Annotated in this window: 58 protein-coding genes (2 of these 58 cut by a window edge); 21 read left to right on the top strand and 37 right to left on the bottom strand. The window is 66.9% G+C overall.

What is annotated here, in order from left to right; all coding sequences use genetic code 11:
- On the top strand, window positions 1–337 hold the 3' portion of the coding sequence (gene hisC, locus Q331_RS0106290; protein WP_026379977.1) for a histidinol-phosphate transaminase. The gene continues 749 nt to the left of window position 1, outside the view; only the last 337 of its 1,086 coding nucleotides appear in the window; the start codon falls outside the window, past its left edge; its stop codon occupies window positions 335–337.
- Window positions 338–376: 39 nt separating this feature from the next.
- Entirely contained in the window at window positions 377–1,285 is a 909-nt protein-coding gene (locus Q331_RS0106285; RefSeq protein ID WP_034491249.1) for a prephenate/arogenate dehydrogenase family protein, read from the top strand.
- Between the two features lie 181 nt (window positions 1,286–1,466).
- On the opposite strand, the gene Q331_RS20325 is transcribed toward Q331_RS0106285, so the two are convergent.
- The gene (locus tag Q331_RS20325; protein ID WP_051630711.1) at window positions 1,467–2,432 is read right to left on the bottom strand and encodes a DUF2125 domain-containing protein; all 966 of its coding nucleotides are present in this window, start codon (window positions 2,430–2,432) and stop codon (window positions 1,467–1,469) included.
- 57 nt (window positions 2,433–2,489) lie between these two features.
- Here Q331_RS20325 and Q331_RS0106275 point away from each other — a divergent pair, with 57 nt between their 5' ends.
- Complete coding sequence (locus tag Q331_RS0106275; protein WP_026379974.1) at window positions 2,490–3,038, top strand: gamma-glutamylcyclotransferase; 549 nt, start codon at window positions 2,490–2,492, stop codon at window positions 3,036–3,038.
- A 10-nt stretch (window positions 3,039–3,048) separates the two neighbouring features.
- Here Q331_RS0106275 and Q331_RS0106270 read toward each other — a convergent pair whose 3' ends face one another.
- From Q331_RS0106270 to ftsE, 5 genes are all read right to left on the bottom strand, one after another.
- A complete protein-coding gene (locus Q331_RS0106270; RefSeq protein ID WP_026379973.1) occupies window positions 3,049–3,825 on the bottom strand; it encodes a lysophospholipid acyltransferase family protein in 777 nt (258 codons plus the stop codon).
- An 86-nt stretch (window positions 3,826–3,911) separates the two neighbouring features.
- The gene (locus tag Q331_RS0106265) at window positions 3,912–4,883 is read right to left on the bottom strand and encodes an SLAC1 anion channel family protein (protein ID WP_026379972.1); all 972 of its coding nucleotides are present in this window, start codon (window positions 4,881–4,883) and stop codon (window positions 3,912–3,914) included.
- A 111-nt stretch (window positions 4,884–4,994) separates the two neighbouring features.
- Complete coding sequence (locus Q331_RS20320) at window positions 4,995–5,642, bottom strand: YdcF family protein (RefSeq protein WP_051630710.1); 648 nt, start codon at window positions 5,640–5,642, stop codon at window positions 4,995–4,997.
- A 67-nt stretch (window positions 5,643–5,709) separates the two neighbouring features.
- Window positions 5,710–6,684: a cell division protein FtsX gene (locus Q331_RS0106255; protein ID WP_026379971.1), complete on the bottom strand. Its 975-nt coding sequence runs from the start codon at window positions 6,682–6,684 to the stop codon at window positions 5,710–5,712.
- 52 nt (window positions 6,685–6,736) lie between these two features.
- Window positions 6,737–7,402 carry a cell division ATP-binding protein FtsE gene (gene ftsE, locus Q331_RS0106250; protein ID WP_026379970.1) on the bottom strand — a complete coding sequence of 222 codons (666 nt, stop codon included), beginning with the start codon at window positions 7,400–7,402 and terminating at the stop codon, window positions 6,737–6,739.
- Between the two features lie 136 nt (window positions 7,403–7,538).
- Between ftsE and Q331_RS22925 the strand changes: the two genes are divergently transcribed.
- From Q331_RS22925 to Q331_RS0106235, 3 genes are read left to right on the top strand one after another with little or no spacing between them, the layout of a single operon-like run.
- Entirely contained in the window at window positions 7,539–8,399 is an 861-nt protein-coding gene (locus tag Q331_RS22925) for a hypothetical protein (RefSeq protein ID WP_051630707.1), read from the top strand.
- Window positions 8,396–8,965 carry a hypoxanthine phosphoribosyltransferase gene (hpt, locus tag Q331_RS0106240; protein WP_026379968.1) on the top strand — a complete coding sequence of 190 codons (570 nt, stop codon included), beginning with the start codon at window positions 8,396–8,398 and terminating at the stop codon, window positions 8,963–8,965. Before Q331_RS22925 ends, hpt begins: the two co-directional genes overlap by 4 nt.
- Window positions 8,965–9,342, top strand: a complete 378-nt coding sequence (locus tag Q331_RS0106235) for a response regulator (protein ID WP_026379967.1) — start codon at window positions 8,965–8,967, stop codon at window positions 9,340–9,342. The genes hpt and Q331_RS0106235 overlap by 1 nt, the downstream gene beginning before the upstream one ends.
- Window positions 9,343–9,414: 72 nt before the next feature.
- On the opposite strand, the gene Q331_RS0106230 is transcribed toward Q331_RS0106235, so the two are convergent.
- The 4 genes from Q331_RS0106230 to argH form a co-directional block, all read right to left on the bottom strand.
- Window positions 9,415–12,075: a TIGR02302 family protein gene (locus Q331_RS0106230; RefSeq protein ID WP_026379966.1), complete on the bottom strand. Its 2,661-nt coding sequence runs from the start codon at window positions 12,073–12,075 to the stop codon at window positions 9,415–9,417.
- A 161-nt stretch (window positions 12,076–12,236) separates the two neighbouring features.
- Complete coding sequence (lysA, locus tag Q331_RS0106225; RefSeq protein WP_026379965.1) at window positions 12,237–13,505, bottom strand: diaminopimelate decarboxylase; 1,269 nt, start codon at window positions 13,503–13,505, stop codon at window positions 12,237–12,239.
- Between the two features lie 13 nt (window positions 13,506–13,518).
- The gene (gene lptM / locus Q331_RS0106220; RefSeq protein WP_156953272.1) at window positions 13,519–13,794 is read right to left on the bottom strand and encodes an LPS translocon maturation chaperone LptM; all 276 of its coding nucleotides are present in this window, start codon (window positions 13,792–13,794) and stop codon (window positions 13,519–13,521) included.
- A 40-nt stretch (window positions 13,795–13,834) separates the two neighbouring features.
- Window positions 13,835–15,256 (bottom strand): argininosuccinate lyase, encoded by a 1,422-nt coding sequence (gene argH / locus Q331_RS0106215; RefSeq protein WP_026379963.1) that lies wholly within the window; start codon window positions 15,254–15,256, stop codon window positions 13,835–13,837.
- Between the two features lie 46 nt (window positions 15,257–15,302).
- Between argH and tlpA the strand changes: the two genes are divergently transcribed.
- On the top strand, window positions 15,303–15,995 hold the full coding sequence (gene tlpA / locus Q331_RS20310) for a thiol:disulfide interchange protein TlpA (protein ID WP_084174824.1): 693 nt from the start codon (window positions 15,303–15,305) through the stop codon (window positions 15,993–15,995).
- Between the two features lie 42 nt (window positions 15,996–16,037).
- Here the strand turns inward: tlpA and Q331_RS0106205 are convergent, their stop codons facing one another.
- Complete coding sequence (locus Q331_RS0106205) at window positions 16,038–16,928, bottom strand: LysR family transcriptional regulator (RefSeq protein ID WP_026379962.1); 891 nt, start codon at window positions 16,926–16,928, stop codon at window positions 16,038–16,040.
- A gap of 149 nt (window positions 16,929–17,077) precedes the next feature.
- Between Q331_RS0106205 and Q331_RS20305 the strand changes: the two genes are divergently transcribed.
- The 3 genes from Q331_RS20305 to Q331_RS0106190 all read left to right on the top strand — a co-directional run bounded on the left by Q331_RS20305 (window position 17,078) and on the right by Q331_RS0106190 (window position 18,846).
- The gene (locus Q331_RS20305) at window positions 17,078–17,386 is read left to right on the top strand and encodes a DUF1127 domain-containing protein (protein WP_034491246.1); all 309 of its coding nucleotides are present in this window, start codon (window positions 17,078–17,080) and stop codon (window positions 17,384–17,386) included.
- 149 nt (window positions 17,387–17,535) lie between these two features.
- A complete protein-coding gene (pdxY, locus tag Q331_RS0106195) occupies window positions 17,536–18,417 on the top strand; it encodes a pyridoxal kinase (RefSeq protein ID WP_026379961.1) in 882 nt (293 codons plus the stop codon).
- An 87-nt stretch (window positions 18,418–18,504) separates the two neighbouring features.
- Entirely contained in the window at window positions 18,505–18,846 is a 342-nt protein-coding gene (locus Q331_RS0106190) for a DUF2147 domain-containing protein (RefSeq protein ID WP_026379960.1), read from the top strand.
- Window positions 18,847–18,865: 19 nt separating this feature from the next.
- On the opposite strand, the gene Q331_RS0106185 is transcribed toward Q331_RS0106190, so the two are convergent.
- Together Q331_RS0106185 and Q331_RS0106180 are read right to left on the bottom strand one after the other, a co-directional pair.
- Window positions 18,866–19,555, bottom strand: coding sequence for a pyroglutamyl-peptidase I (locus tag Q331_RS0106185; protein WP_026379959.1), 690 nt, complete (start codon window positions 19,553–19,555; stop codon window positions 18,866–18,868).
- Complete coding sequence (locus Q331_RS0106180; RefSeq protein WP_026379958.1) at window positions 19,555–20,586, bottom strand: aspartate-semialdehyde dehydrogenase; 1,032 nt, start codon at window positions 20,584–20,586, stop codon at window positions 19,555–19,557. The genes Q331_RS0106185 and Q331_RS0106180 overlap by 1 nt, the downstream gene beginning before the upstream one ends.
- Window positions 20,587–20,977: 391 nt before the next feature.
- On the opposite strand from Q331_RS0106180, the gene Q331_RS20300 reads away from it, so the two are divergent.
- Window positions 20,978–21,877, top strand: a complete 900-nt coding sequence (locus Q331_RS20300) for a leucyl/phenylalanyl-tRNA--protein transferase (protein WP_051630705.1) — start codon at window positions 20,978–20,980, stop codon at window positions 21,875–21,877.
- Between the two features lie 28 nt (window positions 21,878–21,905).
- Here the strand turns inward: Q331_RS20300 and leuB are convergent, their stop codons facing one another.
- The 6 genes from leuB to Q331_RS0106145 all read right to left on the bottom strand — a co-directional run bounded on the left by leuB (window position 21,906) and on the right by Q331_RS0106145 (window position 28,022).
- A complete protein-coding gene (gene leuB, locus Q331_RS0106170; protein ID WP_026379957.1) occupies window positions 21,906–23,033 on the bottom strand; it encodes a 3-isopropylmalate dehydrogenase in 1,128 nt (375 codons plus the stop codon).
- A gap of 111 nt (window positions 23,034–23,144) precedes the next feature.
- Window positions 23,145–25,217 (bottom strand): sensor histidine kinase, encoded by a 2,073-nt coding sequence (locus Q331_RS22920; RefSeq protein WP_051630703.1) that lies wholly within the window; start codon window positions 25,215–25,217, stop codon window positions 23,145–23,147.
- Window positions 25,218–25,351: 134 nt separating this feature from the next.
- Window positions 25,352–26,554 (bottom strand): lytic murein transglycosylase, encoded by a 1,203-nt coding sequence (locus Q331_RS0106160; RefSeq protein WP_026379956.1) that lies wholly within the window; start codon window positions 26,552–26,554, stop codon window positions 25,352–25,354.
- Between the two features lie 125 nt (window positions 26,555–26,679).
- Entirely contained in the window at window positions 26,680–27,285 is a 606-nt protein-coding gene (gene leuD / locus Q331_RS0106155) for a 3-isopropylmalate dehydratase small subunit (RefSeq protein ID WP_026379955.1), read from the bottom strand.
- Window positions 27,286–27,343: 58 nt separating this feature from the next.
- Complete coding sequence (locus Q331_RS0106150; RefSeq protein ID WP_051630701.1) at window positions 27,344–27,766, bottom strand: metallopeptidase family protein; 423 nt, start codon at window positions 27,764–27,766, stop codon at window positions 27,344–27,346.
- Window positions 27,767–27,770: 4 nt separating this feature from the next.
- Window positions 27,771–28,022 carry a hypothetical protein gene (locus Q331_RS0106145; RefSeq protein WP_245615519.1) on the bottom strand — a complete coding sequence of 84 codons (252 nt, stop codon included), beginning with the start codon at window positions 28,020–28,022 and terminating at the stop codon, window positions 27,771–27,773.
- A gap of 216 nt (window positions 28,023–28,238) precedes the next feature.
- Between Q331_RS0106145 and Q331_RS0106140 the strand changes: the two genes are divergently transcribed.
- The gene (locus tag Q331_RS0106140) at window positions 28,239–28,610 is read left to right on the top strand and encodes a hypothetical protein (protein ID WP_026379952.1); all 372 of its coding nucleotides are present in this window, start codon (window positions 28,239–28,241) and stop codon (window positions 28,608–28,610) included.
- 172 nt (window positions 28,611–28,782) lie between these two features.
- Here Q331_RS0106140 and leuC read toward each other — a convergent pair whose 3' ends face one another.
- Window positions 28,783–30,195, bottom strand: a complete 1,413-nt coding sequence (leuC, locus tag Q331_RS0106135; protein WP_026379951.1) for a 3-isopropylmalate dehydratase large subunit — start codon at window positions 30,193–30,195, stop codon at window positions 28,783–28,785.
- A gap of 66 nt (window positions 30,196–30,261) precedes the next feature.
- Window positions 30,262–30,417: a hypothetical protein gene (locus Q331_RS23670; protein WP_156953271.1), complete on the bottom strand. Its 156-nt coding sequence runs from the start codon at window positions 30,415–30,417 to the stop codon at window positions 30,262–30,264.
- 217 nt (window positions 30,418–30,634) lie between these two features.
- On the opposite strand from Q331_RS23670, the gene Q331_RS20290 reads away from it, so the two are divergent.
- From Q331_RS20290 to Q331_RS0106115, 3 genes are all read left to right on the top strand, one after another.
- A complete protein-coding gene (locus Q331_RS20290; RefSeq protein WP_156953270.1) occupies window positions 30,635–31,249 on the top strand; it encodes a hypothetical protein in 615 nt (204 codons plus the stop codon).
- Between the two features lie 2 nt (window positions 31,250–31,251).
- Window positions 31,252–32,334 (top strand): helix-turn-helix domain-containing protein, encoded by a 1,083-nt coding sequence (locus Q331_RS0106120; RefSeq protein ID WP_026379950.1) that lies wholly within the window; start codon window positions 31,252–31,254, stop codon window positions 32,332–32,334.
- Window positions 32,335–32,565: 231 nt separating this feature from the next.
- Window positions 32,566–33,297 carry a phosphodiester glycosidase family protein gene (locus Q331_RS0106115; protein ID WP_026379949.1) on the top strand — a complete coding sequence of 244 codons (732 nt, stop codon included), beginning with the start codon at window positions 32,566–32,568 and terminating at the stop codon, window positions 33,295–33,297.
- Between the two features lie 6 nt (window positions 33,298–33,303).
- On the opposite strand, the gene Q331_RS0106110 is transcribed toward Q331_RS0106115, so the two are convergent.
- The 6 genes from Q331_RS0106110 to rplS all read right to left on the bottom strand — a co-directional run bounded on the left by Q331_RS0106110 (window position 33,304) and on the right by rplS (window position 39,250).
- Window positions 33,304–34,083 carry an ABC transporter ATP-binding protein gene (locus tag Q331_RS0106110; protein WP_026379948.1) on the bottom strand — a complete coding sequence of 260 codons (780 nt, stop codon included), beginning with the start codon at window positions 34,081–34,083 and terminating at the stop codon, window positions 33,304–33,306.
- Window positions 34,083–34,841 (bottom strand): ABC transporter ATP-binding protein, encoded by a 759-nt coding sequence (locus tag Q331_RS0106105; RefSeq protein ID WP_026379947.1) that lies wholly within the window; start codon window positions 34,839–34,841, stop codon window positions 34,083–34,085. Before Q331_RS0106105 ends, Q331_RS0106110 begins: the two co-directional genes overlap by 1 nt.
- An 8-nt stretch (window positions 34,842–34,849) precedes the next feature.
- The gene (locus tag Q331_RS20285; protein WP_051630737.1) at window positions 34,850–35,962 is read right to left on the bottom strand and encodes a branched-chain amino acid ABC transporter permease; all 1,113 of its coding nucleotides are present in this window, start codon (window positions 35,960–35,962) and stop codon (window positions 34,850–34,852) included.
- 108 nt (window positions 35,963–36,070) lie between these two features.
- On the bottom strand, window positions 36,071–37,096 hold the full coding sequence (locus Q331_RS0106095) for a branched-chain amino acid ABC transporter permease (RefSeq protein WP_026379946.1): 1,026 nt from the start codon (window positions 37,094–37,096) through the stop codon (window positions 36,071–36,073).
- A gap of 112 nt (window positions 37,097–37,208) precedes the next feature.
- Complete coding sequence (locus Q331_RS0106090; RefSeq protein ID WP_026379945.1) at window positions 37,209–38,561, bottom strand: substrate-binding protein; 1,353 nt, start codon at window positions 38,559–38,561, stop codon at window positions 37,209–37,211.
- A gap of 218 nt (window positions 38,562–38,779) precedes the next feature.
- Window positions 38,780–39,250 (bottom strand): 50S ribosomal protein L19, encoded by a 471-nt coding sequence (gene rplS / locus Q331_RS0106085; protein WP_026379944.1) that lies wholly within the window; start codon window positions 39,248–39,250, stop codon window positions 38,780–38,782.
- Between the two features lie 285 nt (window positions 39,251–39,535).
- Between rplS and Q331_RS0106080 the strand changes: the two genes are divergently transcribed.
- Window positions 39,536–40,285 (top strand): sulfite exporter TauE/SafE family protein, encoded by a 750-nt coding sequence (locus Q331_RS0106080; RefSeq protein WP_026379943.1) that lies wholly within the window; start codon window positions 39,536–39,538, stop codon window positions 40,283–40,285.
- A 252-nt stretch (window positions 40,286–40,537) separates the two neighbouring features.
- Here the strand turns inward: Q331_RS0106080 and trmD are convergent, their stop codons facing one another.
- From trmD to Q331_RS20275, 6 genes are all read right to left on the bottom strand, one after another.
- Entirely contained in the window at window positions 40,538–41,227 is a 690-nt protein-coding gene (gene trmD, locus Q331_RS0106075) for a tRNA (guanosine(37)-N1)-methyltransferase TrmD (RefSeq protein ID WP_026379942.1), read from the bottom strand.
- 8 nt (window positions 41,228–41,235) lie between these two features.
- Window positions 41,236–41,535, bottom strand: coding sequence for a putative quinol monooxygenase (locus Q331_RS0106070; RefSeq protein ID WP_026379941.1), 300 nt, complete (start codon window positions 41,533–41,535; stop codon window positions 41,236–41,238).
- Window positions 41,532–42,080 (bottom strand): ribosome maturation factor RimM, encoded by a 549-nt coding sequence (gene rimM, locus Q331_RS20280; protein ID WP_034491240.1) that lies wholly within the window; start codon window positions 42,078–42,080, stop codon window positions 41,532–41,534. The genes Q331_RS0106070 and rimM overlap by 4 nt, the downstream gene beginning before the upstream one ends.
- 30 nt (window positions 42,081–42,110) lie before the next feature.
- The gene (gene rpsP, locus Q331_RS0106060; RefSeq protein ID WP_026379940.1) at window positions 42,111–42,521 is read right to left on the bottom strand and encodes a 30S ribosomal protein S16; all 411 of its coding nucleotides are present in this window, start codon (window positions 42,519–42,521) and stop codon (window positions 42,111–42,113) included.
- 24 nt (window positions 42,522–42,545) lie between these two features.
- Window positions 42,546–44,051, bottom strand: coding sequence for a signal recognition particle protein (gene ffh, locus Q331_RS0106055; RefSeq protein ID WP_026379939.1), 1,506 nt, complete (start codon window positions 44,049–44,051; stop codon window positions 42,546–42,548).
- 612 nt (window positions 44,052–44,663) lie between these two features.
- Window positions 44,664–45,887: a YihY/virulence factor BrkB family protein gene (locus Q331_RS20275; RefSeq protein ID WP_084174822.1), complete on the bottom strand. Its 1,224-nt coding sequence runs from the start codon at window positions 45,885–45,887 to the stop codon at window positions 44,664–44,666.
- Window positions 45,888–46,059: 172 nt separating this feature from the next.
- Here Q331_RS20275 and dapF point away from each other — a divergent pair, with 172 nt between their 5' ends.
- The 5 genes from dapF (at window position 46,060) to Q331_RS0106025 (ending at window position 51,115) form a co-directional block, all read left to right on the top strand.
- Entirely contained in the window at window positions 46,060–46,935 is an 876-nt protein-coding gene (gene dapF, locus Q331_RS0106045) for a diaminopimelate epimerase (protein WP_026379938.1), read from the top strand.
- The gene (gene mtaB, locus Q331_RS0106040; RefSeq protein WP_026379937.1) at window positions 46,932–48,203 is read left to right on the top strand and encodes a tRNA (N(6)-L-threonylcarbamoyladenosine(37)-C(2))-methylthiotransferase MtaB; all 1,272 of its coding nucleotides are present in this window, start codon (window positions 46,932–46,934) and stop codon (window positions 48,201–48,203) included. Before dapF ends, mtaB begins: the two co-directional genes overlap by 4 nt.
- A complete protein-coding gene (ftsY, locus tag Q331_RS0106035) occupies window positions 48,203–49,561 on the top strand; it encodes a signal recognition particle-docking protein FtsY (protein ID WP_026379936.1) in 1,359 nt (452 codons plus the stop codon). Before mtaB ends, ftsY begins: the two co-directional genes overlap by 1 nt.
- 65 nt (window positions 49,562–49,626) lie before the next feature.
- Entirely contained in the window at window positions 49,627–50,244 is a 618-nt protein-coding gene (locus tag Q331_RS0106030; protein WP_026379935.1) for a septation protein A, read from the top strand.
- A gap of 100 nt (window positions 50,245–50,344) precedes the next feature.
- On the top strand, window positions 50,345–51,115 hold the full coding sequence (locus Q331_RS0106025; RefSeq protein WP_026379934.1) for a tellurite resistance TerB family protein: 771 nt from the start codon (window positions 50,345–50,347) through the stop codon (window positions 51,113–51,115).
- 22 nt (window positions 51,116–51,137) lie between these two features.
- On the opposite strand, the gene Q331_RS20270 is transcribed toward Q331_RS0106025, so the two are convergent.
- From Q331_RS20270 to ccmB, 4 genes are all read right to left on the bottom strand, one after another.
- Window positions 51,138–51,782: a DsbE family thiol:disulfide interchange protein gene (locus Q331_RS20270; protein ID WP_051630697.1), complete on the bottom strand. Its 645-nt coding sequence runs from the start codon at window positions 51,780–51,782 to the stop codon at window positions 51,138–51,140.
- Window positions 51,779–51,940, bottom strand: coding sequence for a heme exporter protein CcmD (ccmD, locus tag Q331_RS0106015; protein ID WP_026379933.1), 162 nt, complete (start codon window positions 51,938–51,940; stop codon window positions 51,779–51,781). Before ccmD ends, Q331_RS20270 begins: the two co-directional genes overlap by 4 nt.
- An 18-nt stretch (window positions 51,941–51,958) precedes the next feature.
- The gene (locus Q331_RS20265) at window positions 51,959–52,753 is read right to left on the bottom strand and encodes a heme ABC transporter permease (RefSeq protein WP_051630695.1); all 795 of its coding nucleotides are present in this window, start codon (window positions 52,751–52,753) and stop codon (window positions 51,959–51,961) included.
- An 81-nt stretch (window positions 52,754–52,834) separates the two neighbouring features.
- A protein-coding gene (gene ccmB / locus Q331_RS0106005) for a heme exporter protein CcmB (RefSeq protein ID WP_026379932.1) crosses the window boundary here: on the bottom strand, window positions 52,835–53,475 show its 3' portion. Its footprint extends 28 nt past the window's final position; 641 of the gene's 669 nt are visible here — the last part of the coding sequence; its start codon lies beyond the right edge, outside the window — the gene reads right to left on this strand; it ends in the stop codon at window positions 52,835–52,837.

Genomic DNA, 53,475 nt, shown 5'->3' with positions numbered 1-53,475 from the left:
CTCCGCCGCGGCGATCGCCGCCGGCACCGCCGCCATCGCCGACCGCGCGCATGTGGAAGCGGCCGTCGCCCATAACGAGACCTGGCTGCCCTGGCTGACGGCCGAGCTGACCAAGCTGGGGCTCACCGTCACGCCGAGCGTCGGCAACTTCCTCCTCGTCCACTTCCCCGAGACGCCAGGCAAGGGCGCCGCACAGGCCGATGCGCTTTTGCGCCAGGAAGGCTGCGTGCTCAGGGGCGTCGCCGGCTACGGCTTCCCCAACGCGCTCAGAATGAGCGTCGGCACCGAGGCGGCGAACCGCAAGGTGGTGGAGACGCTGGCGCGCTTCCTCGCCTGAGCGACCACCTTGGCCTGACCCATCACCTTGTTCGACCCCATGTTCCAGCGCCTCGCCCTCATCGGTATCGGCCTTATCGGCTCCTCCATCGCCCTGCGCGCCCGCAAGGAGGGCCTGGCCGAACACATCGCCGTGCAGAGCCGGCGCGCCGAGACCGTTGCGACGGCGCGTCACCTCGGCCTCGGCGACAGCTACACCACCGACCCCGCCGAGGCGGTCGAAGGCGCCGATCTCGTCATCCTGTGCGTTCCCGTCGGCGCCGTCGGCGCGCTCACCGAGGCGATCGCGCCGCATCTCGCCCCCGGCGCCACCGTCTCCGATGTCGGCTCGGTGAAGAGCGCCGTCGTCGCTGAGATGGCCCCGCGCCTGCCTGAGAACGTGCATTTCGTCCCCAGCCACCCCATCGCCGGCACCGAGCATTCCGGCCCGGAGGCGGGCTTTGCCGAGCTCTTCGAGGGCCGATGGTGCGTCCTCACCCCGCCGCCCGGCACCGATGCGCAGGCGGTGGAGAAGCTGTCTGAGTTCTGGCGCCGGCTCGGCTCAAGCGTGGAGGTCATGGAGCCGCACCACCACGACATGGTGCTCGCCATCACCAGCCATGTGCCGCATCTCATCGCCTACAACATCGTCGGCACCGCCGCCCATCTCGCCGAGGTGACGGAATCGGAGGTGATGAAGTTCGCCGCCGGCGGCTTTCGCGACTTCACCCGCATCGCCGCCTCCGATCCGGTGATGTGGCGCGACATCTTCCTCAACAACCGCGAGGCGGTCTTGGAGATGCTCGGCCGCTTCAACGAGGATCTGACGGCGCTGCAGCGCGCCATCCGCTGGGGCGACGGCGAGACGCTGTTCAACCTCTTCACCCGCACCCGCTCCATCCGCCGTGGCATCATCGAGGCCGGCCAGGAGACGGCCGATCCCGATTTCGGCCGCCACAAGAAGAGCTGACGCCGCCGGCTTTCACCGCACCAGACTAGCTCCCCTCTGCTGTCGTCATGGCCGGGCTCGACCCGGCCATCCACGCCTCGGCGCGCCAGGCTGCGCATGGGGGCGAACGGCATGCGTCGCCGCCCCCGCCTGAGAGACGACGCCGCAGTAACTTCGGCGGCAGCCGCAATCCCGCGAAAAATCAGTAGAGCGGCGGCACCCGGCCGAGATTGAGGAAGGCGATACGCGCCGCGCCGTTCTCCAGGCTGACGGTGAGCTGGCGCGCCGGCGCCCCCTCGACCGTGACCGGCACGCCGAGCCCGCCGATGGCGGCGAGCACCAATTGCATCGGCTCGCGCAGCCCGTCCGGCAGGCCCTCCACCCGCTTGGCGATGGCATCGACGCCGGTCACCGTCACCGCCAGCCGTCCGGAGAGGATGCCGTTCGCATCGACGCGCAAGGGCCCCTCGGCGAGGATACGCGCGCCGTCGAGCCGCCATTCCGCCTGAAGGTCGCGCGCCTCCAGCCCCGCCTGGCGCCAATGGGGAACGCCGGCAAGGAGCGCCTGCGGAGGCCCGGCGAGCCGCGCCTTGACGATGACATCGCTCGCCGGCAGGGCAAGCTCGCCCTGCGTGATCCGCAGGCCCGACATGGCGAGGTCGAGGGCCGTCTCCTCGCCGCTTTCCGCCGCCGAGACCTGCCCGAAGCCGCTCCGCGCCGAGGCGGTCAGGCTCCCCTGCCCGGCCGTCGCCTCCACGAGGCGCAGCTTGAAGCGCGGCTCTCTCAGCCCGGTGGCGAGGCGCGCCTCCTGCCAGGTCAGCGTCAGCGGCGCGGCCAGGAACGGCGCCGAAAGCGTCAGCGGGCTTTGAAGCGCCGTCTCCACCTCGCTCGGGCGCTCCGCCCGCGCCACGGCCAGCAGCGCCGGCGCCTCAGCTTCCAAGTCGGTGGAGACGAGACGCACCGGCCCCTCGCAGGCGAGCGTCAGGCGGAAAGGATAGCCGCCGATGCGCCGGTTCGGGCAGGAGATGGCGACCTCGTCGCTCGCCTCGCCGGCGAGGAAGGCGTCGACTTCCCGCTCCGCATAGGAGGCGAGCGCCCACCAGCCGGCCGACCAGAGCCCAGCAAGGACGAGAAGAACGGCGATGAGGGTGAAACCGGTGCGTCTCATTTCCACTTCCTTTCCGCCGATTGCAGCGCCGCGCGGCACCTGCTAGCCGGAACGGATATGCATGAAGCTTCCGAATACGCCGATTTCTGGGTCTTCGGCTACGGCTCCTTGATGTGGAACCCCGGCTTTCCGCATCAAGCCGCCGAGCCGGCCCTGCTTGTCGGCGCCCATCGCTCGCTCTGCGTCTTCTCCTGGGTGCATCGCGGCACGCCCGAGCGGCCCGGCCTCGTTCTCGGCCTGGACCGGGGCGGCTCCTGCCGCGGCCTCGCCTTTCGCGTGCGCGGCGCGGACCGGCCGGAGGTGGTGGAGTATCTGCGCGCCCGCGAGCAGGTAACCAATGTCTACCAGGAGCGCTGGCGGCCGATCGTCCTTTCCGGCAGGCGCCGCGAGAGCGCCCTCGTCTATCTCGTCGACCGCTCCCATGCGCAATATGCCGGCGTGCTCGACGCCGAGCACCAGCTCGCCATCGTGCGCGAGGCGGCCGGCAAATCCGGCCCCAACCGGGAATACGTGCTGAGCACGGTGGCGCATCTGCGCGACAGCGGCGTCAGGGATGCGCATCTTTACTGGCTCGCCGGCGCCCTCGCCGAAGAGGAAGGCGCGTGAAAGGCGGCCCTTACGCCTCCGCGTGCCTCTCCTTCGCCTGCTCGCTCGCGGCGATCGGGCGCGTGGCCGGGTCGCGCTCGAAGGCCTCGGCGATGAGGCGGTTGGAGGCCTCCTCGATCGCCGTTGTCAGGCGCTCCTGAAAGACGGCGGAAGGCAGGCCCGGCTCGATCGGCGGCAGCACCTGCATGCGCACGGTGCCCCGCACATGCGCGAAGGAGCGTCGCGGCCAGTAAAGGCCGGCATTGAGGGCCACCGGCACGACCGGCACGCCGAGTTCCTTGTAGAGATGCACCACGCCGTAGCGGTAGCTCGGCTCCGCCAGGGGCGGCCGGCGCGTGCCTTCCGGGAAGATGATGATCTGGTAGCCGCGCCGGGCGCGATCCTTTCCGTGCACAGCGATGGAGGCGAGCGCCTTGGAGCGGCTGCCACGGTCGACCGGGATGTGGCCGTATTTCTTCAAATACCAGCCGAGCAGCGGGATCCACATGAGTTCGCGCTTCAGGATATAGGCCGGCTTGTCCAGCATATAGACGAGCCGCATCGTCTCCCAGGTCGATTGGTGCTTGGCGGCGATGATGCAGCCGCCCTCCGGGATGTTCTCAAGACCCGTCACCTCCTCCCCGATACCGGTGATGAGCCGGTGCCAGAACAGCGAGGAGGCGGTCCAGAACTTCGTCACCCAGGTGCCGTAGCGCTCCGGCAGGAGGAGAAAGGGCGCAAAGGCGAGCGCCTGAACGGCGAAGTTGAGATAGAAGACGACGTTGAAGAGAAGCGTGCGCGCGAACATGGGGCCATCCCGCTGAAGCGGGCTTTCGAGTGGCCTGCCCGGCCGCCCGCGTCAAGCCGGCCGAAAGGTTCATTGTCGAAGCCGGCCTATTCCGGCTGGCAGATTTCCTTGGCGAAGATCGCCATCAGCGTGCGCACGGCAAGGGCGACGACGAGCAAGGCCAGGAGCGCGGCAAGGCCAAGGCCGATGACAAGATGCGCCGCCGAGCCGGTCTCCTGTGCAAAGAGCAGCGAAGCGACCGACAGCGCCGCGACCGGAAAGGAAAGCGCCCAGAAGGAGAGCGCGAAGGCAAGCCGCATCAGCTTCGGCGCCTGCGTCAGCACCACGGCGGCGAAGACGTAGCCGATATTGATGAGGATGCGGGCGAAGGCGTCGACCTCGCCGGAAAGCCGCAGATAGGCGATGAAGGCCACCGCCGGCGGGGCGATCAGGATGACCAGCGTCGGCAACAGCCGGCCGGGCAGCGGGTCGTGGAAGATGAGCCGGTTCATCACCAGGGTGAGAAGCACGACCCAGAAGACGAGGCCGGCGGAAAAGAACAGCCAGGAGAGTTCGACGAAGCCGAACTCGACCCCGACCAGCGGCACGATGATGTTGCCGACGGCGGGGATGAACCAGGCCGGATTGAGATGCACCTGCTGGAAGGTGCGATGGCCGATCCAATTGGCAAGGACGCTGAGTGATAGGACGCCCTGCGCCAGCATGCCGGCGATGAAGACCGGTCGGGCGATTTCCGGCGCCAGCGGCGCGGCGGCCGTCGCCATCAACAGAAGCGAGATGGAGATCGCGGGAAAGAAGGCGATGCGCACCGGATGCGCCCATTCCTGCGCCACTTCCCTGGCATGGAAGGCGAGCTTGGCGAGATATTGCGCGCCGATGAGGGCGAAGATCGCCACCGTCGCGTAGAGCGACCAGGTGGAGGCCGTACCGGCGAGATGGAGCGCGTGCTCGCTGGCGCGCAGCGCCAGGGTGAGGCCGCAAAGCCCCATGACGACGGCGAAGAAGCTGACGGGGAAATGCGCCAGCCGGCTCTCGCTTGCTGCGGTGACGTCGCTCATATCGCCTTCCATTTTTACATTCCTACATTTGAATGTAACAATATGCGACTGTGCGTGGAAGACTTCGGGCGCCATCCGCCGCGGCCGAGATGTCGCAGGCGAGGCGCCGCCTCAGGCCGCCGGGCGCACCAGCGCCACGAGGTATTTCACGTATTCCTCGAACAGGATGTGGAAGATTTCGCGCCGCTGCGCCCAATCGCCGAGATCGAGGCCCGGCCGGCGCACCGGATAGGCGATCAGGCGCACCTCCGGCATCTCGCGCCTGAGCTCGGCGATGGAGCGCGGCATGTGATAGGCGCTGGTGACCACGATCAGCGAGGCGTAGCCGTTGCGGCGCGCCCAGTCGCGCGTCTCCGCGGCGTTGCCCCTGGTATCGAGCGCGTTCTTGCCCAGATCGACGCAGCAGGCGAACAGCGTCTGGCTTTCGCCGGCCAGGCCGGCTGCGATCGACTTCTTGGTGGTCTGGGAATAGACGCCGGAAATGAGAAGGCGCTTGCCCGCCCCCTCTTGAAGCAGCGCCACCGCCCCCTCGATGCGGGCCAGGCCGCCGGTAAGGGCCACGATGGCGTCGGCCTTCGGCGCCACAGGCGGCCGCGCCGAGACGATCTGCTGGGCAAAGACGAGGAAGCCGCCGGCGAAGAAGAGCGCCAGGACGGCGCCGGCGAAGACGAGGCTGCGCAGGAGCCTCAGCGCGAGCGGGCGCCGCCGCCGGCCAAAGCCGCGCGCCTCCAGCTTCTCCGTCAGGCTCTGCCGCGCCATCAAGCCCCTCCGCGGCTCCTTGCCGAGGCCATCTTCCTGGCGCGCTTTTCTCGGCGATGCAACGCCGTCAGCCGATTTCGGCAAGCGTCCGCCGCACGGTCAGACGGGCCGTGGCGGCGATCGTCACCGCGATCGCGACCACTGTCACGATGCTGCCGATATAGGCCGGCGGGCCGACGGTGAGACCGCCGAGCAGGCTTCTGAGCTGCGCCTCCTCCGGGGTCGGTCCCTGCACGCCGCCGATGAGCGACAGGAGGGCGAAGAGCGCGATCGCCGCGATCCCGCCGAGCCCGGCGCCCTTCAGCCCAAGCAGGAGGAAATGCCTTTGGAACTCACCTGCCACATAGGCATCCTCCGCGCCGACGAAATGCAGAACCTCGATCACCTCCTTGTTGCCGGCCATGGCGCCGCGGGTGGCAAAGACCACCGAAAGCGCCGTCGCCGCCATGACGAGGGCGACGACGCCGAGCCCGGCGAAGGTGACCGCCTGGGACATGCGCGCCAGGCGTTTCAGCCACATGCCGTGATCGTCGAGGCTGGCGCCCGGCACTTCTTCGCGCAGCAGCCGGGCGAGCGTTGCAAGATCGGCATCGCCGTCGAGCCGCACCGAGATGATCCGCGGGATCGGCAGCTCGTTCGGATCGAAGCCCCGGCCGAGCCAGGGCTCCAGGAGCGCGGAGGATTGCTCCGGCTGAAGGATCTCCGCCGAGCGCACGCCGGGCGTTGCCTCGGCGATGTTGCGGGCCCGTTGCAGGGCGCTCTGCATGTCCTGCATGGCGACCGGCGAGACCTGGATGGTCAGCTCGGCGGCGATCTGTCGCTGCCAGCCCCGCGCCCTGTCGGAGACGACCGAGACGGAGGCGACGGAAAGACAGGCGAGAAAGCTCATGATCGCCACCAGGACCAGGAGCGCCCTGCCGGCGACGGAACGCGGCGGCACGATCGGATTGACGACCCGCGGCTCCTCGAAGGCGCCGGGCGTGGCGCCTTCGCGCGCCGGCAGCTCCGCGGAGCCGATCTCGCGCGGCGCCGGGGTCGTCATCGGCCCGCGCCGGCGTCCGATACGGAGGCGCTTGAAGCGGCCTTGTCTGCCCTCACGCGATATCATGGACTTCCATCACTCCGGCGTTGAGGATGAGGCGTCTGGCATCGTATTGATCCATCAGCGCCAGATCGTGCGTGGCGATGACGACCGAGGTGCCGAGCCGGTTGAGCTCGATGAACAGCCGCAAGAGGCGGCGGGCGAGAGGTGGATCGACATTGCCGGTCGGCTCGTCGGCGAGCAGGATCTCCGGCCTGGTGATGACCGCGCGGGCAATCGCCGCGCGCTGCTTCTCGCCGCCGGAGAGGACGGGCGGGTGCACCCACATCTTGTCGCCGAGCCCCACCCATTCCAGAAGCTCCATGACGTCGTTGCGATAGCTCGATTCGGCCTGGCCGAGAACGCGCAAGGGCAGCGCCACGTTCTCGTAGGTGGTGAGATGCTCCAGGAGACGGAAGTCCTGGAAGACGATGCCGATGCGCCGCCTCAGCACCTGCACGTTGGTGCGGCTGGCGGTCGCCGCGTCCTGGCCGAAGATCTCCACCAGGCCCCTTGTCGGCCGCAGCGACAGGAAAAGCAGGCGAAGGAGCGAGGTCTTGCCGGCGCCGGAAGGGCCGGTGACATACTGAAACGAGCAAGGCCCGATGGCGAAGCTGACATCGCGCAGGATTTCCGGCCCGAGCCCGTAGCGCAGGCCGACATTCTCGAAGCGGATCAGGGGGTCTTCCGGGCTGGGCGACTGTTCGTCCATGGACTCTGCCGAATTGCTGACGGTTCCTGCATCGCATCCCGGCGTTAAGCTGGTGTTAACGATGTTCGGTAAGAAATTGGTAAGCAAGCTAACGGAGCCCTGCATGCCCGAACCCAGCGCGGGCGACAAGCGGTCCTCGTCCGGGCTCTTCGCTGACGAGCACCTGTCGGCACCCGCCCATCTCGACCTTTTGACTTGCCCCGGCTGTGGGGCGGCCGAGCTGTTGGAGGCCGGAGCCGTCGATGCCGGCACGCATCTCATCGTCTGCGGCCATTGCGGCGAGAGTTGGAAGGCCGTCCAGGCTTTTGACGAGACGGCGACGCCTTGCTCCCCCGCTTCTCTCACCGCCCTGGAAGGACCGCTGACGATCGCCCCCCCGGCACCGTTTGCCCATCGCGCCCCGCCGGCCGAGACATGGCCGCACGCGCCCGGCTCCGGCGCCTCGTATCTGGGCGCCCGCTTCCTCGACGCCGCAGCCGAAGAGACGCCGGCGCCGCCCAAACGCCTCGCCCGCCTTTCCTTCGCCGCGGCACTGCTTTCCTGCCTCTTCCTGGCGGGCATCTTGCTGGGGCGGCAAAGCGTCGTCGCCGCCGTGCCGGATCTGGCCGGCCTCTACGCCCTCGCCGGCCTTCCCGTCAGCACCGATTCGCTCGCCTTTCGGGGCGTCGCCCTCGCGCCGGCCACCGCCGCCGAAGAGGGGCCGCTTCTGTTGACCGGCCATCTCGTCAACCAAGACGCCTCGAGCCTGCCGCTCGCCCCGATCCGCCTCACCTTTCTCGGCGACGGGGGCGAGGCGCTGGGCGCGCTTCGCCTTAACGCTCCGGCAACCATGATTGCCGGCGGCGCCAGCCTCGCCTTCTCCTACGCGCTCGGCGAGGCGCCGTCGGGACTTGCGGCCGTGCGCCTCAGCCTGGAGGGGCCGGTCGCACGCGCGGCGCAAGACGTCAAGGCCGCCGGGCCATGAGCGAGCCGCCGCGCCCCGGCATCCGCCCGCTCTACCCGGCTGAGGAGATCGCCGCGCGGGTGGAGGCGATCGCCGCCAAGATAGCCGCGCGCTCGCCGGAAGGTCTTCTGGCCGTCATCGTTCTGAAGGGCGGCTTCGTCTTCGGCGCCGATCTCGCCCGCGCCCTGGCCGAGAAGGGCGTTGCCATGGAGATCGAGTTCATCTCCCTGTCCTCCTATGGCGCCAGGCTGAAGACCAGCGGCGAGGTCCGCGTCTTGCGCGATATCGGCTGCCCGGTCGCCGATCGCGACGTGCTTATCGTCGACGACGTTCTCGATTCCGGCCTCACCTTGCGCTTTGCCCGCGACCTGATGGCCGGCCGCGGCGCCAGGCACGTCGAAGTCGCGGTGATGATCGACAAGCCGGAAGGTCGCAAGACAGAAATCGCCGCCGATTACGTTGGGTTTACCTGTCCGGACTATTTTGTCGTCGGTTACGGCATGGATGCAGGCCATGCCCATCGCGAACTCCCCTATGTCGGCGTCGTTGAAGACAGCAAGAAGGGGGCAAAGAGCGGGGAAGGGTAATGCGTATTCTCCTGACGGAAGACGATGATTCGGTAAGAGCTTTCGTCAGCCGCGCTTTGGAGCTCGATGGACACGCCGTGGAGACGGCGTGCGACGGGCTGGAGGCGATGGACCGGCTGACGGAACGGGACGGCGATTTCGATCTCCTGGTCAGCGACGTGAAGATGCCGGTGATGGACGGCATCGATCTCGCCCACAGCGCCGCCAGGAAATGGCCGGGCCTGCCGATTCTGCTGATGACCGGCTTCGCCGATCAGCGCGAGCGCGCCGAAGATCTGCAGAAGGTCATCCGCGACGTCCTGACCAAGCCTTTCACGTTGCAGGAGATCCGCAGCGCCGTCTCCGAGGCGGGCGCCGAAAAGCCGGAAGCCGCCTGAGCGTCCTTGCGCGGCGCCCGCATGGCGCCCCTTCCCGAAGATGATTGCCCCCGATGGGACCTGCCGGACCGCTCACTCGCGGTTGAGCAGCCTTTCCAGATATTGCAGCTCGTAGGGCGGGCGGAAGCGCTCGCCGAGCCGCTCGCGAATCGCGTTGAGGATGCGCCGGGCGCGCTCCACGTCGATCTCGTCGGGCACGCGCACGCTGTCGCCGAGATCGGGTCCCTCGGTGCGCTGCGGCCGGCCGAGCGGATCGACCTGGCCCTGCGGCATGCCCCCGCGGCCGACCTGTTGCTGCCCGCCCTGTCCGTCCTGGCCGAGCATCTGGTTCATCATGTTCTGCATGCCCTCGCGCATCGCCTGCAAGGCCTCGCCCTGCTGGCCGTAGGCGTCGCGGGTCTCGCCACCGCCGAGGGAATCGGTCGCCTCGCCCATGGCGCGACCGGCCCGGTCCAAGGCACGCTCGCCCTGCCCCTGCCCGGGCGCCTCGCCCTCGCCTTGCATGCCCGGCATCTGGCCCTCTTCGCCCTGGCCCTGCTGCTGGCGTAGCTGATCGAGGAGCGCCTGCAGACCCTCGTGCAGATCGCCCTGGCCCTCTTGCAGCTGGCGCATGATCTCGGCCATCTCGGAGGGTGACAGCTCTCCCTGCTGGCCCTGCTGGCCCTGCTGGCCCTGCTGGCCCTGCTGGCCGGGGCGCTGCATCGGCCGCTGGCCCTGGTCGAGACGGAAGGTGTCGTCCATCAGCCGCTGCTGCTCGCGCATCAGCCGGCCGAGCTCCTCCATCTGCTGCATCATCTCGCCCATCTGGCCGCCCTGCATCTGCTGCTGCATGCGCTGGGCCATCTGCATGTTGTCGAGCATTTCCTGCAGCTGGCTGAGCAGTTCCTGGGCGGCATCGCGATCGCCGAGACGGGCAAGGTCTTCCACCCGGTCGAGCATGCGTTCCAGATCCTGCTGCGAGAAAAGTCGCGCATTCGGGTCGATGGGGGTAAGCTGGTCCTGCGGCATGCGCGCCATCTGTTCGGCCATGGAGCGCATGAAATCGTTCATCGCCTGCCGCAGCTCCTCGGTGAGCCGGGCGATTTCCTCCTCCGAGGCGCCTTCCGCGAGCGCCCGTTCCAGCGCCTCGCGCGCCTCCGCGAGCCGCTGCTGCGCCTCCGAAAGCTCGCCGTCCTCGATGAGGACCGCCATCTCCCAGAGATAGTCGAGCATCTCTCTCAGCTGCTCGTCCGTTTCGGCGGCGCGCATGCGCTGATAGGCGACGGTGAGGCCGAGATAGATGCCCGAATCGGAGACGAAGCGGTCCGGCCGCAAGGTCATGGCGTCGAGCACCTGCGCCACCCGGTCCTGCCGGCGGGCGTCGAGGGCGAGATCGCGTCGCTGTTCGATGAGCGCCTTGGCGATCGGGTTGCGGAAGGGCCGCTCCGGCAGCGTCATCGCCCCGTCATCGGCCGGCCGCCCTTCCTGGCCGGCCGCATCGGTGACGAGCGCATCGGCGAGAACCTCCATGCCGGCGAAGGGATGCTGCTCCAGCCGGGCATAGGATTTGCCGATGGTCTTGCCGTCGCGATCGCGGGTGATGCGAATGGGCACGGAGGGCGTTTCGACCAGCGGCCTTGCATCCCCCGGCTGCGCCTCCTTCGGGCGGAAGGTGACGCTGCCGCCGCTGACGCCGTAATCGTCGTCGACCTCGAACTCCATCGTGAAGGAGCCGGTGCGGTTGATGGTGACGCGCCCGCGGCTGATCGTCGGTGGTCGGTCGGGGATGATGGTGAAGGCGTAATCCGCGGCGCTGGCGCCCGCGCTTACCGAGACGCGGCCGTCGGCCTCCAGGCTCGCCGCGTAGCTGCGGATGAGGCTGCTATCCGGTTCGGTGCCGGCCTCGCCGGCGTTTTGATCGCCGCCATCCTCCTCCGGCGAAAGGAGCTGCACCGAGCCGCCGGCGCTGAGCTCCACCTGCGGGGCTTCGTCGGAGACCACGCGCACCGTCAGCTTGCTGCCTTCCGGCACGGCGACCGGCCCCGCGCCTTGCGCGCCCTCGCCCGTCTCCGTCCTCTCGCGCCGGGAGAGATAGACGGGCGGCGCCCCGGTATAGGCGGGCGGATCGATCCAGGCGTCGATACGCGCCGGCACGGAGGGCGCCAGCTCGGTCGAAACGGGACGGAAAGCGTCGGCAAGACGCGGCCAGTGCTCGCCCCAGCCGACGAAGAAGGCAAGCACGAGCAGCACGGGGATGGCGAAGCGCCAGGCATTGGGATCGCGCCGCGCCATGTCCGGGCGCGCTCCGCCGGCCTTGAGGCGCGAGAGCGTGGCGAGGAGCCGCCGCTGATGCGCCGCCCACAGCGCCGTCGCCGTCGGTCCGTCGGCGACGGGCGAGAGCTGGTCGCGCAGGCCCGATGCCGGCCGGTGCGGCACCGCCGAGGCCTCTTCCACCCGCCGCAGCGAAGCCGCCTCGCTCGGCCAAGGCGTGCGCGCCAGCCGAAACAGGAAGAACACGAGACCGAGCCCCAGCGCGGCCAAGAGAACCGCGCGACCGAGATCCGGCAAGACGCTCCATATGCCGAGCCAGGAGAGCGTCAGAAACAGCGCGAGGAGCGACAAGAGCGGCACGAGCCGCGGCCAAAGGGCCTCCCAGAACAGCGCCAGCCTGGCCCGGCGAACGATCCCGCCGAGCCTTTCGGCCGCCTCGTCGGGCCGCTTCGCCCTCTCGCGCTTGCTCGCTGCCTTCTCCACGCCGGCTCCTTGCTGTGGCGCCCCGCTCGCCCGGCCGTTCGCGGCCGCGACGTTAAAAGACTATAGCGGAGCGCTTCGCCTCGAAAAGGACAAGCGGCAAGGATGGCCATATCAAGGCTGACACGGCTTCGTGAAGGATACGGGCTACCTTCCCGCCCGTCTCAGCCTTGTTTCAGCCAGCTCGGGACGCGATCGCGGCCGATCAGTTCCTCGTAGCTCTCGCGCGCCCGCACCAGCGCGTACTCGCCCCCGCGCACCAGCACTTCCGGCACCAGCCGACGGGTATTGTAGGTGCCGGCGAGCACCGCGCCATAGGCTCCGGCGGAGAAGACCGCCAGGAGATCGCCTGGCTGCGGTCGCGGCAGGGTGATCTCCTTGGCGAGGAAATCGCCCGTCTCGCAGACCGGGCCGACCACGTCGCAGGTGATGCGTTCCGCCTGGCTCTCGCGCACCGGGGCGATGCGATGGAAGGCGTCGTAGAGCGTCGGACGGATGAGATCGTTCATCGCCGCGTCGACGATGACGAAGTTCTTGTCCTCGCCCTCCTTCACATAGAGGACCTCGGTAAGGAGTATGCCGGCATTGCCGGCAATCAGCCGCCCCGGTTCGAAGACGATCTTGGCGTCAAGGCCGCTCATATGCCGGCGCACCGTCTCCGCGTAGCTCTTCGGCAGGGGCGGCGCGGCACGGTCCTCGTGATAGGGGATGCCGAGCCCGCCGCCGAGATCGATATGGTCGATCGAGTGCCCGTCGCGCCGCAATTGCCGCACCAGATCGGCGAGCCGTTCGAACGCCGCGTCGAAGGGCTCAAGATCGGTGATCTGGCTGCCGATATGCATGTCGATGCCGACGACCTTGAGGCCCGGCAGCCCGGCCGCCTCGGCGTAGATTTCCCGGGCGCGCGCCGCCGGAACGCCGAACTTGTTCTCCTTCAGCCCGGTGGAGATCTTGTGGTGCGTGCCGGCATCGACGTCCGGATTGATCCTGAGGCTGACCGGGGCGGTGCGCCCCGCCTCGCTGGCAAGGTCGGACAGGAGCTTCAGCTCGCTCTCCGATTCCACGTTGAAGCAGAAGATGCCGGCTTCGAGCGCGAAGGCGAGTTCGCGGGCGGTCTTGCCGACGCCTGAGAACATGATTCTCTCCGCCGGCACGCCGGCGGCGAGCGCGCGCCGCAACTCGCCTTCCGAGACGACGTCCGCGCCCGCGCCGAGCCGCGCGAGGGTGGCGATCACCGCCTGGTTGGAATTGGCCTTCAGCGCGTAGCAGATGAGATGGTCGAAGGCGGCGAAGGCCTCCTCGAAGACCCGGTAATGCCGCTCCAGCGTCGCCGTGGAATAGCAGTAGAGCGGCGTGCCGACGGCCCGGACGATATCGGCGACGGGAACGTCCTCGGCCCAAAGCAGGCCGTCCCGATAGGCGAAATGATGCATGTCAAAGAACGCCTTAGATAAGCGGATCGAGGATGAAGCGCTTGTCCGTGGCGTCGTCGACTTCCATCTTCTCCGGCTCCAGGCCGGGTTGGTCGGCGAATTCGCCCCGCTCCACGACCTCCGAGAAGGCTTCGAAGGTGTCGCGCTGCTCCGGCCGGGCACCGGGGTCGGCCTTGACGTCGTAGCCGCTCTCCCCGCCGGGCGGCGGCTCCAGCGCCCCGCGCCGGCCGCAGCCGGTCGCCGCCACCAGGGCGAGCGTCAGGACGACGAGCACACGCATCAATGCCATAGGAGAGCTCCCCCGGAATGCACGGAACCAGGTCGTGGAATCATAACCGGCCTTGCCCCGGATCGGCAGTCTGTTTCGCCGCGTCCTGAAGGCTGGAAAGCCAGTGCCGCGCCCGCTCGCGCACATTCCCCGGCGCCGTGCCGCCCTCGCTCGTGCGGCTGGCGACGGAAGCATCGACCGAAAGCACGTCGTAGACCCGCTCGTCGATCCCGCCATGCAGCTTGCGCAGCACTTCCAAGGGCAGCTCGGCGAGTTCCAGGCCGCGTGCATCGGCTTCCGCGACGATGCGGCCGGTGACGTGATGCGCCTCGCGGAAGGGAAGGCCGGCCTCGCGCACCAGCCAGTCGGCGAGATCGGTGGCCGTGGCAAAGCCGGTACCGGCGGCGGCGCGCATCACCGCCTCGTTCGGCTGCATGTCGGCGATCATCCCGGTCATCGCCGCCAGGCACAGCGACAGCGAGGGAAGCGCGTCGAAGACCGGCTCCTTGTCCTCCTGCATGTCCTTGCAATAGGCGAGCGGCAGACCCTTCATCACGATGAGGAGGGCATTCAGCGCCCCGATGATGCGCCCCGGCTTGGCGCGCACCAGCTCCGCCGCGTCCGGATTGCGCTTCTGCGGCATGATGGAGGAGCCGGTGGTGAATTTGTCCGACAGGGTGACGAAGCGGAACTGCGCCGAGGACCACATCACGATTTCTTCGGCGAGCCGCGACAGATGCACCGCGCAGATGGAAGCCGCCGCCAGCGCCTCCATGGCGAAGTCGCGGTCGGAGACGGCATCGAGAGAATTGGCCGTCGGCCTTGAAAAGCCGAGCGCCTTCGCCGTCATCTGCCGGTCGATGGGAAAGGCCGTACCGGCGAGCGCGGCCGAACCGAGCGGGCATTCGTTGAGGCGCGCCCTGGCATCGGCGAAGCGGCCGCGGTCGCGCGCCAGCATCTCCACATAGGCGAGGCAATGATGGCCGAAGGTCACCGGCTGGGCGCTCTGCAGATGCGTGAAGCCGGGCATCACGGTGCCGGCATGCGCTTCCGCCTTGCGCGCCAGCGCCAGCATCAGCGCCGTGATCTGGCCGTCGATCTCGTCGAGGGCGTCGCGCACATAGAGGCGGAAATCGGTGGCCACCTGGTCGTTGCGCGAGCGCGCCGTATGCAGCCGGCCGGCCGCCTCGCCGATGAGTTCGGCAAGCCGGGCCTCGACATTCATATGGATGTCTTCCAGGCTGCGCGAGAAGGAGAAGCGTCCCTCCTCTATCTCTGCCTTGATGCGCTGCAGCCCATCGCCGATCTTCTCCGCGTCCTGCGTCGCAATAATGCCCGTTTTGGCAAGCATCGCGGCATGTGCCCGTGAGCCGGCTATGTCCTGCCTCGCCAGCGCCTTGTCGAAATCGACTGAGGCGTTGATTTCTTCCATGATGGCGTCCGGGCTTTCGGAGAAGCGGCCGCCCCACATGCGGTTCGACATCGCAGGATCGCGTCGTTGATTGACTTAGGTTTCGGAGCAGACACCCGTGAAACGAGCCACTTCCGCCCTTGCAGCAGCCATCATCATAGCCGCTGGCATTGCCGTCGCCCTATACGGGATTTCCTCCGATGGCAATGAGGGGACGCTCGCCGCCGGCCCCGATTGTCGCCCGGCGGTCGACGTCGCGGCGGCGCTTGAGCCGCTGATGGGCGGCGAGATCGCCGCGCTGATCCCGGCGAGCCGGCCGCAAAATCTCTCCTCCCTGGCCTTCACCGACCAGTTGGGCGAGGCACGCACGCTCGGCGAGCTTTCCGGCCAGTTGAAGCTCGTCAATCTCTGGGCCACCTGGTGCGCGCCCTGCCGCGAGGAGATGCCGGCCCTCGATGCGCTCCAGGCTGGGCTCGGCGGGGAGAATTTCGCCGTCGTGCCGATCAATATCGACCGCACCGAGCCGGCCCGCCCGCGCCAGTTCCTGGAAGAGATCGGCGTCGCCGAGCTGCCGCTCTATACCGACCGCACGATGAAGATCTTCAACGACATGAAGGCCAAGGGGCTTGCCGTCGGCCTGCCGGTGACGGCGCTCATCGACGGCAATGGCTGTCTCATCGCCCATATGAACGGGCCGGCGGAGTGGAATTCGCCCGATGCGCGCGAGCTGATTGCGGCGGCATTGCGCCAAACCGGCCTTGCCGGCCGTCAGACGACCTCGCCTCAGAACGCCGCCACGCCGCAATCCTGAGCGGCGCGCCGCAATCCTGAGCGGCGCGCCGTTCTGCCCGACCTAGGCCGCCTTCTCCAGCCCCGCCTGCCCCGCCGGTGCGAAGCTCGCCGCCACATGGTCGGCGAGCGCCATCACCAGGGGATCGCTCTCGTCGCGGGCGATGAAGGAGATGGCGTAGGTGCCGAGCGACGGCAGGCCGCTTTCCGGCCCGAGCGCCACCAAATCGCCCTTGGCGAGCGACACCGGTAGCGGCGCCACGGCGAGATCGCCGGCGATTGCCGCGATCTGGCCGGCGGCCGAGGCGCTGGAATAGGCGATGCGGTGGCGCAGCCCCACTCTGCCGAGGGCGTGCACGGATCTGCGCCGCCATTCGCAGGACGGATTGGCGACCGCCACCGGCAGGGGCCGGCGGGCATGGGCGGTGCCCTCGCGCGCCCCCAGCCAGACCAGCGGCTCGTCATGCACCTGCCGGCGGTAGAAGTGCGCCTGCGAGACGTCGGAATCGGTGACCAGGCCGGCGTCGATCTCGCCGCGTTCAAGGCGCGGGCGCAGGCTCGTCGACAGGTCGCAGATGACGTTGACGGAGACCCCCGGATGGGTGCGGGCGAAGCGGCGCAACACCCGCGGCAGGAAGGCGCTGGCGTATTCGTCGGGCGTGCCGACGGTGATGACGCCTTCCAGGTCGGGCTGCTTCAGCCGCCCCCAGAGCTCGCCGTGCATTTCCAGGATGCGCCGCGCATCCGGCAGCATCGCCTCGCCGAAGGGCGTCAGCCTCACCTTGCGTGAATCGCGGTCGAAGAGGCGCCGTCCCACCAAGTCCTCCAGCTTCTTTACCTGCATGGAGACGGCCGATGGCGTGCGCCCGATATTGTCGGCGGCGACGGAGAAGCTGCCGGCATCGGCGATCGCGACAAATGTTCGCAAAAGGTCGGCGTCGAGCACGGGATGCATGGCTTTCGTTCACTCTTCAGGAAAACTGAACCGATAAGTAAAACCTTTTCGTTTGATTGATCAATAGCGAAGCGCCAGATGTGTTCCAACGCAGCGCCGCATGGCGCGCCGCTGCACCACAACCGGGCCCCCGCCCGACGGAGACGGACATGTTTGAACGGCTTTCCCACAACCCGACGCTTCAGGCGCCCCGCGAGAGAGATTTCGCGGCCCGGCTTGCCGGGCTGCTCGGTCCGGCCGTGCGCTCTTCCCACCGCCTTTGGCGCGCCATCAAGGGCCGCCGCGCCGCCTATCGGCTCGCCTCGCTCGACGACCATATGCTGGAGGATATCGGCCTGACGCGCTTTGAGGTGGAGAGCGCCCTGGCGCTGCCGCTTTCGGACGATCCCAATGCCGAGCTCATGCGCCGGCGCGCCGACCGCATCGCCGCCGCGCGGCGTGGCCGGCGCTCCCGCTGAGATCGCGTAGCGCCCGCTTCGCCATGACGACCCGGCGCCCGAGCCGCGCCGGGTCGCCCGCATGCCTGCCTTGTGCCCAGCGCATGCCTGGCGGTGGTTTCCCGAGCCGCTGAATTTCCGTAAGGCGGAGGCTTGGAGGAACGCATCTCATGTCGGCGCCGGGTCCCGTCATCCTTCTTTCCAGCCATGTCGCGATCGGTGCCGTCGGCAACCGTGTCGCCGGCTTTGCGCTGGAACGCCTCGGCATCGAGACCGTCCAGGTCCCGACCGTCATCCTCGCCCATCATCCCGGCCAGGGGCCGGTGGAGCCCATCCGCCCGGCGCCTGAGGCCTTCGCCACGCTCCTCGATGGCATCGCCAAGCGGCTTGAGGCCCGCCCGCCCGCGGCCATCCTCACCGGCTATTTCGCCGGCGCCGAGGAGGCTGAGGCCGCGTCCCGCTTCGTGGAGAGGCTGAAGCGGCGTTATCCGGAGCTTCTTTATCTCTGCGACCCGGTCTTTGGCGATGCCGGCCGCGCCTATCTGCCGGAGGGCGTCGTCGCCCTGTTGCGCGAGAGGCTGCTGCCGATGGCCGATATCGCCACGCCGAACCTTTTTGAGTGCTGCGAGCTCACCGGCCTGCCGCACGAAGCCCGGCTTGCCGATCTGACGGCTGCCGCCTCTGGGCTCGGCCCGCCCGAGATCATCGTCACCTCCGCCCCGGCCTTGATGCGCGGGCGCATCGCCGCCGCGCTCGTCACCGCCGGCGGCACGCTGCTTGCCGAGCACCCTGCCGTGGCGAGCCCCGCCAAGGGCGCGGGCGACCTCTTTGCCGCGCTCTATCTCGGCCGCCGCCTGCTCGGCACCGCTTGCGAGGAAGCCTTGGCGCTCGCCGCCGCCGCCACCCACGACGTCTTCGCCGCCACCGCCGCGCTCGGCCGCGCCGACCTTGCCTTCGCCCAGGCGCAGGAGGCGCTGGTGCGCCCCGGCCTGCAGCGCGTGGCGCTGCGCCGTCTGGCCTGCGCCGACCGCGCCGCCTCCGCAAAGCCGTAACGTCACCTTCGCCATCAACGTTGAAGGGCGTTGCGCTCGGCCGCGACGCGCGCTCTAGTTGCGCCAGGGAGAAGAAGGAGACGTCCGATGAAATGGAAGCTGAGCGCCGCGATCGCCCTCATGGCGGCCTGGCCGGGCCTGGCACTGGCCGATCCGATCGAGGGAACCTGGCTGGCGGAATCCGGCAATCTGGTGAGCATCGCCCCTTGCGGCGAGGCCTATTGCCTCAACGTCGTCAGCGGGCCGAACAAGGGTAAGCAGATCGGCCGCATGCAGGGCGCCGATGGCTCCTATAAGGGAACCATCCTCAACCCGGACGACGACCGCAGCTATTCCGGTTCCGTCACGCTGACCTCAGGCTCCACGATGCGCCTGAAGGGCTGCGCCATGGGTATCTTCTGCAAGACGCAGAACTGGCAGCGGCAATAGAGCCTTCTCGCGGGCGGGCTCACGCGCCCTCGCCTTCAGCCCGCTCGCGCCAGGCGGCGACGGCGAGCGAAAGAAGGAGGCTGGCGCCGGCGCGCATCGCCTCCGGCGCCATGACGCCGATCTCCTCGCCCGCGGCCGCGCTCGCCGCCACCGCCTCTTCCGGCACGGCATCGGCGAGAAAGGGAAGATGCACGAAGCCGGCCATCACAAGCCGCCCCGAGGAGGCGGCGAGCCGGCCGGCGCGATAATAAAGGGCGTTGCACAGATAGGTGCCGGCATCCTCGGAGAGGCTCGCCGGGTGCCCGGCGCTTTCCAGGCTGGCGCGGATGCGCCGGATCGGCAGGGAGCCGCGCCAGCTTTCCGGCCCGTCCGCATCGATGCGCGAAGACGGCGCCCTTGCCCCGCTGGCATCGGGCTTGTCGTCCGCCATGCGGTTCCTGGCGATGCGCTCCAGCTGGAAGTCGCATGCCCGCCGGCTCACCCCGAATTGAACGGCGATGTCGGGACGATGCGCCTCCCACAGGCGCCGATAGGCGTCGGGGGCCGCCACCCAGTCGGTCGGCAACACCCAATGCAGCGCCTGCGCCTCGATTTCCTCCGCAAGCGCGCTTGCGGCGAGCTCCTCCACCAGCCAGGCGCTCGGATTGTCCGGAACGCCCGGGAACGGCCCGAAGCCGGTGACGAGAAGGCGCGGGGGCCGTCCGCCCATCAGGCCGCCTGTCGCTTCTCCAGAAGCTTGCGGTTCACCAGGAGCTCGGCGATCTGCACCGTGTTGAGCGCCGCGCCTTTCCTGAGATTGTCGGCGACCACCCACATGGAAAGACCGTTCTCCACCGTCGGATCCTCACGGATGCGCGAGATATAGGTCGCGTCCTCGCCGGCGCATTCATAGGGCGTGACGTAGCCGCCCGGCTCGTGCTTGTCGACGACCAGGCATCCCGGCGCCTCGCGCAGGATATCGCGCGCCTCCTTGGCGGAGATCTCCTCATGGAACTCCAAATTCACCGCTTCGGAATGGCCGACGAAGACCGGCACGCGCACGCAGGTCGCCGTCAGCTTGATGGCCGGATCTAGGATTTTCTTGGTCTCCGCCACCATCTTCCACTCCTCCTTCGTCGTGCCGTCCTCCATGAAGACGTCGATATGGGGAATGCAGTTGAAGGCGATGCGCTTGGGAAACTTCTTCGCCTCGATGGGGTCGGCGACGAAGACGGCGCGCGTCTGGTCGAAGAGTTCGTCCATCGCCTCCTTGCCGGCGCCAGAGACCGACTGGTAGGTGGCCACCACCACCCGCTTGATCCTCGCCTTGTCGTGCAGCGGCTTCAGCGCCACGACGAGCTGCGCCGTGGAGCAGTTCGGATTGGCGATGATGTTCTTCTTGGTGAAGCCGGAGATGGCGTCGGCGTTCACCTCCGGCACGATCAAAGGCACGTCGGGATCGGTGCGCCAGGCGGAGGAATTGTCGATGACGACGCAGCCCTTGGCGGCGATCTTCGGCGAGACTTCCTTGGAGATGGCGCCGCCGGCCGACATCAGCGCGATATCGACGTCGGAGAAGTCGAAATTCTCCAGCGCCTGCACTTTCAGCGTTTTGTCGCCGAAGGAGACCTCGGTGCCCTGGCTGCGCCGCGAGGCGATCGCCACCACCTCATCGGCCGGAAAGCCGCGCTCGTGGAGAATATCGAGCATCTCCCGCCCGACATTGCCGGTCGCGCCGACGACTGCGATCCTGTAGCCCATATCCTGCTCCCCTCTCCCCGCAAAAAGCATCTCATCCCCGCCCCGGGGAGAGATCGGGGCGGAGCCTTCAGCCGGTCGTCTTGGTCCCAGAAATCTGGGTAAAGGCCGTTCTGGTCATGGTCGGCGGGTTTTATCGTGCATGCGCGCAATGTCAATCGGCGCCGCCTGTCGCTGCCGGCATCGAGTTCAACCGAGGCCCGGCTTCACCAAAGCCCGGTTTGACCAAGGCCCCGGTTAACCAAGGCCCCGTTTAACCAACGCCCCGTTTAACCAACGCCCCGTTTAACCAAGGCCCCGTTTAACCAAGGCTTGAGACCGGCCTGCGAGACTGCCCGCCTCGCCCGCCTGAAGAGGCGAGCCGCAATTGAGACAAGCGCCACGAGGATGAGCGATGCAAGCAAGCGCCGTCAGCGAGACCGCCCGGCTTTCCTCGCAGGAGCCGGAATTCACCGAGAGCTGGGAGGCGCGCGCCCGGCGCTTCGGCCTCGGCCTTGCCTGGAGCCTGAAGCATGACGGCGCCCTCGGGGCGGCGCGCATCGGCGCGGCGCATCTGACCGCCCTGGCAACACCCGATCCCGGCCTGCCGGCGGCCGATGCCGCCCCGCTGAGCCGCACCGGGGCCGTGGCGGTCGCCCGCGATCTCTCCGTGCCGACGCTGCGCTCGGCCTATGCGCGCGGTCTTTACCCCTTCTCGCATGCCCTGCGGCCGAAATGGCTCTCGCCGGCCGAGCGCTGCATCATCCGGCTTGCCGATTTTCACCTTTCCAAGCGCCTGCGCAGTCATATTCGCAAGGGCACATGGCGCGTCACCTTCGACACGGCCTTTGCCGAGGTCATGCGCGGCTGCGCCGAGAGGCGGCCGGGCCAGGCCCCGCTCACCTGGATCACGCCGACGATGATGCGCGCCTTCCAGGCCTTCCACGAGGCCGGCGATGCGCATTCCTACGAGGTCTGGGACGAGGAGGGGGCGCTCATCGGCGGCGGCTACGGCGTCGCCACGGGAGCCTGCTTCACCATCGAATCGCAGTTCTTCCGCAAGACCAACGCCTCCAAGGTCGGCTTCTCCACGCTCGCCTGGCATCTTGACCATTGGGGCTTTCGCATCGCTGACAACAAGAAGCCGGCAGAGGCGGTCGCGCGCTACGGCTTCGTCACCGTGCCGCGTGCGGAGTTTCTCACCCTCCTGGAGGAGGCGCCCGCCGCGCCCGTCAAGGCCGGCCGCTGGCGGGTGGAGGCCGATGCGGCACGCGTCGCGGCCTGGGATCCCAAGCTTCATCGCCGGGCGGCCTGAAGCGGCCGCCCGCTCGCCGCCTTTTCCCTCAGCCGGCCTGCGCCAGCGACAGGAAGCGTTCGCGGATCGCCTGCCCCATCCCCTTGGTGCCGACCTCCGTCAGGCCTTCCGCGCCGGTGCGCGGGAGGATGTCGCCGGTCCTCAGCCCCTCGTCCAGCACTTCCGCGATCGCCTTCTCAAGCTGCCCGGCCGCCTCGATCATGCCGCAGGAATAGCGCAGGCACATGGCGAAGGAGGCGAACATGGCGATGGGGTTCGCCACTTCCTTGCCGGCGATGTCGGGAGCCGAGCCGTGGACGGGCTCGTACATCGCCTTGCGCCGGCCGCTCTGCGGGTCGGGCGCGCCGAGCGAGGCGGAGGGCAGCATGCCGAGCGAGCCCGTCAGCATCGCCGCCACGTCCGACAGCATGTCGCCGAAGAGGTTGTCGGTGACGATGACGTCGAACTGCTTTGGCCAGCGCACCAGCTGCATGCCGCCGGCATCGGCGAGCATGTGGTCGAAGGCGATATCGGGATATTCCCGGCGCGCCACCTCCGTGGCCACCTCGTTCCACAGGACGCCCGATTTCATCACGTTGCGCTTTTCCATGGAGGTGACGCGCTTGGCGCGCGTCTTGGCAAGCTCGCAGGCGACCCGCACGATGCGCTCGATCTCGTAGGTCTCGTAGACCTGCGTGTCGACGGCCCGCTTCTGGCCGTTGCCGAGATCGGTGATCTCCTTCGGCTCGCCGAAATAGACCCCGCCGGTGAGTTCGCGCACGATGAGGACGTCGAGTCCCTCCACCACCTCGCGCTTCAGGGAGGAAGCCTCCGCGAGCGCCGGATAGCAGATGGCCGGGCGCAGATTGGCGAACAGGCCGAGATCCTTCCTGAGGCGTAACAGCCCCGCCTCCGGCCGCACCTCGTAGGGCACGCCGTCCCATTTCGGCCCGCCGACGGCGCCGAAGATGACCGCGTCCGCCGCCAGCGCCTTTTGCATCGTCGTCTCGGAGATCGCCACGCCCTCCGCGTCGTAGGCGGCGCCGCCGACGAGCCCTTCCTCATAGGCGAAGGAACCGATCCCCTCCGCGTTCATCCAGTCGATGAGGGCCTTCACCTCGGCCATGATTTCCGGGCCGATGCCGTCGCCGGCCAGAAGCAGGAGCTGATGCGTCATGGAAGTTTCCGTCTTGTGGGGAAGCTTGAGCTAGCCTCTCGGCGGCGCGGAGGCAAGCACCTCTAGGCTCGCAAGGTCACGGTTCTGGCGGCAGGCGGGCGCTGGCAAGCCTCAGGCGGCCGCATGCGAGGCGCTTTCCTTCGGCAACGGCATCGTCAGCGTCGCCACCAGCCCCTCCTTGAGCCAGTCGATACGGTAGCTGGCGCGGTATTGGGCGACGATCTGCTCCACCATCTGCGTGCCGAAGCCGCGCTTGTCGGCCTCCGGCTCTGAGGGTGGCGGCCCGTTGCTTTCGCGCCAGGTGATGGTGAGCTTTGGCTCCTTGGCCTCCTCGACCTGCCAGGAAAGCTCCACCTTGCCCTCCGGCACGCTGAGGGCGCCGTATTTCGCCGCGTTGGTCGCCAGTTCGTGGAGGATGAGGCCGAGCCCGGTCGCCGCCTCGCTGTCGATGCGCGCGCTCTCGCCCGATATCGTCACCTGGTTCGCCTCCTCGCGCATATACGGGGCGAGCACCAGCCGCGCCAAACGGCCGAGATCGCCGACCGCGGTCGCCGCGCCGTATCCTTGCGTGACCGAATGCGCCTTCGACAGGGCGTCGATGCGCCGGCGCGTCGTCTTGGCCAGCTCGTCCGCCGATGTGGCCGAACGGGCCCCCAGCGACAGGATGGCGGCGACGACGGCGAAGACGTTCTTGACCCGGTGGTTGAGCTCGCGCGCCAGGAGCTCGGCCTGCTCGTTCGCCTTCTGCAGGCGCTCCGCCTGGGCGGCGCGCAGCTCCGCCTCCTCCCGCAGCTTGGAGTTGGCGTCGTTGAGCTCGGCCGTGCGCTGCTCCACCCGCGCCTCCAACTGGCGCGAGGCGGCGCGCAGATCGGCCGTCAGCGTCTCGTTGGCGTCCTTTTCCCGGCGCAGCCAGTCGGTCATCCGCGAGAAGGCGAGGCCCGTGCGGTGCAGCTCGTTGTAGCGCGTCTTCAGGGGCGGCATCGGCTTCAGGCTGCCGGCGGCGATATCCTCCGCCTGGCGATAGAGCTGGCCTATAGGGCGGGTGATGGTGCGGGCGATGAGAAGGCCGAGGAGCCCGGTCAGGATCGCCACGCCGAGGGCGAGCAGATAGCCGTTGCGGCGGCTCTCCTTGATGGCGCCGAGAAAGTCGTTTTCCGGCACATAGGTGATCACCGTCCACGGCCAGCGCGTGCCGGGCAGCGCCGAGGCGACGGCATGGAAGGTCTCGCCGCTAAAGCGGAAGCTGGAGGAGGTCTCGCTCGCTTCCGGCAATGTTCCCCCGTCCTGGTCCGCGCCCTGGTCCCTGGTCTGGCCCCCGCTCTGGCCCCTGCTCCGGAAGGAACCCGCCGCCGCCTGGGCGAGCGGATCGTCGAGCTCGTCGATGCGCGTGAAGCGCAGCGTCTCCCCGGCTTCGCCTTCCGTCTTGATCTTCGCCGGGTCACGATAGGCGATGACGTCGCCGCTATCGGAAACGATGAAGGCGCCGCCGGTCTCGCCCACCTTGAGGCCCGCCAGGAAGCCGGAAAGGGCGGATATCTCGATATCGATGCCGACGACGCCCGTCAGCGTCCCGCCGGGGGCGCGCACGGGCGTCGCCACGGTGATCCCCGGCTCGCGCGAGGAAAAGAAGATATAGGGGTCGGTCCAGGCCACCCCGTTCGCCTCCACCGCGGCGGCGTACCAGGGCCGCGTGCGCGGATCGTATTGGTCCTCAGGGTCGCTGCGGCGCGCCCGCTGGACATAGGTCGCGTCGCGCCAGATCAGCTCCACCTGTCGGCGCAGGGGTCGGTTCTCGATCGTCTTGACCCGGAAATCGGCGCCCGCAACGCTGTCGTCCCGGTTCACATAGACGAAGTCGCCTTCCGTATTGCCGTAGAAGATGCCGGCGAATTGCTCGTGCGAGCGCAGCTGCTCGAAGAAGTAGCGCTCCATCGCATCTTCGTTCTCGCTGCTGACGACCTGTTGGCGGGCAAGACGTTGCGAAAGGTCGGCCGCATCCTCCGCCGGCGCCAGGAAGCCGACCGCATGGCTCGTCGTATTGCGGGCGACGTCGCGCACCAGGGCGCGCGCATGATCCAGAAGAACGCGCTCGGAGGTGAAGTAGAAAGGAAGAATAACCGCAGCGATCGCGACGAGCTGCAGCCCGGCGAGCGACAGCGCGAGCACACTGCGTATCGAAACCATGGCCTCTTCCCCTCGGCCATGCCTAGCATCAGCCGGGCCGAGACACAATTGAGCTTAAGCCACGATTGCGAGGAAGACGCTGCGTCAGCTCTTCGGCGCCTGCCGGCCGGCGGGCGGCCGCCGGCGCGCTCGCCTCAGCGCCCGCCGAGGGCGCGGTAGATCTTGCCGCCCGGCCGGCCCGTCGGCTTCATGCCGAAGCGCTCTTCGGCCGCCTTGATGGCGGCGCGGCTTTGCGGGCCGATCTTGCCGTCCACCTCGCCGACATCGTAGCCCTGCGCCAGGAGAAGCCGCTGCAATTCGAAGCGCTGCGCGCGCGACAGCGGCGGGTCGTCCGTCGGCCAGGCGGTCCTGAAGGCCGGATAGCCGGCGAGCCGGTCGGCCAGATGCGAGATGGCGAGCGCGTAGCTTTCCGCCTGATTGTAGGAATAGATGGCGTCGAAGTTGCGGAAGACGAGGAAGCCCGGCCCCTTCGGCCCGGCCGGCAAAAGCAGCCCCGCTTGGGCGCCGCCGGAGATCGGCGCCCCGTCGGCGCGTGTCACGCCACGCTGGCCCCAGCTGGAGAGGCTTGCCTTGTTGCGCCTTCCCGTCGGCCCGTTATAGCCCGGCGGCACCTTCACCTCGATCATCCAGGATTCGCCTTTGCGCCAGCCCGCCTTGTGCAGGTAATTGGCGGTGGAGCCGAGCGCGTCCGGCACCGACTTGACGAGATCGCGCCGCCCATCCCCGTCGAAATCGACCGCGAGCCGCTGATAGGTGGAGGGGATGAACTGGGTCTGGCCGAAGGCGCCGGCCCAGGAACCGTAAAGCTCGTTGAGCTCAAGATCGCCGCGATCGACCAGTTTCAGCGCGGCGACGAGCTCGCCGCGGAAGAACTTCGTGCGCACCCCGCCGCAGACGAGGTTGGCGAGCGCATGCGGCAGGTAATTGTCGCCCGCATCCTGGCCGAAATTGCTTTCAACGCCCCAGATGGCGGCGATGACGTAGCGGTTGACGCCGAAGCGCTCTTCGGCCGCCCTCAGCACCCGGTCGTAGCGCGCCATCATCGTGCGCCCGTCGGCGATGCGCTGCTCGTCGACGAGAAAGCCGAGATAGTCCCATATCGGCGTCTTGAATTCCGGCTGGGCGCGCGCCTTGCGCAGGACTTCCTCGTCGTAGCGCGCTCCGTTCAGCGCCCGCGCGGCGAGATCGGCGCTGACGCCCTGCGCCACCACCTGGCCTTTGAGGCTGTCGATGCAGGTTGAGAAGCCGGCGGCCGAAGCGCTCGCCGGCGCCGCAAGGCCAAGCCAGGCAACAAGGCCGACGGCCGCCGCGCGCCGGCCGAAATGGGCAGTCCGCATCCCTCAACTCCGCTCGCTGATTGCGCCGGCAATCTAGAGAGATTCGCCACCGATGAGAATCCCGGCGGCCCCGGCCGGGGCGCTCACAATCTCGTAAGCGCCTGATAAACGGAGATACGCGGCGCTCACACCCAGGGGCGGGCCTCGCCCATTCGTCCCTCGAAGCCGGCGATCGCTTCGGCCTTTTGCATGGTCAGGCCGATATCGTCGAGGCCGTTGATGAGACAATGCTTGCGGAACGGGTCGATGTCGAAGCGGATCGTGCCGCCGTCCGGCCCCTTGATCTCCTGGCGCTCCAGATCGACCGTCAGCGTCGCATTGGCGCCGCGCGAGGCGTCGTCCAGAAGCTTTTCCAGCTCCTCGGCGCTGACGATGATCGGCAAGATGCCGTTCTTGAAGCAGTTGTTGTAGAAGATGTCGGCGAAGGAGGTGGAGATCACGCAGGTGATGCCGAAATCCTTCAGCGCCCAGGGCGCATGCTCGCGCGACGAGCCGCAGCCGAAATTGTCGCCCGCCACCAGGATCTTGGCATCGCGGTAGGCCGGCTGGTTGAGCACGAAATCGGGATTCTCCGAGCCGTCCTCGTGATAGCGCTGCTCGTAGAAGAGCGACGTGCCGAGCCCGGTGCGCTTGATGGTCTTCAGGAACTGCTTGGGGATGATCATGTCGGTATCGACATTGACGATCGGCAACGGCGCGGCGACGCCGGTGAGAGTGGTGAATTTTTCCATGGCGGTTCCTTTCGCCGTTTCTCATGCTTCGGCCGAAGCCGAGCGTCAAGCTTCTGTCTCAATCCATCTCGTAAAGCGCGTCCATGTCGTCATCGGAAAGGCCGAAATGATGGCCGATCTCGTGGATGAGCACATGCGCGACGAGATCCTCCAGCGCTTCCTCGTAATCGCGCCAATAGTGGAGGATCGCCAGGCGAAACAGCCAGACCCGGTTCGGCAGGGCGCCGGTGAAAGGCGTCGCCGGGCCGTGGGCGAGGCCGACCCCCTCAAAGAGGCCGAGGAGGTCGAGCGGATCGTCGATCTCAAGCTCCTCCAGCGCCTCCCTGTCCGCGTAATCGGCGACGCGGATCTCGATTTCGCCCGTCAGCGCCCGGAAATCCTCCGGCAGGCTCTGATAGGCGCGTAGCGCCAGACGCTCGAACTCGGCGAGATCCGGCATGTCGGCCAAGCCCATGCCGGCCCCGATAGGCTCATGTGACATGCCTTCACAAATAGGTGCTGACGAGGTGCCAGAGAAGCCAGAGAACGAAAACGAGCGCCAGCGTGCGCCCGACGCGCCGTCCCCAAACCTCGACCGGGTCGCTCTGCGGCGCGTCTCTCCCGGAAAAGTGCCGTCCGGCGCGCGCCAGCGAGGACGAGCCGATGGCCTCGCTGTCGCGTTCAACGCGTTTCAGGGCGTCTTCGGCCTCGCGCCTGCGCGCCTCCTCTTGCTGCGTGGTCAGTTTCGCCTCCCTCAAGCGCCCAAAAGCTTACGCCAACACACCATCCCGGCTCCAGTTCCTGACCCTTAACCGCCTCATCGATTAAATGTTTTTGAGCGAACGATTGTCGCATCGGCACCGTTGAGGGCTCGAGGCAACGCCAACTCACGCCTCTCCCGCGCCCGGCGCCAAGCGCGCCTTGCGAAGGCCGGGAAAGATGCAACACGAGAGGCAGACAGGAGATCAACTCCCATGAACTTCCCAACCAATCTCACAAAGCTCACCGCAGCCTCCGTCGCCGCGTTGTTTGTCGGGCTGAGCGCCGCCAATGCAGCCATGATCCTGCGTCAGGACGCCAACGGCAACAAGGTGGTGGTCAACACCGAGACCGAGGCGGAGGCCCGCATCTACGGTCCCGGGCCGGTGGACAGCCGTCCGGACGATTGCCAGTCCGGCGGCTTCTTCACGATGATGGACGGCGACCGCGAGGTCTATGTGGCCTGTGACGACGAGACGATGCAGTACACCGCCTCCATGGACACCATGGCCAGCGGCGAGAGCATGATGGAGGGCGACCGTCCGCTGGAGCCCTATGCGCCGGGCACCGAGGGCGTCAACAACTAAGCTCTCACCTGAGTAACCGTGTGACCACGGTCGCGATGCGGCCGTAAGGGGCGGGACTTCGGTCCCGCCCTTTTCGCGTGCGCCGATTGCGCGGGCCGGCGCCCCAAGCAAGAAGGGCCGCCTCGGCGGGCGGCCCTTCAGATCTTGTCGCACTGGCGCCGGACCGGCTGCTTCAGCCGCGCGCGCCCCATTCGCGCACATCGACGAAGCGCCCGGCGATCGCCGCCGCGGCGGCCATCGCCGGCGAGACCAGATGCGTGCGGCCCTTGAAGCCCTGGCGGCCCTCGAAATTGCGGTTCGAGGTGGAGGCGCAGCGCTCTTCCGGGGCGAGCTTGTCGGCGTTCATGGCAAGGCACATGGAGCAGCCCGGCTCGCGCCACTCAAAGCCCGCGGCGAGGAAGATCTTGTCGAGGCCCTCCGCCTCCGCCTGCTCTTTGACCAGGCCGGAGCCCGGCACGACCATCGCCTTGACGCTCTCGGCGACCTTGTTGCCTTCGGCGATCTTCGCCGCGGCTCGAAGATCCTCGATGCGCCCGTTGGTGCACGAGCCGATGAACACCCTATCGAGGGTGATGTCGGTCATCTTCGTGCCCGGCGTCAGGCCCATATATTTCAGCGCCCGCCATTTGGAGGCGCGCTTGGCCTCCTCGGCGATATCGTCCGGGTTCGGCACTGTCCCCAGGACGGAGATGACGTCCTCCGGCGAGGAGCCCCAGGTGACGATCGGCGGCAGATTGGCCGCGTTGAGCCGCACCTCGCGGTCGAAATGGGCTCCTTCGTCGGAAGGCAGGCTCTCCCAATAGGCGCGCGCCATGTCCCAGGCCGTGCCCTTCGGCGCGCGCGGACGTTCGGCGATATAGGCATAGGTGGTCTCGTCGGGCGCGATCATGCCGGCCCGGGCGCCGCCCTCGATCGACATGTTGCACACCGTCATCCGCCCTTCCATGGAGAGCGAGCGGATCGCCTCGCCGGCATATTCGATCACGTGACCGGTGCCGCCGGCCGTGCCGATCTCGCCGATGATGGCGAGGATGATGTCCTTGGCCGTGACGCCTTCCGGCAGCGCCCCGTCGACGGTCACGCGCATGTTCTTCGCCTTGGACTGGATCAGCGTCTGGGTGGCGAGAACGTGCTCCACTTCCGAGGTGCCGATACCGTGGGCGAGCGCGCCGAAGGCGCCATGCGTGGAAGTATGGCTGTCGCCGCACACGATGGTCATGCCCGGCAGGGTGAAGCCCTGTTCCGGCCCGATGATGTGGACGATGCCCTGCCGCTTATCGAGCTCGTTGTAATATTCGATGCCGAAATCGGCGGCGTTCCTGGCGAGCGTGTCGACCTGCAGCGCCGATTGCGGGTCGTCGATGCCCTTGGAGCGGTCGGTCGTCGGCACGTTATGGTCGACGACGGCGAGCGTCTTGTCCGGCGCGCGCACCTTGCGCTCGGCCATTCTGAGGCCCTCGAAGGCCTGCGGGCTGGTGACCTCGTGGACGAGATGGCGGTCGATATAGAGGAGCGCCGTGCCGTCCTCCTGCTCGTGCACCAAATGCTCGTCCCAGATCTTGTCGTAGAGGGTTCTCGGTTTCATCTCTCACAGCTTTCCATTGGCTTCGTTTCGCCTGGGCTCTTGCCGGCCTCGTGGCCGGCCTTGTCGCTAGCGAAGCGAGCCGTCGGAAGCGAAAAGGCAGGCAAAGAAGCGCCAGGGCAGCCGGCGATGGTCGCCGATCGCCGCAAAGGCATGCGTGGAATGCGCCCCGGCCGGGGCCGCGTCGTCGCGCGGCTGGCGGGCAGAAGTCTCTGCCTGAAACATGCGCCTCATATAGCAAGGCGCGCGGGCCCTCACAATCGGCTGGCGTGGGGCTGGCGTTACCGAAGCGCCCCCGACATACCGCCGGAGCCGCGCTCAGATATTCCGCCGATGGAGGCAGCAAATCACTGCCATTAAAGCAGAAAATAGAAACTGAATATTTTTTGTTGATTTTGCAAAACGTACCGGTATGTTGGTTCCAACATCTGGTGGCCGAATCATGGACCAATATTCCGAGGCAGAGGTCAGGAAAGCGTTAACCCCGTATCACTCCCGGATAAGGGGAGCTATTGTCGCAGGGTTCGCCGAATGGCTTGCCGTTGCGGAATGCCGTGCGATGAACGGTTTCCCTCCGATCCTCTATCCTCGCACCGTCACGAACTATGTCTTTGACGCGATTGCGCGGAATGCCCGATCGATTCTGGGATCGGACTCGACTGTGCGTGTGTTGGACGAAACTCAGACGGTGAAATTCTGCTTTCGCGATGTGGTAGTCGGTCGCTTCAAGAAAGGCGATGACGATCATCTTGGCCAGAATATTCCGACACAGGCTGTTCTTGACTTCGTAGACCCACAACAGAGTCTCCCGGGATTCCCGCCGGCCGCGGCCAAGGTCGAGTTCGTCTGGGCGACAGACGAGCTTGGCACCGAAATCGAGAGCATGTTGGTGGTTGCGCGAGACCGCGAGCGGTTGCTCTGGTCGTATCCAATTGATGATGCCGCAGAGAGCGGCAGTAGTGGTATTGTTGTCTTGCCGAGGCCAAGCAGAGCTGATCACGACGAGCCGCTCATCAAGCCGAAGGTTGCTTCCAAAAAAGACGCCGCAGGCGAATAGCCATGGCGACATTTGGAGATCTACTGCGCGTTGCGCGGCACCTGCGAGGATTCACGCAGAAAAAGGCCGCAGAGCGGCTCGGCGTTGCTCAGCCGGTGCTGTCACGGATCGAGAATGACATGATCGAAGCGGATGACGACCTGCGGTCACGGGCATCACAGGCGTTCAGCCTTCCGCTGAGTTTTTTTGAAATTGGCGATACGGTTTATGGGCCACCCGTTAGCGTCCACACGATGCTTCGCGGGAAGAAGTCAGAAGTGTCTGCGCGCGACGTGGATATGATAACTGCCGAGCTAAACATTCGGCTCTTTCATCTCCGTCGATTTCTCGAAAATGTTGACTATACGCCTGTAAATGAACTGCCAGTTCTTGATGTCGAGCACTACGGTTCGGTTCAGCGGATAGCAGCGACGGTTCGGGCTCATTGGAAAGTTCCAAGCGGGCCGATCAAGAACCTTACAAGGCTAATGGAGCGGGCCGGCATCATCGTCGGCGAGTCTAGTTTCCACGGCGCCGCAGTCAGCGGCGTAACCTTTGCTGTGCCCGGCCGACCACCTCTGGTACTTATCAATAGAGATCACCCAGCAGATCGACTGCGCTTCACGCTGGCCCACGAGTTGGGACATCTTGTCATGCATCGCTTCCCAACGGCGACTATGGAGGAAGAGGCAAACCAATTCGCGTCCGCCTTCTTGTTGCCACCGCATGAACTGCGGGAGGTGTTCATGGGGCGGCGGGTGACCCTCGAATTTCTAGCCGCGCTCAAAAAGGAGTGGCGCGTGTCTATGCAATCGTTGTTAATGGCTGCGCAGTCATTGAAGGCGATAACGGACAACCAAGCACGATACCTGTGGCAGCAGATTAGTGCGCGAGGCTGGCGGACTAGAGAACCGCCTAGTTTGGATTTTCCGTTTGATCCCCCCACCGTCCTTCCAAGCATCATCAGATCACATATTCATGACTTGGGTTTTGAGGTTGCTGAAATGATCGAGTTGTCGAAGGTCGGCCATGACGATTTCAAAGAGCTATATGGAAGCCTTGGGCCGGAAGAACCTCCGCGTCCGAGGCTGCGTATAATTACCTGAACCTACAGGCAACGCAGCAAAGTTGGAAGTCCCAAGGCAACTCCGGAAGACGCCAGTGTAAGTATGCGTCCTCCCTCGAAATCGACAGCATAGATATTATCCCCTGGATGATCGGCGGGCGCGACGCGCGTGCTCCGGCTCCGTTCGAAGGTATGCCGCAAGCAGGCACGTTCAATTCGAGAGATTACCCCGATCGGGTGACTTCGCCACCCTCGCAGGCTAGCAAGGCGCATGCGTTTTTCCGCTCCCCTTCTCACCCTCCTCGCCTTTCTCACGGCCGGCCCGGCCTTTGCCGCCTGCGAGAGCCTGCGCCATGACGGCACGCGCTATTCGCTGTGCCGCTTCGACCCGGCGAAGGTGGAGCTCAGAACCTATCTCAACGATGCTTCCGGCAAGCCCTACGGCTCCTTCCGGGCGCTGAAGGGCGCGCTGGCGGCGCGCGGCGAAGAGCTCGTCTTCGCCATGAACGGGGGGATGTACGACGACAAGCTCGCCCCGGTCGGCCTTTATATGGAGGAAGGCCGCACGCTGAAGCCGGCCAACACAGCCAAGGGTCCGGGCAATTTCCACATGCTGCCGAACGGCGTCTTCTGGGTCGGCGCCGGCCGGGCGGGCGTCATGGAGACGAAGGAATTCCTGCGCCAAAAGCCGCCGGCGGAATTTGCCACCCAATCCGGCCCGATGCTGCTCGTGGACGGGGCGCGCCATCCCCGCTTCTTTCCCGAGAGCGACAGCCGCAAGCGGCGCAACGGCGTCTGCGTCACGCCCCGCGGCGAGGCCGTCTTCGCGCTCTCTGAGGCGCCGGTGAATTTCTGGGAGTTTTCAGGCCTCTTCAAGGAGAGGTTCGGCTGCAAGAACGCCCTCTTCCTCGACGGCACCATCTCCAGCCTCTATGCGCCGGAAATCCGCCGCGCCGACGGCTTTTTCCCGCTCGGCCCGATCGTCGCCGTGAAGAAGAACTAGCGCCCCTCACACCGCCAGGTATTCGTGGCGCAGCTCCTCGTTCTCCAGCACTTCCTTGGCCGTGCCCTCATAGACCACCTCGCCCATATCGAGGATGATCGCCCGGTCGGCGAGCTGCAAGGCGGCGATGGCGTTCTGCTCCACGATGATGGTGGTGATGCCGAGCTCCTTGATTTCGGCGACGATCTTTTCGATTTCGCGCACGATCACCGGCGCCAGCCCCTCATAGGGCTCGTCGAGGAGGAGGAGCTTCAGGTCGCGGGCGAGCGCGCGCGCCACCGCCAGCATCTGCTGCTCGCCGCCCGACATCGTCGTCGCCTCCTGGCTGCGGCGCTCCGCAAGGCGCGGGAAATGCTCGTAGATGCGCTCCAGCTCCCAGCCGCGCGGCTCCGCGATCTGCGCCAGGACGAGGTTTTCCTCCACCGTCAGCCCCTGAATGATGCGCCGGTCCTCCGGCACCAGCACCACCCCGGCCTGCGCCGCCTGGTAGGACGCCATCTCGTGCAGCGGCGTCTCGCCCAGCCAGATCTCGCCTTTTTTCAGCTCCGGGCTCGGGCCGCGGGCGATGGTTCTGAGCGTGGAGGTCTTGCCGGCGCCGTTGCGGCCGAGAAGCGCCAGCACCTCCTGCTCGCGCACCTCAAAGCTGACGCCCTGCACGATATAGCTTTCGCCGTAATAGGCGTGCAGGTCGCGGGCGACGAAGAAGGCCTCGCCGCGCTGTTCGCCCGGTTGTGGCGTCTGCGGCGCGGGCGCCACGCTGGAGGGGGCTTCGGCGGTGATACTCATCAATGCGCTCCTCCAAGATAGGCTTCCTGCACCTTCGGATTGCCGCGCACCTCCTCCGGCGAGCCCTCGGCGATGATCTTGCCCTGCGCGAGCACGGAGATGCGGTCGGCGAGCGAGAACACCACATGCATGTCGTGCTCGATGATCACCTTGGTCATGCCCCGCTCCTTGATCGTCTTCAACAGCTCGATGGTGCTGTTGGTGTCGTGGCGCGACATGCCGGCGGTCGGCTCGTCGAGGAGAAGCAGCTTGGGGTGCTGGATGAGGCACATGGCCAGCTCCAGCCGCCGCTTGTCGCCCCGCGACAGGCTCGACGCCTGCTTGTGGCGAAACCGGTAGAGCCCGACATCCTCCAGGATGTGGTCGGCCTCCCCGCAAAGCTCCGTCTCCCTCTCCAGGGAGCGCAGCGCATCCATGCGGAAGGCGCCGTCGCGCTTGGCGAAGGCCGGCACCATGACGTTCTGCAACAACGTCAGATCGGGAAAGATCTCGGGCGTCTGGAACACCCGGGCGACCCCGAGCTGGTTGATTTCGTAAGGGTGCTTGCCGGTCAGCACATGTCCCTTGAAGGTGACGCTGCCATGGTCGGGCGCCAGCCTTCCCACGCAGACATTGAGCAGCGTCGACTTGCCGGCGCCGTTCGGCCCGATGATGGCGTGGGTCTTGCCCTCCTCCACCTCCAGCTCGATGTCGGTGAGGGCTTTCAGGCCGCCGAAGCTTTTTTGCACGTCGGCCACATGCAGCACGATATCGCTCATGACACCCCTCACTCGGCCGGCTGGACTTCGGCCTGAGAGGCCGTGCGTTTGCCGCTCCTGCCGCGGAACAGCCGGCCGATCCGGCGGAAACCTTCCACCAGCCCGCCGGGCAGGAAGATGACGATCACCATGAAGATGACGCCGAGCGTGAGATGCCAGCCCTCGCCGACGAACGGGTTGACGATGGTCACGGCGAACTCCTGTAGCGGCGGCGGCAGGAAGGAGAAGGCGGAAGCCAATTCGGCCTCGTTCAAGGCGGAGAAGATGTTCTCGAAATACTTGATGATGGTGGCGCCGAGGAACGGGCCGATCAGCGTTCCCGCGCCGCCGAGGATGGTCATCAGCACCACCTCGCCGGAGGCCGTCCATTGCATCCGCTCCGCCCCGGCGAGCGGGTCCGTCACCGCCAGGAGCGCCCCGGCGATCCCGGCATACATGCCGGAGATGACGAAGGCGCCGAGAAGATAGGGCCGCGTGTTGAAGCCGGTATAGGCCATGCGGTTCTGGTTCGATTTGATCGCCCGCAGTTTCAGCCCATAGGGCGAGCGGAAGATGCGCATGGCGATGAGGAACATCACGATCAGCACCGCGGCGCAGAAGTAGAAGCCCGGATAGCCGCTCATATCGATGCCGAAGAGATTGGTCTGCGGCAGGCCGACGCTCTCCACGCCGAAGGCGCGGTCGATGTAGCGCGGGTCGTTGCCGCGCAGCTGCAGGCCCGTCTCGCCGTTGGTGATCGGCGTCAGCACCGAATAGGCGAGATTGTAGCTCATCTGCGCGAAGGCGAGCGTCAGGATGGAGAAGTAGATGCCTGCGCGCCTCAGGCTGATGAAGCCGATGAGAAGGGCGAACAGGCCCGCCACCAGGACGCCCAGCAGCATCGCCGGCAGCACGTTCATGGTGAAAAGCTTGAACGACCAAACCGCCGCGTAGGAACCGACGCCCAGGAAGGCGGCGTGGCCGAAGGAGAGGTATCCGGTCAGCCCGAACAGGATGTTGAAGCCGATGGCGAAGATGCCGAAGATGGCGAACTTCTGAAGAAGGTCCGGATAGGCCGCGCCGAGAGGCTGCAGCCAGATGGGCATGGTCAGCACCGTCGCGGCAAAGCCGAGGAAAAGCATCCAGTCCTTGGCGGCGGGAGTGATCGGCTTCGGCTCCGGCCCCTCCGGTGGCAGCTGGCGGGTGGAAACCTGGATGTCGCCGTCTGAGATGGCAATCTTGCGCACGTCCTAGGTCTCCATGATGCCGGTCCGACCCATCAGACCGCGCGGCCGGACGAGCAGGACGATCACTGCGACGAGGTAGATGATGATCTGGTCGATGCCGGGCAGGATCGCCTTCACTTCCGTCATGGAGGCGAAGGATTGCAGGATGCCGAGCAGGAACCCTGCCAGGACGGCGCCGCTGAGCGAGCCCATGCCGCCCACCACCACGACGACGAAGGACAGAACCAGGAAATCCATGCCGAGATGGTAATCCGGCGGCAGGATGGGCGTGTACATCACCCCGGCGAGACCGGCCACGACCGCGGCGATGCCGAAGACGATGGTGAAGCGACGCTGGATGTTGATGCCCAGAAAGCCGACCGTCTCGCGGTCCTGCATGCCGGCCCGCACCACCATGCCGTAGGTGGTGAAGTTCAGGAAGGCGAAGACGATGCCTATGATGAGGACGGAGAACAGGAAGTAGACGATCCGCCACCACGGATAGATGATGCTGCCGGCCATGCCGAACCAGGCGCCGATATCGGCGCTGCCGGCGACCATATCGGGCGCGCCTTGCGGGATCGGGTTGGCGCCGAAGACGCTCTTGATGATCTCCTGCAGGACGATGGCGAGCCCGAAGGTGACCAGGATCTGCTCCGCATGCGGGCGCTTGTAGAAGAAGCGGACGAGGCCGCGCTCCATGATGACGCCGACGAGAAGCATGAAGGGGATGGCGACGAGGATGGCGAGCGGCACGGAGAAGTCGACCAGGAAGGCGCCGAAATCGCCGAACTGCGCCTCCAGATAAGGCTGGCGGACCTCCAGCGGCGTGCCCCAGGCCGTGGTTCTCGTCGGATCGACGGTCACGATCTCCCAGGTCAGCGCCTCGTTGAGCGCCACCGCGCAGAAGGCGCCCAGCATGAACAGCGCCCCGTGGGCGAAGTTGACGACGCCCAGAGTGCCGAAAACGAGCGTCAGGCCGAGGGCGATCAGGGCATAGGCACCGCCCTTGTCGAGGCCGTTGAGGACCTGAAGGAGAATGGCGTCCATAAGGTTCTAGTCTCGCGTCGGGCTCGCTTGCACGAGGAAGGAAACGTCCGGCGGAGGCGCACGAAAGGGTGCCGGGGCGGCAAAGCCGCCGCCGGCGATCGTGTGCTGCCTCTCAGCAGGTCTTGACGACGTTCGGGCCGAGTTCGCCGCCGAAGATGGACGGATCGTAGGTGACGTCTTCGCGCGCCACCTCCTTGACCACCTTCAGAAGGTCGAACTGCGATTCCGGGTTCTCGTTGCCGCGCACCACCAGCACCTTCTTGAAGCACTGGTGATCCTCCGCGCGGTAGAGCGTCGGACCATTGCCCATGCCGTCGAACTCAAAGCCCTCGAGCGTGGAGATCACCTCCGTCGGCAGGAAGGTGCCGGCGGTCTCGCAAGCATTGGCGTAGAGAAGCGTCTGCACGTAGCAGGTATGGGCCGCCTGCGAGGGCGGGAAGCCGTATTCCTGGCCGAAGGACTTCACGAAGGCCTGGCTGGCCTCGTCCTGCAGCGACCAGTTCCAGTTGGTGGTGCCGAGGATGCCCTTGATCGCCTCGCCGGCGCCCTGCGCCATCAGGCGCGAGAACAGCGGCACGACGATCTCGAAGTTCTTGCCGTTGGCCTGCTTCTCGCGCAGGCCGAACTGAACCGCCTGGGTCAAGGAGTTCACCATGTCCTTGCCGTAATGGTTCAGGATCAGCACGTCCGCGCCGGAATTGACCACCGGCGTGATGTACTGCGAGAAGTCGCCGGCCCCGAGCGGGGTGCGGACCGCCTCGACGGTCTCCCAGCCGAGATTCTCCGTGGCGTTCTTGATCGATTCTTCCTGCGTCCAGCCCCAGGTGTAGTCGGCGGTCAGATGATAGGCGCGGCGGTCGCTGCCGAACTCCTCGGCGAGGATCGGGCCAAGCGCCTGGCCGGACATGTAGGCGTTGAAGAAGTGGCGGAAGCCGTAGCGCTTCTTGTCCTTGCCCGTCGTGTCGTTGGAATGGGTGAGGCCGGCCATGAAGATGACGCCCATCTCGTCGCACAGGCCCTGCACGGCGATGGCCACGCCCGACGACGAGCCGCCGGTGATCATGATGGCGCCGTCCTTTTCGATCATGCGCTTGGCCGATGCGCGGGCGGCGTCCGACTTGGTCTGGGTGTCGCCGGTGACGTAGGCGACCTTCTTGCCGAGGATGCCGTTGCCCTTCAGCGCGGAGGGCGACATCGTGTTCATCATGCCCCCGTCGCCCTCGCCGTTGAGGTGCTTGACGGCCAGCTGGTAGGCGCGCAGCTCGTCCGCGCCCTCATCGGCATAGGCGCCTGTCTGCGGCACGTTGAAGCCGAGGGTGACGGTGTCGCCCGTCGGCATATTGCAGAAATCCTGGGCGTAGGCGCCCTTGGTGAAGAAGTAGGGCGTGGCGAGCAGCGTCGCGCCCGCCGCCGTGCCCCGCAAGAGGGTGCGACGAGTCAGAATCGTCTTGTCGGTGGTGCTCATGGACGTTCAGTCCCTCCCATTATGAAATTCGTTGGCGGCGAACCGCGATTGGGCGACGCAAGTTCGCCGTCTACCCCGCTATCGGCACCTCGCCCGGCCCGCAATACTACTTTCGATAGTCGCGATGTCGTGCAACACCCGATGGAGAACGATTCCAGAAAGAAGAAGGGCGGCCCCGCGGGACCGCCCTTCTTCGTTCAGACTGACCTGTCTTTAGATCAGGATTCGGCCGCTTCTGCCTCGGCCTTGGCCGCTTCCTTGGCCTCTTTGGCCTTGGCGCGCTCGGCCGCCGCGATTTCGCGGGCCGCTTCGTTGAGCCGCTTGGCGCGCACCCGCGCATCTTCGGCGATACGCGCCGACTTGCCGCGCCGGCCGCGCAGATAATAAAGCTTGGCGCGCCGCACCTTGCCGCGGCGCACCACCTCAAGCTTCTCGATCAGCGGCGAGCAGACCGGGAAGACGCGCTCCACGCCCTCGCCATACGAAATCTTGCGCACCGTGAAGCTCTCGTTGATGCCGCCGCCGGAACGGGCGATGACGACGCCCTCATAGGCCTGCAGCCGCGTGCGGTTGCCGTCCGTCACGCGCACATGCACGCGCACCGTGTCGCCCGCCTCAAATTCCGGGATCGTCCGGCGCTCGGCGATGCCGGCCATTTCGGCCTGCTCGATCTCCTGGATCGCGTTCATCTCTTCAAACCCCATACGGCCCGCGGGCGCCTGTCTCGACGGATTGCTCCACGACGAAACGGCCGGCTCGCGGCATTGTTTCGTATCTCAAAACGGAAGTTGGCGGCCCTATACACCGAAGCGCTTCGCCTGTCGACGCCTTCGGGGTGCAAAATGACGAGCCTGTGACAGGGCGCGCGGCGCTTGCCGCCTTCGACTTTCGTCGAGTTGCAAGGCGCGGGTTTGCGCCGCCCGGCGGGGGAAGCTAAAACTTGCGTCCCCCGATGCCCCCGCCACCGATACATCATGCTTTTCTTTGAGATAGCCCTCCTGCTCCTCGCAGGCTTCGTCTCCGGCGCCGTCAACGCCGTGGCGGGGGGCGGCACCTTTCTGACCTTCGGCGCCCTGACCCTTGTCGGCCTGCCGCCGATCACCGCCAATGCGACGAGTTCCATTGCCCAATTGCCGGGCTATGTCACCTCCACCCTCGCCTATACGCGCGAGCTGAAGGTGATCGGCCGCACCGCCTTGCCCTTTCTCCTCGTCTCCGCCATTGGCGGCCTCCTCGGTGCCCTCCTCCTGCTGGCTTTGGACAACCCGCAATTTCGCGCCATGGTGCCCTGGCTGCTGATCGCGGCGACCGGGCTCTTCGCCGCCGGCCCGCGCATTGCCCGGGCGCTGCGGGCGCGCCAGCTTCACGCCCCGCGGCCGCTGGCCTGGGTCATCCAGTTCGTGGTCGCCATCTATGGCGGCTTCTTCGGCGCCGGCATGGGCATCATGATGCTGGCTTCCCTCGGCCTGACCGAGGGCGAAGACTTCCACCGTCTCAACGCCATCAAGACGCTGCTGTCGGTCGTCATCGCCATCATCGCCATCGCCGTCTTCGTCAAAGGCGGGGTGATCGCCTGGAGCGAGGCGGCGGTGATGATCGCCGCCACCGCCCTCGGCGGCTATTCCGGTGTGGCCGCGGCGCGCCGCTTCCCGCAGAGCTATGTGCGCGGCTTCGTCATCGCCGTCGGCCTCTTCCTCACCGTCTACTACGTCGTGACGGGCTGAGGCCGCGGCCAGCAGCGGTCGGTTGGTTGCCCCGCGCTTTCGATCGCGCTGCATAGCGATTTCTGATGGTCGTCATGGCCGGCCCCCCGGCCATCCGTTCCGCGCCTTCTCGGCTCGGCGAGAGTCCGCGCCATGGATGCCATGGTCGAGCCATGGCATGGCGACAGGGCGGAAGCCCCGGCGCGGTGATCGACAGCACCGGCCCGCGGGCTTTATCGCCGCCCGCCAACCCCGTCCCTGTGAGGCCGCGACCTAGAGGTCCTTCTTCAGAAGATCCGGCCGCCTTTCGCGGGTGATGCGCTCCGCCTCGGCCCGCCGCCATTTCGCCACCTCGCCGTGATGGCCGGAGGTGAGGACCGGCGGGATGGTCCGGCCCTCAAACTCGGCGGGCCTTGTATAATGCGGATATTCCAGGAGCCCGTTCTCAAAACTCTCCTCGGTGCCGGAGGCCTCCTTGCCCATGACGCCGGGGATGAGGCGCACCACCGCCTCAAGCAGCGCCATCGCCGCCACCTCGCCGCCGGAAAGGACGAAATCGCCGAGCGAGACCTCCTCAAGGCCGCGCGCTTCGATGACCCTTTCGTCGACGCCCTCGAAGCGGCCGCAGACGATGAGGAGCCCCGGCCCCTTCGCCCAGCGCCGCACCATCGCCTGTGTGAGGGGCGCCCCGCGCGGGCTCATCAGCAGCCGTGGGCGCTTGTCGTGCGCCGGCGAGGCCTCGTCGATGGCCGCGGCGAGGACATCGGCGCGCATCACCATGCCAGGTCCCCCGCCCGCCGGCGTGTCGTCGACCATGCGGTGCGTGCCGATGCCGTGGGCGCGGATGGGCCGGCTCTCCAGGCTCCATAAGCCTCCGCTCAGCGCCTTGCCGCAAAGCGAGAAGCCGAGCGGCCCCGGAAACATCTCCGGATGGAGGGTGAGAACAGAGGCGCGGAAGTTCATAGAAGGGATCAAACGGTCTTCGCCTGGCCGGCCTCATAGGCTTTGACGGCGCGCTCAAAGCTGCCGATCTCGCCGAGCGCCGCCCGCCACTGCGCCATATGCGGCGCCTCCCCATGGGCGGCCAGATGCTCCCAGCTCTCCCATTCCTCATAGACGCGCACCAGATGCGGATCCTCCAGGTCGAAGGCAAAAGCGTAGAGGATGCAGCCTTCTTCCGCGCGGGTGGCAGCGAGCATCTGGCGGGCATGCGGCAGAAGGGCGTCCTGCTTGCCTTCGGGAATGCGGAACTGCCCGGCGACGGTGATCATGATTTCTCCTTGTGGCTTGCCGCCCCTTCTTCGCGCACTTCCACCTCATCGGGCAAATCGAGGATGAGGTATCTGCCGGCAAGGCCGACTTCCGGGACATTCTCGCGCGTGAAGGCAAGGAGAAAGGTGGCGCCCTTGGGTGGCTTCACCTCCAGCACGTCGCCGGCACCGAAATCGTGCACGGCGATGACGCGCCCGAGGATTTCGCCATCCGGCGCGCGCGCCTCAAGGCCGATGAGATCGGCATGGTAGAACTCCTCCTCCCCCGCTTCCGGCAAGGCCTCGCGCGGCACGTAGAGCGCCAGCCCGTTCAGCGCCTCGGCAGCACTGCGCTCGCCGACGCCCTTGAAGCGGGCGAGGAGAATGTCGCCCTTGTCGGGGCGCAATGCCTGGATTTCCAACAGGCGCCCGTCCTCCGCTCGCAGCGGAGAATAATCGGCAAGAGCGAGCGGATCGGCGGTGAAGCTCTTCACCCGCACCTCGCCCTTGACGCCATGCGGCCGGCCGATCTGCGCGACGAGAAGAAGGTCACGCTCCTTGGACATGGCCTCAGCCGGCCGGTCGGGCCGCGGAGCTTATTCCGCGGCCTCGTCGGCCGGCGCCTCGGCGGGTGCTTCCTCCGCCGGGGCCTCGGCGGCGGCCTTAGCCTCTTCCTCGGCCTGGCGGCGGGCTTCCAGCCGCTCCTTGGCCTTGGCGCCGAGCTCGGCCTTCTTCGGATTATTGCGCGCCGGCCGCTTGGCGAGCCCGGCCGCGTCGAGGAAGCGCAGCACCCTGTCGGTCGGCTTGGCGCCCTGAGACAGCCAGTACTGCACGCGCTCCGTGTCGAGCACGACGCGCTCGGCATGGTCCTTCGGCAGAAGCGGGTTGTAGACGCCAAGGCGCTCGATGTAGCGCCCGTCGCGCGGCGCCCGCTCGTCCGCGGCCACGACCCGGTAGAACGGGCGCTTCTTGGAGCCGCCGCGGGCCAATCTCAGTTTCACGGTCATCTTGGTCTTCCTGTCTAGTAAGAGCTACTTCTTCTTGCCCCGCCCGAGGCTCGGCAGGCCTGGAAAGCCGCCACCGCCCATCCCCGGCAATCCGGGCATCCCACCCGGCATGCCGCCTATTCCGGGCGGCAGGCCGCCGGGCATGCCGCCCATACCGCCGGATTTCTGCATCTCTTCCAGCATCGCCGGATCCGGCTTGGCGCCGCCGCCGAAGAGGCCGGCCATCTTCTTGTTGCGGCCGAGCTTCTTCATCATGTCCGACATCTGCCGGTGCATCTTCAGGAGCTTATTGACGTCCTGCACCTCGACGCCGGAACCCGCCGCGACGCGCTTCTTGCGCGAGGCGTTCATCACCGCCGGCTTCTGCCGCTCCGTACGCGTCATGGAAGAAATGATGGCGAGCTGGCGCTTGATGATGCGGTCGTCGACGCCGGCGGCCGAGACCTGCTTCTTCATCTTCGCCACGCCCGGCATCATGCTCATGATGCCGGACATGCCGCCGATCTTCTCCATCTGCTTGAGCTGCTCGGCGAAATCCTCCAGGTCGAACTCGCCCTTCTTCATCCGCTGCGCGGTTCGAAGGGCCTTCTCCTGGTCGATCTCCTCGGACGCCTTCTCCACCAGCGAGACGATATCGCCCATGCCGAGGATACGGTCGGCGATGCGCGAGGGATGGAACGCCTCCAGCGCGTCGATCTTCTCGCCGGTGCCGATGAGCTTGATCGGCTTACCGGTGACGGCGCGCATGGAGAGCGCAGCGCCGCCGCGCCCGTCGCCGTCGATACGGGTTAGGACGATGCCGGTGACGGCGCAGCGCTCGTTGAACGAGCGCGCCACATTGACCGCGTCCTGGCCGGTCAGCGCGTCGGCGACGAGGAGGATTTCATGCGGCCGCGACGTCCGCTTCACCTCCTCCATCTCGATCATCAAGGGCTCGTCGATATGCGTGCGCCCGGCCGTGTCGAGCATGACGACATCGTAGCCGCCGAGCTTGGCGGCGTTCTCCGCCCGCTTGGCGATCTCCACCGGGCCCTGCCCCGCCACGATCGGCAAGGTGGCGACGCCGATCTGCTCGCCGAGAACCTTCAGCTGCTCCTGCGCCGCCGGCCGGCGCGTGTCGAGCGAAGCCATCAGGACCTTCTTCTTGTCCCGATCCGTCAAGCGCTTGGCGATCTTGGCCGTCGTCGTCGTCTTACCGGAGCCCTGCAGGCCGACCATCATGATCGCAACCGGCGGCGCGGCCGCGAGGCTGATTTCGGAGGCTTCCGAGCCGAGCGTCTCCACCAGCGTGTCATGGACGATCTTGACGACCATCTGGCCCGGCTTGACGGAGCGCACAACCTCCGCACCGACGGCGCGTTCGCGCACCTTCTCGGTGAAGCTCTTGACCACCTCCAGCGCGACATCGGCCTCAAGCAGCGCCCTGCGCACCTCACGCAGCGCTTCGGAGACGTCCTTGTCTGAGAGCGCACCGCGGCCGGTGATCTTATCGAAGATGCCGGAAAGGCGATCGGAAAGGGTATCGAACATGATGCTCTCGGGCGTTCAATGCCTATCGCACCCGCGGGCGAACCCTCGCTGGCGGGTGTGGACCTCCGGAACCACGGTCCCGGTCGGCGGCTCGGTTTCGGACCGCATGGAATTTCGTAGCTCGCGCCTAGAGGAACAAGGGACGAAAGTCAATAAAGCGGCAGCAAAGCGGCGGCGCCAGCATTCCAACAACAAGGCGGGCGGTCCATCGGGCCGCTTTGCGTCGTCGTCCTCGCTGCGAGTGCCGCCTCAATCGGAAGGCTTTCCGATCAAACTCGTCTCGCGGAGGCAAGCTTTACGTAAGGTTAAACCCAGCGAAACCGGCGAAAATACATTGACGGGCCGAGGTTGTAATTGTAGCATCCAGTCATTGCAACTTTTAATTGTGTTAATCGATTTGCAGCGTAAGCGTTTCTGGCCGATCTCCGCCTGCACCGCCCCCCGGCAGCGCGGACCAGGACCGGCTTTCGGCGGCCGAGCCCAGGCTCGCCGGAAGCCGGTCCGCCCGACACCGGCTCGGCTCGATGGGCAAAGCGCTCTATCGCCCGGCATACTTCCCCCGGCATACTTCCGCCGCATCCTTCCATCGACGACAGACCATCGCCTCCCCGATCAGCGCCTCGTCGTTGCGAGCACCGCCTTCAGCCCCGCTTCCGCGAGCCGCTTCGCACCGGTGCGGCGCCTTCCTCGGCGAACCCGCGGCGGCCTTTCTACCGGCGAGGAAAGCAGGATGCCGATAAGGACGAAGGGGATGCCGATCGTGATGAGTTCGCCGAGGCTGAAGCGCTCGTGACGCGCCAAGGGCTGGCGCGAGCCAAAGAGGTCCAGTCCCGCCCCGCCGCCCGAGCCGTCGAGCCCCTTACCGACGGTATCGGCCATATGCGCGCCGCGCAGGCCGATCGGGCGCTCAGGCGCCAGCGTGGTGTCGCGCGCCGTCTGATGTTCCATCTCCGCGTTGAGCTCCGCCCCGGCCAGGAGCACGAAGACCGACACCCAGATCCACATCATCAGGCCGATGACGGCGCCGAGCGAACCGTAGGTGGCGTTGTAGTCGGCGAAGTTGGCGATGTACCAGGAGAAGAGGATCGAGGCGGCGATCCACACCAAGGCGGTGATTGTCCCGCCCCAGGAGACCCAGCGCCAGCGCATAGGCGGCCGGCTCGGTCCGAAACGATAGAGCGTGGCGATCGCCGCCGCCGCCACCAGAAGCAGCATCGGCCAGCGCAAGGCCGCCACCAGCCATCCCTGCGTCAAGCCGAGGGTGGCGAGCACCGCCGGCACCACCACGGTTGCGGCGAGGAAGAGCAGCACGAGGAGGATGAAGCCGAGCGTAAAAAGCAGAGAGACGAGGTTCAGCCCAACGAAGGAGCGCTCCTCTTTCTCTTCATAGGCGACGTTGAGAGCCTGGAAGAGCGCCTTCACGCCTCTGTTGGCGCTCCATAGCGACAAAGCGAGACCGGCAAGAAAGGCGAAGCTGAGCGAGGCCGGTTCGGCGCTGACGAGCCGCTCCATCTGCTCCTGCAGAATTTCCATGCCGGCCTGCGGCATCACCGCCTGAAGCGCCTCAAGCTGCGCCGCCAGATTGGCGGGGTCGGTGTAGAGCCCATAGATGGCGACGAGGGCCGCCAGCGCCGGAAAGGCAGCAAGCAAGAGATAGAAGGTCACCCCGCCGGCCACCAACGACACCCGGTCTTCGGCGATTTCCTTCGCGACACGCCAGAATATGTCGCGCCACCCGGCGAACGGTATCTCACTGGGCGTCGCGGCGGCGCGTCCGCGCGGGTCCTCCCGCTCGTGGCGCGCGCCGAAAAGATCGTCATCGCTTGGCCTTGGCATCGCGCATCCTTTTCACCTTCAATCGGCGCTCATAAGGAAGGTTCCACGCGCTTGCCATGCCTATCGGAGCAAGGCTCGCCGGCCGCTCCGCCTATATGGCGCGGCCTTCGGTCCCGCGGGCTCGCCGCCCGCCTTCTGGCGTTTCGGCCTCTTTTCGCCCATATAGGCGCCCATGAGCGAGACGCCCTTTATCAAGATGAACGGGCTCGCCAACGACTTTGCCGTCGTGGATGCGAGGCGGGGCGGCGTGCGCCCGCGATCTGAGATCATCCGCGCCCTCGCCGACCGTGCTCGCGGCATCGGTTTCGATCAGTTCATCACCCTAGAGCCTTCGCGAATCGGCGCCGATATCTTCATGCGCATCGACAATGCCGATGGCGGCGAGGTCGCCGCCTGCGGCAACGCCACGCGCTGCGTCGCCGCCTTGCTGATGGCCGAGAACGGCACGGCGAGCGCCTCCATCGAGACCCGCGCCGGCCTTCTCCTCGCCAGGAACGACGCCGACGGCTCCATCTCCGTCGATATGGGCGTGCCTCGCTTTGACTGGGAAGACATCCCGCTGGCGGAGGAGTTCCGCGACACTCGCGCCATCGAATTGCAGATCGGCCCCGTCGACGCGCCGGTCCTGCATTCGCCTTCCGTCGTCAATGTCGGTAATCCGCATGCCATCTTCTGGGTCGAGGATGTGAGCGGCCACGCCATCGAGCGCTTCGGTCCGCTCCTGGAGAGCCATCCGATCTTTCCCGAACGCGCCAACATCACCGTCGCCGAGGTGACGGCAAGCGATGCCGTCACCATCCGCACCTATGAGCGCGGCGTGGGGCTGACGCAGGCTTGCGGCACCGCCGCCTGCGCCACGCTCGTCTGCGCCGCGCGTACCGGACGCACCGGGCGCGAGGCGACGATCACCATGCCCGGCGGCGACCTCTTTATCCGCTGGGACGAGCACGACCATATCTGGATGACCGGGCCCGTGGAGAGCGAGTTCACCGGCTTCTTCGATACCGAGACCGGCGCCTGGCGCCGGCAGGAGGCGGCCGCCGAATGAGCCTCGACATCCTCACCTTCGGCTGCCGGCTCAACGCCTACGAATCGGAGATCATGCGCCGCGAGGCCGGCGCGGCCATCGACGACGCCATCGTCGTCAATACCTGCGCCGTCACCGGCGAGGCGGTGCGCCAGGCGCGCCAGGCGATCCGCAAGGCACGGCGCGACAATCCCGGCCGGCGCATTGTCGTCACCGGCTGCGCCGCGCAGACCGAGCCTGAGACCTTCGCCGCCATGGAGGAGGTCGATGTCGTTCTCGGCAACGCCGAAAAAACCGAACGCGCCGCCTGGCAGCGCGTTGCCGTGCGCCCCTTCGGCCTGCCGGCGCCGCAGAAGATACTCGTCTCCGACATCATGACCTTGCGCGAGACGGCGCCGCATTTCGTCGACGCCTTCGAGGGGCGCACCCGCGCCTTCGTCAAGGTGCAGAACGGCTGCGACCATCGCTGCACCTTCTGCATCATCCCTTACGGACGCGGCAATTCGCGCTCCGTCGCCATGGGTCCGGTGGTGGAGGAGGTTCGCCGCCTTGCCGCCGGAGGCTATCGCGAAGTGGTGCTGACCGGCGTCGACCTCACCTCCTGGGGTGCCGACCTTCCCGGCCGGCCGCGCCTGGGGCGGCTGGTGCGCACCATCCTCGCGCATGTGCCAGAGCTTATGCGCCTGCGCCTTTCCTCCATCGATTCCATCGAGGCCGATGCCGAGCTGATGCGCGCCATCGCCGAGGAGGAGCGGCTGATGCCGCATCTGCATCTCTCGCTCCAGGCCGGCGACGACATGATTTTAAAGCGCATGAAGCGCCGGCATCTGAGAAAGGACGCCACCCGCTTTTGCGAGGAGGCGCGCCGCCTGCGCCCCGACATCGTCTTCGGGGCCGACCTCATCGCCGGCTTCCCGACCGAGACGGAGGAGATGTTCCAGAACTCCCTTCGCCTCGTGGAGGATTGCGGCCTCACCTACCTGCATGTCTTCCCCTTCTCGCCCCGCAAGGGCACGCCGGCGGCAAGAATGCCCCAGCTTCCGCGCCAGGAGGTGAAGGACCGCGCCCGCCGCCTGCGGGAGACGGGCGAAGCTGCCGAGCGCGGCTTTCTGGCGAGCGAGGTCGGAAAGACGCGCGCGCTGCTGGTGGAGAAGGAAGGCTTTGCGCGCAGCGAGCACTTCGCGCCCGTCTGCATTCAAGGCGGCACGCCGGGCGACATCGTCACCGCCCGCATCGCCGGCGTCGCGGACGGCAGGCTCACCACCGAGGAACTGGCGAAGGCAGCGTGATGGCTGAGAAGAAGGGATTTTTCGGCCGCCTCTTCGGCCGCGACAAGGCGCCCGCCGAAGAGCGCGAGGAACTTTCCGAGGAAGAGCGCATAGAGGCCGAAGAGGCCGAGGCACGGGAGGACGAAGCGCCCGAGGCCGAGGCGCTAGAAAACGAATCGGACAAGGCCGAGGCGGGCGAGAAGCACCGCGCCGAGGATGAGCTTGAGAGCGAAGGCGTCGCCGCGCTGTCGCAAGAAACCGATAGCTCCACGCCCCCCCACACCGGCCCGGAGCCGGGCCTCGACCGGCCGGCACTCGCCACCCCGCCAGCCGACGAAGAGGCAGGAACCTTACCTGGAGGCCCCGCGGAGGAAACCGCCGAAGCCGAGCGCGAAGACGCGCCGGTCACGCTCACCGAAGAAGCGGAGGAACCTGGGCCGCAGCCCGCGGCGGCGTCCCCCGCCCGCCAGGGCTGGCTGCAGCGCCTCACCTCGGGCCTTTCCAAATCCTCCAATTCCATCACCTCGCGCATCACCGGCTCCTTCACCAAGCGCCGCCTCGACGATGAGACGCTGGAGGAGCTGGAGGACGTGCTGATCTCCGCCGATCTCGGTGTGGAGACCGCCACCGCCATCACCGAGCGCCTGGCGCGCGAGCGCTACGACAGGTCTGTCGACGAAGCGGAGGTGAGGGCCATCCTCGCCGACGAGGTGGCGCGAACACTGAAGCCTGTCGCCGAGCCGCTCAACATCGACGCCGCCAAGAAGCCCTTCGTCATCCTCGTCGTCGGCGTCAACGGCTCCGGCAAGACGACGACCATCGGCAAGCTGGCGGCGAAGTTACGCGCCGAGGGTCGCGCCGTCATGCTGGCGGCCGGCGACACCTTCCGCGCCGCCGCCATCGAGCAGCTAAAGATCTGGGGCGAGCGCACCGGCTCTGAGGTGATTGCCCGCGAGCAGGGCGCCGACGCGGCCGGACTTGCCTTCGACGCCATGGAGGCGGCCAGAAATGCCGGCACCGATATCCTTATCATCGACACGGCGGGCCGCCTGCAGAACCGCGCCGAGTTGATGGCGGAGCTGGAGAAGGTCGTGCGCGTCATCAAGAAGCACGATCCCGAAGCGCCGCACGCCACGCTTCTGACGCTGGACGCCACCACCGGCCAGAACGCCATGTCGCAGGTGGAGATATTCGCCGACAAGGCCGGCGTCAGCGGCCTCGTCATGACCAAGCTCGACGGCACCGCACGCGGCGGCATCCTCGTCGCCATCGCCGCGCGCCATGGCCTGCCGGTGCACTTCATCGGCGTCGGCGAGGGCGTCGACGATCTGCAGCCCTTCAAGGCGGAGGATTTCGCCCGGGCGATCGCCGGCTTTTGATCGGCGCGGCCGGCGAGCGCGGCTCGCGATTGACATCGCCGGCCGCGCTCCGCACATAGCTGCGGATGAGTTCCAACGACGACCATTCGCTGTTTGAGCGCGAGCCGGACGACCCGGCCCGCGAGCGTCTGAACCCGCTTCTGAAGCTCGCCCTGGAGCTCGGGCCGCTGGTCGTCTTCTTCTTCGTCAACGCCCGCTTCGGCATCTTCTGGGCGACCGGCGTCTTCATGGTGGCGATCACCATAGCGCTCGCCGCCTCCTGGCTGCTGACCAGACGGCTCGCCGTCATGCCGGTCATCACCGGCGTCGTCGTTCTCGTCTTCGGCGGGCTGACGCTCTTCCTTCAGGACGAAATCTTCATCAAGATGAAACCGACCATCGTCAATGCGCTGTTCGGCGCCGTCTTGCTCGGGGGCCTGGCTTTCGGCCGCTCCCTCCTCGGCTACGTTTTCGACAGCGTCTTCCGCCTCGACGCAGAGGGCTGGAGGAAGCTCACCTTCCGCTGGGGTCTTTTCTTCTTCGCCCTCGCCATCCTCAATGAAGTGGTCTGGCGCAATTTCTCCACCGACTTCTGGGTGAGCTTCAAGGTCTTCGGCATCATGCCGCTCACCATCGCCTTCACCCTCACGCAGATGCCGCTGATCAACCGCCACGCTTTGGAGCCGCTCGGCGGCCAGAAATAGCGGCCGCTTTTCGCGCCGCACCAACGTTTCGGCAATTGCATAGCGGCGGGTGCGTTCCGATATCGGGTCCGGCACTTCCTCATGGCGAAAGGACCCGTTGATGATCGATCCGCAAAAGCTACTCGATGATTTCCTCGGCACCGGCTCGGCCGCGCGGGGCGGCGAGGTCGAGGCCCGCGGCAGGCAAAGCGGCCTGAACCAGGCGGCGGGCGGCGGATCGGTTCAAGATCAAATCGGCGGGCTCCTCGGCGGCCAGGGCGGCTCGGCGCTGAAGGGCGCTCTGGCCGGCGGCCTTGCCACCTATCTCCTCGGCAGCAAGCGCGGCCGCAAGCTCGGCAAGAAGGCGGTCACCTATGGCGGCATGGCGCTGGTCGCAGGACTTGCCTACAAGGCTTGGCAGAACCATCAGGCGAACAAGGCTGGCGTCGCCCCGCAGCATGCCCCAGAGGCGCCGCGCCAGATCGAGGCCCTGCCGGCGACGGAAGGCACCGTTTTCCAACCGACGGGACGCGAGGGCGACGAACGCGCCCGTCTCATCCTCTCCGCCATGATCGCCGCGGCCAAGGCCGACGGCTATATCGACTCCGCCGAGCAGGCAGCGATCTTTACACGCATCGACGAGATCGACCTCGATCCGGAGGCAAAAGGCATCCTGATGGACGAGATGCGCCGGCCGCTTTCCATCGGCGAATTGGTGGAGAAGGTGTCGAGCGAGGAGGTGGCAATGGAGGTCTATACGGCCTCGCTTCTTGCCATCGATCCCGACCATCCGGCCGAGCGCGCCTATCTCGACATGCTCGCCGCCCGCCTCGGGCTTGCCGAGGAGCTGGTGGCGGAAATCCGCCGCACGGCGGACGCCGCTCAGGAATAGGATACCGGCCTAGCCGGCTGGCTCAGCTCGTCGGCTCGGCCTCGCCCGCGCCCATCTTGACGTCGCCGCCAATGGCCTTGCCGAGCGCCGGCAGGAACTGGGTGTTGAAGGCGTCGGTGTTGAGCGGGCCGACATGCTTGTGGGCGATCACCCCGTCCTTGACGATGAAGGTCTCCGGCACGCCGTAGACACCCCATTCGATCGCCGAGCGCCCCTTCTCGTCGCGGCCGATCTGATCGAACGGATCGCCGAGCGCGCCGAGGAAGCGGCGGGCATTCTCCGGCTTGTCCTTGTAGTTGATACCATGGACCTTGAAGCGGTCGTCCTTGGCGAGCTGCATCAGGAGCGGGTGCTCGGCCCGGCACGGCGCGCACCAGGAGGCCCAGATATTGACGAGATGCACGCCCTTTGAAAGGTCCGCCTTGGCAAGACCCGATCCGTCCTCATAGAGCGGCGGCAGATCGAATTCGGGAACCTCCTTGCCGATGAGAACGGAGGGTATCTGCGAGGCGTCCTCTCCGAGCTGGGCGTAGAAGAGCCCGGCGAGCGCCAGAAACACCAGAAGCGGCAGGACCACCCAAAAACGCCCGGACGCGGTGCGCTTCGTCGGCGTTTCTACGCTGTTCGCCGCGCCGCCCCTCGTGTTGTTCGCGTCTTCGCTGCTCATGCCGCCGTCCCGCGCGCCTGCCGGCGGGGACCGGCCTTCTCAAGCTCCTGCAGCCGGCGCTTCTGCGCCCGCGTATCGGCGCTCACCCAGACGATAAGGGCGCCGATGACGAGCGCCGTCGCCCCATAGGCCGCGACGATGTAGGGAAGATGGCTCATGACGTCTCCGGGATTAGCTCAATGAGCGGTATGCGGCGGCGCGCCGGTGGCCGCAGCTTCGGTCGGCCGCACCGCCGTGGAAGCTGGCCGCGCGGCGATCAGCATCTCGGTCGTGCGCGCCCTCCGCCGATAGATCTCCGCCCGCATCGCCGCAAGATGCAGGGCGATGAAGGTGAGCGTGTAGCCGGCGATCATCACCAGAAGCGGCCACAGCATGGAAGGATCGATGGTCGGCCCGTCCATGCGCACGATGCTCGCCGGCTGATGCAGAGTATTCCACCAATCGACGGAGAACTTGATCACCGGGATGTTGATGAATCCGACGAGGATGAGGATCGCCGCCACCTTCGCCCCCCGACTCGGATCGTCGAAGGCGCGCCACAGCGCGATAAGTCCGAGATACATGATGAAGAGGACGAGAACGGAGGTAAGCCTGGCGTCCCAGACCCACCAGGCGCCCCACATCGGCTTGCCCCAGACGGAGCCGGTGAAAAGCGCGAGGAAGGTGAAGGCCGCGCCGATGGGGGCGGCCGCCCGCGCCGAGACGTCGGCGAGCGGATGGCGCCAGACCAAGGTCCCGAGCGCCGCCGCGGCCATGACGACGTAGCAGAACATCGCCAGATAGGCCGCCGGCACGTGGATGAACATGATGCGCACGCTGTCGCCCTGCTGGTAATCGGGCGGCGCGACAAAGAGAGACCAATAGACCCCGACGGCGAGCGTCAGCGCGGCGAGCACGGAGACGATCGGCAAAAGCCGCGACGACCAGGAGAGGAAGCGCGTCGGGTTGGCGAGGCTGGAGACGACACCCATGAGACCAGTCTTAGAACCCGCGTGAGAAAGAGCCAATGTGGTCTCGATGGCATAGCTTGCCAAGCCTCGGCATGACTCAGATCAATCGAGGCCGAGACGCAGCGCCGCCGCGCCCGCGATCGGGGCAAGAACGGCCGAGAACAGCGTGAAGGCGCACATGATGAGAAACGGCGCCAGGAACGGATCGGGATCGGCGATGGCGCCGTTGACGGCCGCCACGCCGAAGATCAGCACCGGCACCGAAAGGGGCAGGACGAGGATTGCCGCCAGCATGCCCCCGCGCGCCAGCCCCGCCGTCAGCGCCCCGCCGACTGCGCCGATCATGGCAAGCGCCGGCGAGCCGGCGAGCAACGTCAGCGTCACCGCCCCGAGCGCCAAGGGCGAGAGATTGAGGATGAGGCCGAGCACCGGCGCCGCGAGCACGATCGGCAGGCCGTGCGCCAGCCAGTAGCCGCAAGCGCGCGCCAGCACGAAGAGCGGCATCGATTCGCCGGAGACGATGACGAGTTCCAACCCCCCATCCTCCCGGTCCTGGCCGAAGAGCCGGTCAAGGCCGAGAAGCATCGATAGGAGCACGCCGATCCACAGGACCGCTGGCCCGATCCGTGCAAGCAAATTGAGGTCCGGCCCGACGCCGAACGGAATGACGGAAACGACGGTCAGAAAGAAGAGAAGGCCCGTCAGCGCCCCGCCGCCGGCGCGGATGGAAGCGGCGACCGTCT

It is taken from the genome of Afifella pfennigii DSM 17143, assembly GCF_000688515.1.
GTDB classification, from domain to species: domain Bacteria; phylum Pseudomonadota; class Alphaproteobacteria; order Rhizobiales; family Afifellaceae; genus Afifella; species Afifella pfennigii.
The sequence above is the reverse complement of the archived record's forward strand: the minus strand, read 5'-3'. Positions and strand labels throughout refer to the sequence as shown.

What these genes read in the sequence shown, in the direction of transcription:
- Q331_RS0106285 (WP_034491249.1), top strand. Translation starts at nt 377, where the DNA reads ATGTTCCAGCGCCTCGCCCTCATCGGTATCGGCCTTATCGGCTCCTCC.
- Q331_RS20325 (WP_051630711.1), bottom strand. Translation starts at nt 2,432, where the DNA reads ATGAGACGCACCGGTTTCACCCTCATCGCCGTTCTTCTCGTCCTTGCT.
- Q331_RS0106275 (WP_026379974.1), top strand. Translation starts at nt 2,490, where the DNA reads ATGCATGAAGCTTCCGAATACGCCGATTTCTGGGTCTTCGGCTACGGC.
- Q331_RS0106270 (WP_026379973.1), bottom strand. Translation starts at nt 3,825, where the DNA reads ATGTTCGCGCGCACGCTTCTCTTCAACGTCGTCTTCTATCTCAACTTC.
- Q331_RS0106265 (WP_026379972.1), bottom strand. Translation starts at nt 4,883, where the DNA reads ATGAGCGACGTCACCGCAGCAAGCGAGAGCCGGCTGGCGCATTTCCCC.
- Q331_RS20320 (WP_051630710.1), bottom strand. Translation starts at nt 5,642, where the DNA reads ATGGCGCGGCAGAGCCTGACGGAGAAGCTGGAGGCGCGCGGCTTTGGC.
- Q331_RS0106255 (WP_026379971.1), bottom strand. Translation starts at nt 6,684, where the DNA reads ATGACGACCCCGGCGCCGCGCGAGATCGGCTCCGCGGAGCTGCCGGCG.
- Q331_RS22925 (WP_051630707.1), top strand. Translation starts at nt 7,539, where the DNA reads ATGCCCGAACCCAGCGCGGGCGACAAGCGGTCCTCGTCCGGGCTCTTC.
- hpt (WP_026379968.1), top strand. Translation starts at nt 8,396, where the DNA reads ATGAGCGAGCCGCCGCGCCCCGGCATCCGCCCGCTCTACCCGGCTGAG.
- Q331_RS0106235 (WP_026379967.1), top strand. Translation starts at nt 8,965, where the DNA reads ATGCGTATTCTCCTGACGGAAGACGATGATTCGGTAAGAGCTTTCGTC.
- lysA (WP_026379965.1), bottom strand. Translation starts at nt 13,505, where the DNA reads ATGCATCATTTCGCCTATCGGGACGGCCTGCTTTGGGCCGAGGACGTT.
- lptM (WP_156953272.1), bottom strand. Translation starts at nt 13,794, where the DNA reads ATGGCATTGATGCGTGTGCTCGTCGTCCTGACGCTCGCCCTGGTGGCG.
- argH (WP_026379963.1), bottom strand. Translation starts at nt 15,256, where the DNA reads ATGTCGAACCGCATGTGGGGCGGCCGCTTCTCCGAAAGCCCGGACGCC.
- Q331_RS0106205 (WP_026379962.1), bottom strand. Translation starts at nt 16,928, where the DNA reads ATGCATCCCGTGCTCGACGCCGACCTTTTGCGAACATTTGTCGCGATC.
- Q331_RS20305 (WP_034491246.1), top strand. Translation starts at nt 17,078, where the DNA reads ATGTTTGAACGGCTTTCCCACAACCCGACGCTTCAGGCGCCCCGCGAG.
- pdxY (WP_026379961.1), top strand. Translation starts at nt 17,536, where the DNA reads ATGTCGGCGCCGGGTCCCGTCATCCTTCTTTCCAGCCATGTCGCGATC.
- Q331_RS0106190 (WP_026379960.1), top strand. Translation starts at nt 18,505, where the DNA reads ATGAAATGGAAGCTGAGCGCCGCGATCGCCCTCATGGCGGCCTGGCCG.
- Q331_RS0106185 (WP_026379959.1), bottom strand. Translation starts at nt 19,555, where the DNA reads ATGGGCGGACGGCCCCCGCGCCTTCTCGTCACCGGCTTCGGGCCGTTC.
- Q331_RS0106180 (WP_026379958.1), bottom strand. Translation starts at nt 20,586, where the DNA reads ATGGGCTACAGGATCGCAGTCGTCGGCGCGACCGGCAATGTCGGGCGG.
- Q331_RS20300 (WP_051630705.1), top strand. Translation starts at nt 20,978, where the DNA reads ATGCAAGCAAGCGCCGTCAGCGAGACCGCCCGGCTTTCCTCGCAGGAG.
- leuB (WP_026379957.1), bottom strand. Translation starts at nt 23,033, where the DNA reads ATGACGCATCAGCTCCTGCTTCTGGCCGGCGACGGCATCGGCCCGGAA.
- Q331_RS22920 (WP_051630703.1), bottom strand. Translation starts at nt 25,217, where the DNA reads ATGGTTTCGATACGCAGTGTGCTCGCGCTGTCGCTCGCCGGGCTGCAG.
- Q331_RS0106160 (WP_026379956.1), bottom strand. Translation starts at nt 26,554, where the DNA reads ATGCGGACTGCCCATTTCGGCCGGCGCGCGGCGGCCGTCGGCCTTGTT.
- leuD (WP_026379955.1), bottom strand. Translation starts at nt 27,285, where the DNA reads ATGGAAAAATTCACCACTCTCACCGGCGTCGCCGCGCCGTTGCCGATC.
- Q331_RS0106150 (WP_051630701.1), bottom strand. Translation starts at nt 27,766, where the DNA reads ATGTCACATGAGCCTATCGGGGCCGGCATGGGCTTGGCCGACATGCCG.
- Q331_RS0106140 (WP_026379952.1), top strand. Translation starts at nt 28,239, where the DNA reads ATGAACTTCCCAACCAATCTCACAAAGCTCACCGCAGCCTCCGTCGCC.
- leuC (WP_026379951.1), bottom strand. Translation starts at nt 30,195, where the DNA reads ATGAAACCGAGAACCCTCTACGACAAGATCTGGGACGAGCATTTGGTG.
- Q331_RS23670 (WP_156953271.1), bottom strand. Translation starts at nt 30,417, where the DNA reads ATGTTTCAGGCAGAGACTTCTGCCCGCCAGCCGCGCGACGACGCGGCC.
- Q331_RS20290 (WP_156953270.1), top strand. Translation starts at nt 30,635, where the DNA reads ATGGACCAATATTCCGAGGCAGAGGTCAGGAAAGCGTTAACCCCGTAT.
- Q331_RS0106120 (WP_026379950.1), top strand. Translation starts at nt 31,252, where the DNA reads ATGGCGACATTTGGAGATCTACTGCGCGTTGCGCGGCACCTGCGAGGA.
- Q331_RS0106115 (WP_026379949.1), top strand. Translation starts at nt 32,566, where the DNA reads ATGCGTTTTTCCGCTCCCCTTCTCACCCTCCTCGCCTTTCTCACGGCC.
- Q331_RS0106110 (WP_026379948.1), bottom strand. Translation starts at nt 34,083, where the DNA reads ATGAGTATCACCGCCGAAGCCCCCTCCAGCGTGGCGCCCGCGCCGCAG.
- Q331_RS0106105 (WP_026379947.1), bottom strand. Translation starts at nt 34,841, where the DNA reads ATGAGCGATATCGTGCTGCATGTGGCCGACGTGCAAAAAAGCTTCGGC.
- Q331_RS20285 (WP_051630737.1), bottom strand. Translation starts at nt 35,962, where the DNA reads ATGCTTTTCCTCGGCTTTGCCGCGACGGTGCTGACCATGCCCATCTGG.
- Q331_RS0106095 (WP_026379946.1), bottom strand. Translation starts at nt 37,096, where the DNA reads ATGGACGCCATTCTCCTTCAGGTCCTCAACGGCCTCGACAAGGGCGGT.
- Q331_RS0106090 (WP_026379945.1), bottom strand. Translation starts at nt 38,561, where the DNA reads ATGAGCACCACCGACAAGACGATTCTGACTCGTCGCACCCTCTTGCGG.
- rplS (WP_026379944.1), bottom strand. Translation starts at nt 39,250, where the DNA reads ATGAACGCGATCCAGGAGATCGAGCAGGCCGAAATGGCCGGCATCGCC.
- Q331_RS0106080 (WP_026379943.1), top strand. Translation starts at nt 39,536, where the DNA reads ATGCTTTTCTTTGAGATAGCCCTCCTGCTCCTCGCAGGCTTCGTCTCC.
- trmD (WP_026379942.1), bottom strand. Translation starts at nt 41,227, where the DNA reads ATGAACTTCCGCGCCTCTGTTCTCACCCTCCATCCGGAGATGTTTCCG.
- Q331_RS0106070 (WP_026379941.1), bottom strand. Translation starts at nt 41,535, where the DNA reads ATGATCACCGTCGCCGGGCAGTTCCGCATTCCCGAAGGCAAGCAGGAC.
- rimM (WP_034491240.1), bottom strand. Translation starts at nt 42,080, where the DNA reads ATGTCCAAGGAGCGTGACCTTCTTCTCGTCGCGCAGATCGGCCGGCCG.
- rpsP (WP_026379940.1), bottom strand. Translation starts at nt 42,521, where the DNA reads ATGACCGTGAAACTGAGATTGGCCCGCGGCGGCTCCAAGAAGCGCCCG.
- ffh (WP_026379939.1), bottom strand. Translation starts at nt 44,051, where the DNA reads ATGTTCGATACCCTTTCCGATCGCCTTTCCGGCATCTTCGATAAGATC.
- Q331_RS20275 (WP_084174822.1), bottom strand. Translation starts at nt 45,887, where the DNA reads ATGCCAAGGCCAAGCGATGACGATCTTTTCGGCGCGCGCCACGAGCGG.
- dapF (WP_026379938.1), top strand. Translation starts at nt 46,060, where the DNA reads ATGAGCGAGACGCCCTTTATCAAGATGAACGGGCTCGCCAACGACTTT.
- mtaB (WP_026379937.1), top strand. Translation starts at nt 46,932, where the DNA reads ATGAGCCTCGACATCCTCACCTTCGGCTGCCGGCTCAACGCCTACGAA.
- ftsY (WP_026379936.1), top strand. Translation starts at nt 48,203, where the DNA reads ATGGCTGAGAAGAAGGGATTTTTCGGCCGCCTCTTCGGCCGCGACAAG.
- Q331_RS0106030 (WP_026379935.1), top strand. Translation starts at nt 49,627, where the DNA reads ATGAGTTCCAACGACGACCATTCGCTGTTTGAGCGCGAGCCGGACGAC.
- Q331_RS0106025 (WP_026379934.1), top strand. Translation starts at nt 50,345, where the DNA reads ATGATCGATCCGCAAAAGCTACTCGATGATTTCCTCGGCACCGGCTCG.
- Q331_RS20270 (WP_051630697.1), bottom strand. Translation starts at nt 51,782, where the DNA reads ATGAGCAGCGAAGACGCGAACAACACGAGGGGCGGCGCGGCGAACAGC.
- ccmD (WP_026379933.1), bottom strand. Translation starts at nt 51,940, where the DNA reads ATGAGCCATCTTCCCTACATCGTCGCGGCCTATGGGGCGACGGCGCTC.
- Q331_RS20265 (WP_051630695.1), bottom strand. Translation starts at nt 52,753, where the DNA reads ATGGGTGTCGTCTCCAGCCTCGCCAACCCGACGCGCTTCCTCTCCTGG.